Origin of the sequence: Streptomyces sp. NPDC042638 (assembly GCF_040647235.1) — a bacterium.
Lineage (GTDB): Bacteria > Actinomycetota > Actinomycetes > Streptomycetales > Streptomycetaceae > Streptomyces > Streptomyces rameus.
This window is the reverse complement of the sequence record NZ_JBEZBT010000016.1, coordinates 54,540-112,210: the sequence shown is the minus strand read 5'-3', so window position 1 is coordinate 112,210 and position 57,671 is coordinate 54,540. Positions and strand designations below refer to the sequence as shown.

The window sequence follows — 57,671 nt, the reverse complement described above, 5'->3', positions numbered from 1 at the left end:
CCTGGACAACGGTGTCCCGGAGGTGATCGGCATGGCCGAGGTACTGCTCGCGGTGGGCACCCGCAAGGGCCTGTTCATCGGGCGGCGGCGGGGCGGCGGGCCCTGGGAGTTCGACGAGAGTCCTTACTTCAACGCGCAGGCCGTCTACTCGGTCGCGGTCGACACCCGGGGCGCCCGGCCCCGGGTGCTGGCGGGCGGCGACAGCGCCCACTGGGGCCCCTCGGTGTTCCACTCCGACGACCTCGGCCGCACCTGGACCGAACCGGCGCGGCCCGCGGTGAAGTTCCCCGGGGACACCGGCGCCTCCCTGGAGCGCGTCTGGCAGTTGCACCCGGCCGCCGCCGAGCCCGACGTGGTGTACGCGGGCACGGAACCGGCCGCGCTGTACCGCTCGGAGGACCGCGGCGAGAGCTTCGAGCTGGTCCGGCCGTTGTGGGAGCACCCGACCCGCGGGCGATGGGTTCCGGGTGGCGGCGGTGAGGGCCTGCACACGATTCTCACCGACGCCCGCGATCCGCGGTCCGTGACGGTGGCCGTCTCCACGGCGGGGGTGTTCCGCACGCGCGACGGCGGGGCGAGCTGGTCACCGGCCAACGCCGGGGTGTCCGCGGTCTTCCTGCCTGATCCGTACCCGGAGTTCGGCCAGTGCGTGCACAAGGTCGCCAGGGACGCGGGCGACCCGGACCGGCTGTATCTGCAGAACCACTGGGGGGTGTACCGCAGCGACGACGCGGGCGGGCGGTGGACCGACATCGGCGCGGACCTGCCGACCACCTTCGGGTTCGCGGTGGCCGCGCACCCCCACCGGGGCGACACGGCGTACGTCTTCCCGATCAACGCCGACGCCGACCGCGTGCCCGCCGAGCGCCGCTGCCGGGTCTTCCGCACCGTGGACGCGGGCGTGACCTGGGAGCCGCTGACCGAGGGTCTGCCGGCGGAGGACCACTACGGCACGGTCCTGCGGGACGCCCTGTGCACGGACGACTGCGACCCCGCCGGGGTGTACTTCGGCAACCGCAACGGCGAGGTGTTCGCCTCGGCCGACGACGGCGACAGCTGGCAGTCGCTGGCCACGCACCTGCCGGACGTGCTGTGCGTGCGGGCGGCGGTGGTCGGCTGACCGCGGGCAGGAGCGTTCACGAGCCCGGGGCCGACGGCTCGACCCGCGTCGGCGTGGCCGCGCGACCGTCCGCGCCCCCATGGTCGTGTCTCCGGGGCGACGTGCTGCGGCCCCGGGCCGGTCGGAGTCGGCGCGCGCCGTGGCCCCCAGCCTGGTCACCCGTCTCCAACGGCCAGGCGACCGCGCGCAGATGAGCATGTTCACAGCCGGCCGACTCCCATCCTCCTGACAGAAGCGCGGAGCCCGGACAGGCAGGCATTACGTTCCGTAACATGCTGCTCGGTATGTGGACAGTGGGGTGCGCCGTGGCCTGTGTATGCACCATCATCTTGCCGCGCGCCCACGCTGGGTGCATCCGCAACAACAGCAAGCGACGAACCGAGGGCCACGTGAGTAACGAAGCCGCATTACAAGGGACGCTGCAGCGGGTGTACAGCCATGTTTTGAACCATGACGCGGGACACGGCGTCCCGGCCACCGAGCTCGCCGCAGAGCTTCTGCTGCCTCAAGCGGAAGCCGGTGCCTGCGTCGAACATCTCCTGAGGATGGGGTTGTTGTGCCGCCACGCGGGCGACAGGCTCATAGCGGTGCCACCCGATCAAGCGGCGACCGACGTGCTCGGTCCGCTGGAACGTGACATGCGCACACAGCGTGCCCGGATAGAGAGGATGCGCAGAGAGTTCATCTCCTTCATGCCCGCGTTCGAGGCGAGCATGACGAACCATCAGCACCGAACTGGTGTCCAAGTGCTCGACAGCCTCGCCGACGTGCGTGCGGTGATCGACGATCTGGTGAGCCACTGCAAGGAGGAGATCCTCACCGCGCAGCCGGGGGGCGGACGCGAGGAGAGCGTTCTCGAGGAGGCCGCCCCCCGAGACAAGGAGGCCCTCGGCCGGGGCGTCCGCATGAAGATCCTGTACCAGCGCACGGCCCTCGTCAGCCGGGGCACCCACGTCTACATCGACCTGGTCACCGGCCTCGGCGCCCAGGTGCGCACCGTCAGCGACCGCTTCACGCGCATGCTGATCTTCGACCGGAAGATCGCGCTGATCGCCGTGCCGGGCAAGTCGCACGCGGCCGCCCTCATCGAGGAGCCGAACATGGTGGATTTCGTGGTGGGTACGTACGAGAGGCTGTGGCTGGCCGCCGAGCCGCTGCCGGTCGACATCGACACCCGGGCCGGGATCACCGACGGCCTCAAGCAGATGATCATCCGTCTCCTCACCGAGGGCATGACGGACGCCTCCATCGCCACCCGTCTGGGCATGTCCGTCCGCACCTGCCGACGTCACGTCGCTCAGATCATGGCCGAACTGGAAGCGCAGAGCCGCTTTCAGGCGGGCTATCTGCTGGCCGCCCGGGAGCGTATGGACACATGACGCCGGAAGGACCACGGCGCCGGTCCGGGACGGTTCGGGGCGGGCTCACACGTGCCCGTGTCCCGGACCGGCACGCTCGTGGGTCACCGCTCCAGCAGCTTGTGCGCTCCTTCCGGCAGCCGCAGATACACCAGCCCGGACAGCAGGCACAGCACGGCCACGTACCAGGGGAAGGTGCTGGGAACGCCCAGTTCCCTGAAGAGCGTTCCCATGTACGGGGCGGTCCCGCCGAAGAGCGCCACGGTGAGGGAGTACGGGAACCCGATGCCTGCGGCACGCACCCGGGCGGGGAAGACCTCGGCGTTCACGGCGGCCGCGATCGAGGAGTAACCGGTGAGGAGCAGCAGCCCGGCACACTGCACGAACAGCAGCGATGCGAAGGAGTCGGAGACCAGGTTCAGCAGAGGCACGCAGAGCACGGCGAAGCCGCCCGCGAAGCCGATGAGCATCGGGCGGCGGCCGATCCGGTCCGAGAGCATGCCGCCCAGCGGCTGCACCAGTGCGAAGAAGATCAGGGAGATGGTGCCGACCAGGAGCGACTGTCCCTTGTCGAAGCCCTCGTTGACCTGTGCGTACGTGGGCAGATAGGCGGTCCAGGTGTAGAAGGCGATGGTGCCGCCCATGGTGATGCCGCAGATCAGCAGAGACTCCCGGGGGCAGGTGCGCAGGGCCTCGAAGAGACCGGCGCGAGCGGTCGGCCGCACGTCGCTGCGGGTCTCCAGGGCGCCGTACCGGACCCACAGGCCGAGGAGGCTGAGTAACGCGCCGACGAGGAAGGGGATCCGCCAGCCCCACGCGTGCATCGAGTCGTCGTCGAGCGTGAGCACCATGAGCGCGGCCGTCCCCGAGGCCAGGATCTGCCCGGTGGTGGCGGAGACGTAGTGGAAGCTGGAGTACAGCCCGCGTCTGCCCGGCCCCGCCGACTCCACAAGGAACGTGGTGCTCGCCGCGAACTCCCCGCCCGCGGAGAGCCCTTGGAGCAGCCGGGCCAGCACCAGGATCACCGGGCCGAGGGCTCCCGAGGCCTCGTACGTGGGGGTGAGCGCCACCACGAGACAGCTGGCGCCCATCAGTAACAGGGTGGTGGTGAGCGCCGCGCGCCGGCCTTTGCGGTCGGCGACCGAGCCGAGCAGCAGACCGCCGAGGGGCCGGGCGAAGAACCCGACGGCGAAGACGGCGAACGTCGACAGGAGCGGCACCAGGGAGTTCTCCGCCCCCTGCGGGAAGATCTCGGCGGCGATGTAGACGGCCAGGAAGGTGTAGATGTGCCAGTCGTACCACTCCACGACGTTGCCGACGGATGCCGCGAGCAGTTGGCGGCCTCTTCGCGGGGGCGGGGAGGTGACGGACATGTCGTCCACCGCCGACCAGTAAGTCATGTGGGCTTCCCCGATCCATTGTCAGCAGTTCTGTAGGGAATTGGGACACGTTCCATGACGCCCGGGACCGCATTCCGGCGCGGCACCGCGGCGGGCTCCTCCGCCGGGGTCACCTCTCTGCGCCCGGGGTGGGCCCGGGCGGCCCGGGCGGCGCCAGCGCCACCGCGAGCCGAGTGAGTGCCTCACGCATCACGAGCTCGTCGTGCACCAGGGCGATTCGTATGTGCCCGGCCCCCGGGTTCACCCCGTCCGCTCCGGCGGCGGCCAGGTAGCGGCCGGGCATGACGGTGAGCGCGTGATGGCGCCAGAGGCGTCGGGCCGTCTCCTCGTCGTCCGCCACGGGAAGCCAGAGGAAGAAACCGGCTGCGGCCCTTCGGTAGTGGGGGACGTCCTTCAGCATCGCGTCCGCGAGCGCCCAGTTCCTGGCCAGCGACGCGCGGGCCACCGCCACATGCGCGTCGTCCGACCAGAGGGCGGTGGCGACGGCGTTGACGGGTGCCGGAGCCGAGACACCGCACACTCTGTTGTAGCCGGCGTAGGCGGCCACGGTCTCCGGGTCGCCGGCGGCGAAGCCACTGCGCAGTCCCGGCGCCCCCGACCGCTTGGACAGGCTGTGCAGCACGAGGAAGGGCCCGGGCGCGCCCAGGTCCCGCTCCACCGAGGAGAGGAACCCCGGTGGTGTCCGGTCGGGTGACAGGTCCGTGTAGCACTCGTCGACGATGAGCAGGGCCCCGGCCTCGGCGGCGGTCTTCGCCACCACGCTCAGGGCGTCCGCGGAGAGGATTTCGCCCCGGGGGTTGCCGGGGTTGCAGAGGACGACGGCGGCGACCCGTTCGCCCGCGGCGGCGACGGCCGCCGCGACGGGCGCCGGATCGCCGTCGTCGTCCAGGGTGTAGAAGACGGCTTCGGCGCCGGCCGCTTCGGCGCCGGCGCGGTACGTCGGGTAGAAGGGGTTCGGCATGACCACCGCAGGCGCTCCCCGGCCACGGGCACGCTCGACGGCACAGGCGACGGCCACCGCCACCGCCACCGCCTGCTTGGTACCCGGGGTGGGTTCGACGGCGATCCGCCCCTCGGCGAGACTGCGCCGGACCCCGAAGCGGCGCTCCAGCCACCGGCCGTACGCGTCGCGCAGCTCGGCGCTGCCTCCGAGCTGGGGATAGCGGGTCCAGTGCTCGGCGACGGCCAGCGGTGCCACGTCGATCGAGGGGGGACCCAGCCGGGACTCGCCCAGCTGGAGCGGGATCGGGTCGAGCCCCGGTGGCGCGGGTACGCCGTGGAGCAGATCGCGCAGGCGGGCGAATGCGCTGCGGACAGGCTTCATCGGTCAGTCTCGCACCAGATCGTTCAGTGCCGTCTTGCCCCGCGTCCGCTCGTCCGCGTACTTCACGATGACCGCGGCGTAGACCGAGAGTTCGGGTCGGCGGGGGTCGGTGCGCGAGCCGGGGACCACGACGGCGTTCTCGGGCACCTCGCCGTGGAACACCCGACCCGACGCCCGGTCCACGATGGGCGTCGAACGTCCCAGGAAGACGCCCATGCCGATGACCGCGCCGCGGCGGACCCGCACGCCTTCGGCGATCTCGCTGCGCGCCCCGATGAACACCTCGTCCTCGATGACGACGGGGTCGTCGCCGATCGGTTCGAGGACACCGCCGATCCCCGCGCCGCCGGAGATGTGGCAGCGTTCGCCGATCTGCGCGCAGGATCCCACCGTCGCCCAGGTATCGACCATGGTGCCGGCGCCGACGTACGCGCCGATGTTCACGAACGACGGCATCAGCACCGCTCCGGGCGCCACATGGGCCCCATGGCGGACTATCGCGCCGGGCACGACCCTGATCCGTGCCTTCTCGAAGTCGCTGTCCCGCCACCCCTCGAACTTGAGGGGTACCTTGTCGTAGCTCTTGGGCTGCCCGGCGCCGGACGTGGACGGCGCGTTGCTGTGGGTCAGGAACGAGAGCAAGATCAACTTCTTGACGAAAGTGTCGGTGATCCAGGCTCCGCCCACCGGGTTCGCGGCTCGCAGTTCGCCCCGGTCAAGGGCTTCCAGGCCGGTCTCGACGTGCGGCGCGAGCGTTCGCAGCTCGTCCTCGGTCAACGCGGTACGGCGCTCGAAGGCCTCTTCGATCAGCGTCCTGTTCTGCACACTATTCACCTTTGATTCGTGTGTCGCTCGGGTGCTCGTGGTGCCGGGACCGGCGGCCAGCCGCGCCGAGCACGGTCTCGGGCTGCCGGCGGACCGTGGCCAGGTAGTCCTCGAACCGCTCCGCCCGGCGGATCTCGACGACGTCGTCGTCCTCGGTCAGGAGCAGCTCGGCGGGCCGCAGGCGTCCGTTGTAGGTGAAACCCATGGCATGTCCGTGGGCACCGGTGTCGTGGATGAGGACGACGTCGCCCTCGCGTGGGTCGGGCAGCGAACGGTCGACCGCGAATTTGTCCATGTTCTCGCAGAGCGCCCCGACCACGTCGAACTCGGACTCGGGCCGCCCGGTGGCGAAGGGGAGGGTCACGTGGTGGTAGGCGCCGTAGAACCCGGGCCTCATGAGGGCGGACATCGAGGCGTCCACACCGACGATGTCGCGGGCCTTGCGGGAGCGGTTGATGACGCTCGCCACCAGGACTCCGTGCGGGCCGGTCACGTAGCGCCCGCACTCCATCAGGATCCGCGGGCCGTCCTGTCCGGGGAAGCAGCGCCGTCTCGCCGCCAGGATGGCGTCCGCGTAGTCCTGGAAGTCCAGCGGCTCGTCCTCCGGCCGGTACGGGATGCCCAGACCGCCTCCCACATTGAGGTAGTCGAAGGCGATACCGGTCGTGTCGGCGATCTGCGCGGCGAGTTCGATCACGTCGACGGCCGCCCGGCTCGCCCGGCGTACATCGAGTTCGTTGGCGCAGGTCATGCCGTGGATGCCGAAGCGGGTCGCGCCCCGGCGCCGCGCGTCCCGGTAGGCGTCGGGCAACTGGTCCACCGGCACGCCGAACTTGGTGTGCGCCGTGTCCCCCATCAGTGCCGAACCGGCGGAGAGGCCGTGGGGCGACACCCGGAAGGCGACGGTGTCGGGCAGGGTCTCGGTCTTGTCGAAGAAGGACCTGTCGTCGAAGGTGACCAGGGCCCCCGTCTTGAGGGCCAGGTCGTACTCGGCGCGAGCGGTGTTGTTCGACGTGAAGACCACGTCCCGGCCGGTCGCGCCCAGTCGTTCGGCCAGCTCCAGTTCGACCGGGGAGGCGCAGTCGAGGCCGCTTCCCTCACGCAGGAGCAGGGACAGCACATGCGGATTGGGCAGGGCCTTGACGGCGAAGTACTCACGGAAGGGCTCGTCGGCGAAGGCGGCGACCATGCCGCGGTAGGTATCGACGATCCCCCGTGCGTCGTAGATGTGGAACGGGGTTCCGTAGGCGGCGACGATGTCGCCGAGTACGGGCAGCAGCCGTTGGGCGAACCCATCCGATATGGGCAACTCTCCCCCTCGCTGTGATGGAAGCCGGTGACGGCCGCTGTCAGGGCACCCGCGCGATGCAGACCGTGCGGTTGCGCGGTCCGCTGAGCGGGCGGTCGTAGGAGAAGTAGTAGCTCTCCACGGGTACGTAACCGACGGAGGCCAGGGCGTCCTGGAGGTAGTCCTTGGAGATGAACCAGAAGTCCGCCACCCGCTCGTGCGGAGCGAAGTCCGCCTCGGGGTCCTGTGGCGCGTCGTTGGAGAACACCAGGTGCGCCCCGGCCTTCAGCTCCAGTTGCTCCAGCTTGCCGAGGGCGGGCCCTACGTGGTCCTTCGTGTCGAAGACGTGGCCGAGGAACCCGTCGGCGTAGACGGCGTCCGTGTCACGCATGTCCTCGGGCCGGAGGGCGAAGTAGTCGGCGGTGAAGGCGTCCACGCCCTTCTGCCGGGCGAGTGCGACCGCCTCTTCGTTGACGTCGATCCCGCGGACGGTCCGGTCGCGGGCCGCGAGCACACCCTCGACGGCCGCGTTCCCGCAACCGAGGGAGAATACGCTTCCCCCCTCCTGGGTCAGGGCGAGCAGTTTGTCCACCATGTGGGAGCGGTATTCGGGTATGTAGGTCGACGGGGTGACGGAGTCGTTGAACGCTCCGCCGTTCTCCCAGATGGCGTAGATGTTCGTCGTCTCCTCGCCCACGGAGCGCTGCGATGTGTAGTAGTCGCGGACCAGGTTCAGGTTCTGGGTCGTCTGCGTCATCTGCCTAGCTCCTCGCTGAGGTGGTGGACGTGCCGGGGACGTAGATGTGCTCTTGCGTGTACTCGATGGATTTGGCCGGCAGTCGGCGCAGTTCCTCGACCAGTGGTCGCAGGGGGGCGAGGGTGGCCGGTCCGAAGGCCTGGTGCAGTGCGGCTGCGGGCTTCGCCCGGCCGGCGAGCAGCGCGTCGGCCAGCACCCGGGCCAGGGACCGCAGCCCCGCGAGGACGACCTGGGAGTCACCCGTCAGCCGGGGGCCGTTCTCCTCTTCGAGTGCGAGGGCGCCCAGTTGGACGAAGTAGGAGAGCTGGAGGAACATGCCGTCGCTGTCGGGGAAGTGCCCGAAGCCGCGGTCCGCGTAGCGCAGGCATTCCGCGAGGTAGTAGGCGATGACGTCGGCCTGGGCGATGCCGAGCTCCGCGGCCCACACGTCGGCGAGGATCAGGACGCCGAAGACGTCGGCGGCGACCTCCTGGAGGACCACGGAGGCCCAGCGGTCGGCGGCGTTCAGCTCTTTGAAATCGGTGGCCGGACGGTGCACGAAGTGCCCGAGTTCGTGGCTGAGGACGCCGAGCGTGGGAATGGCGTCGAACCGCTCGTCGGTCGGGTCGAACTTGACGTCGGTGTTCAGGAACCTGGCGGCCAGCGGGGCGGAGATGTTCTCCAGGACCGCCCGGTGCGTATTGGTGAAGTAGTAGGTCTTCTTGAAGGGCGAGTACTTGACTCCCTCGTCCTCGGGGAGGAAGTAGGCGATGTGCTTGGGGTGCAGATTGCCTTCCCCCGCCATGAAGAACAGTCGCGCGGCGCCGAAGGCCGGCAGATCACCGACCCGGAGGTCGGCGTGGAGGCCGCGCAGATAGGCGGCGACCTCCTCGTCGGCGCCGAGGGCGGCCGTCACCAGGGACTGGTGCGCCTCGTCGCTACGGCAGGCGAAAGCCGTCGGCAGGCCCTTGACCTCTTTGCCGTACCAGGTGGAGACCTGTCCGGCGACGACGGTGAAGTCCTCCTGGAGTGCGGCCAGTTCCCGCAGGATGTCGTCGTCGTACCCGTGCTGGACGGCCTGCGCCCGCAGGGTGACGGCTCGGCGGTCGGCGTGGCCGGGCAGGTACTCGGCGATCCGGCGCATCGCCTCGGCGACGGGCAGCGGCTGGTTGAACCGCCGGCGGGCGGGAATGCCGACTTCCTTCACGCGCTTCCACTCCGCCTCGATCTCGTCCTTGAGGTCGGCGAGGCCGCGGAGGAACCCGTCACCGAGGTCGGGTGTGGTGCCGGCGAAGTTCAGGCAGGACAGCTCGTACTTGGCGACCGGGGGCCAGAACGCGCTGCGGTGGCCGCGGTACGAACCCGCCCGGCTCAGGTTGGTCCCGTAGTCGAACCGGTCGGCTGAGGTCTTTTCAGACACGCGTATCTCCCAACTTCAGAGCGACATCAGTGAGCGTCGACGGGTGCTCCGGCGTGACCGGGCCCGTCGGGCGTGCCGGGCCCGCGCGGTCGCGCCGGCCCGGAGCGCTTGCGTAGCCGGCGGTTCCGATGGCCCGCACAGCTGTCCGCGGGATGTCCGGGCCTGCACTCCTACGCCTCGCGGAGCGTGCGGGCGCCGCCGAGCGGACCGGGGGAGACACGCCTGGGTGCGGCCGTGGGGGCGCCGGTCATACGGGGGCCCGACTCTTGTGGTCCTCCAGCACCAGAGCGGCGCCCTTCTCCCCGATCATCATGCTGGCGGCGTTGGTGTTGCCGGACACCAACGTCGGCATGACGGAGGCGTCGATCACGCGCAGTCCGTGGATCCCGTGCACCCGGAGCCGTTCGTCGACGACCGCCATCGGGTCGTTGCCCATGCGGCACGTTCCGACCGGGTGGTAGGAGGTGTCACCGTGGGCACGGGCGTAGGCGAGGAGTTCGTCGTCCGTGCGCACGTCGCTGCCGGGCGTCAGCTCGAAGGCCCGGTAGGGGTCGAGGCCGGGCTGTTCGATGATGAGGCGTGCGATGCGCATTCCCTCGACGAGTCTGGTGCGGTCGTCGTCCGTGTCGAGGAATCGCGGCCGGATCGACGGTGCCGTCAGCGGGTTGCGCGAGCGGATGTGGACGGAGCCGCGGGACTCCGGGCGCAGCGCGTACACGCCGAGGGTCATCCCGGGTGAGGTGTCCAGCCTTCTGCTGGCCCCCTCGCCGTAGCTGGCCGGAGCGAAGTGGAATTGCACGTCGGGCCGCTCCTCCCGCTCCGAGGTCCGGACGAATCCGAAGCCGAGGGCGATCGGCAGGCTGAGCAGACCGCGGCGGGTGCGCGCGTACTCGACGACCTCCCGCACGAGGCCGAGTCCCCGGGAGCGCTCGTTGAAGGTGATCGGCCGGCGCACCCGCCATCTCAGCCGGGCGGCGAAGTGGTCCCTGAAGTTCTCGCCGACACCGGGCACATGGCGCACCACCGGTACCCCGGCAGCGCCGAGGACGTCGGCGGAACCGATGCCGGACAACTCCAGGAGCTGCGGCGACTGGACGGTCCCGGCGCTGACGATGACCTCACGGCCGCAGTCCGCCTCGTGGTCGGCGCCGTTGTGCCGGTAGCGCACACCGACGCAGCGGGTTCCGTCGAAACGGAGGCCGGAGACGTGCGCGTCGGTGACGAGTGTGAGGTTCGGCCGCCGCCGTGCCTCCTTGAGGTAGGTCCGGCCGGCGGAGGAGCGTCGGCCGTCTTCGTGGTTGACCTGGTAGTAGCCGAAGCCTTCCTGGTCGCCCGAGTTGTAGTCCGGGTTCTCCTGGTAGCCGGCTTTGACGGCCGCGGCGAGGAAGGCGTCGCAGAGTTCGTCCCGCTCACGGGGCAGTGCCACGGAGATGGGGCCGGTGCGTCCCCGGCTCTCGCCCCCGATCTGCGGGGCGCGTTCCATGCTGCGGAAGTACGGCAGGACGCCGTCCCACGACCAGCCGGGGTTGCCGAGGCGCTCCCATTCGTCGTAGTCCTGGCGTTGGCCACGGACGAAGATCATGCCGTTGATCGCGTTGGAGCCGCCGAGGAGACGGCCACGGGGGATGCTGACACTACGGCCGTCGATGGTGGGGTCGGCGTCCGTCTCGAAGCACCAGTCGTAGCGGGGATTGCCCATCAGCACGGTCTCGGCCGCGGGGATGGTGAGCAGGGGGCTGCGTCGTTCGCGCCCCGCTTCCAGCAGCAGCACGCTGATGGCCGGGTTCTCGGTCAGCCTGCCGGCCAGTACGGATCCCGCGGCGCCGGAGCCGACGATGATGTAGTCGTGCCTGCGCATGCCGGGCGCGGTCACGAGACCGTCCCCGCCTGCGTCTGGGGCCGTCGGCCGGTGACGGTGGTGCGGTGCATCAGCCTGCGGTGGGCCACGTGGTCGTAGTACGTGGCGCGGTGCATGGCGCTGCGGTTGTCCCACAGGATGATGTCACCCGGCCGCCACTTGTGGCGGTAGGTGAAGCGGGGCTGGACGGAGAACTCCTGGAGGAAGGTGACCAGGGGCGCGCTCTCCTCCTCGGGCATCCCCTCGATGCGCCAGGGTACGTTGCCGCCCGCGTAGACGGCTTTGCGTCCACTGACCTCGTGGACGCGGACGAGGGGCTGCGAGACGTCGACCCATTCGGCCCGCTCCTCGGCGGTGGGGGCCGGCCGGTCGGGGTAGTTGTAGGGCCGCGACTGCACCCGGCTGATGATGACCTTGAGGTCGTCGATGCGTTCCTTGACTCTCTCCGGCAACGCCTCGTAGGCGGCGATCATGTTGCCGAACCAGGTGTCGCCGCCCACGGGCGGAACCTCGCGTGCGTAGAGCATGGAGCCGACGGGGGGTTCGGTGAGGTAGTGCCCGTCGGTGTGCCACACACGTCCGCTGTAGGCCGAGCCGATCGGTTTTCCGTCCCGTGTGACGTTCGAGAGGATGAGGATCTCGGGGTGATCTTCATGGTTGAATTTCGAACGGGTGTAGGTGTAGATCTCACCGAACCGTTCGGTGAAGGCGATGTGCTGGGACGGCGTCATGGACTGACCACGAAAGAGCAGCACGGTCGTGTCGATCCAGGCCTGATATATACGGTCGAAATCCCGGTCCGAAATACCACCGGCGACATCGACTCCCCGGACTTCCGTTCCGATACCATCAGTGATCGGTATCAGTTCGAGCATGAACGAACTCCCTTTGCGTGGCCGGGATTACTGGTGAGGTTTTCACCGCCGTCAGCGGACGGAGACCTTGTACGTGTCCACCCAGTTCCGCATCTCGACGAGCTGGATCAGGAGGGCCGCCGGGTTGGAGCCGCCGGGCAGTTCCGAATCCAGCTCGTCGGCGGTGATCCGCTGGATCAGACCGTTCATTCGCTCCGTGTCGAACATCCAGGCCAGTGACGAGGCCTTGTCATTGACGATCCAGGACGCCTCACGAATGAGCGTCCGGTCGTACTCGGGATTCTGCACGTGCGGATAGGCGCTCTTCTTACGGTTGACCGTACTCGCCGGAAGGATGTCGGCCATCGCGGCCTTGAGAAGGCCCTTCACGCCGCCCCGGGATTTCATCGACCAGGGGACGTTCCAGACGTATTCGACGAGCCGGTGATCGCAGAAGGGAACCCGTACGTCCAGTCCGACGGACATGCTCATGCGTTCCTTGCGGTCGAGGATCACCGCGAGCGGGCCGGAGAGACCGAGGAAGAACATCTCCCGCATGCGCGCGTTCTCCGCGTCCTCGCCGGGAAGCCGCGGCACCTCGGAGATCAGTTGGGAGTACCGGGCACGCTCGTCCTCCTCCGGGTCGACCAGCGAGGTGATCTCCGGTGAGAGGTAGTCCGAGAGCTTCGGGCCGTTGCCCAGCCACGGGAAGTGGCCGCCGCGGATCAGGTCCTGCTTGAAGAAGTACGGATATCCGCCGAAGACCTCGTCCGCCGCCTCACCGGTCAGAGCCACGGTGCAGCCGCTGCGCATCCGCTGGAAGAGCAGGTACATCGATGCGTCGAACTGGCCCCAGCCCGGCAGGTCCCGGGCCCGCCGGGTGGCGGGGATGACGTCGAGGAGGTCCTGGGTCGTCGCGGTCAGCGTGGTGTGACGGCTGCCGATGAACTCCGCCGCGGCCGCGGCGTACGGAGCGTCGATGTCCGGCCGCAGCTCGGTCGCCACCCAGTGCGCCGGGTCGCTCTCGAACTGGACGCAGTAGGTCTCCAGTGCCCGGTCCGGCGCTTCCTCGCGCAGCGCCCGCATGGCCAGCGCGGCTACGGAGGTCGAGTCGATGCCGCCGGAGAGCATGGCGCCGAGCGGGACGCCCGTGGTGAGCTGCCGGCCGACCGTGTCCTCCAGCAGTTCCCGGACGTGGCGCGCGGTCTCCTCGAAGGAATCGTGGTGCGGCCGGCTGGTGAGCCGCCAGTACCGCCGCCGGGACAGCCCCGCCTCCGCACAGGTGACGAGGGTGGCGGGCGGTACCTCGGCCAGGCCCGCCAGCGGGGTCTCGCCGGGCAGGGCGAGACGCGGCTGCAGCACGACGGGCAGTGAGGTGATGTCCAGCCGCGCCTCGAAGAGCGGGTTGGCCATGATGCCTTTGGGCTCGGAGGCGAAGAGGACGCCGTCGGAGTGCTCGTAGTAGTAGAGGGGTTTCACGCCCAGGCGGTCGCGCCCCAGCACCAGCCGCTGTGCCCGCACGTCCCAGATCGCGAACGAGAAGGCGCCGTTCACCCGGGTGACGAACTCGCTCCCCCACAGCAGGAAAGCGTGCCCCAGAAGTTCGGCGGTGGAGCCGGTCCTGAGCGCCTCCCCCGAGTTCTCGATGTCCCGGGCCAGATCCCGCGAGTTGTAGATCTCGCCGGTGTGGGCCACCACCACGGTGCCCCGGCCCGTCTCGAGACGCAGGGGCTGGGTTCCGTTCACCGGTCCCGCGGTGGAAAGGCCACGGTGCCCGAGTGCGGCATTGCAGGAAATCCAGACCCCCTTGGTGTCGGGGCCGCGCTCGCGCATGGTGTCCGTCATCGCATGGATGACTTCCTCATACTTGACGAGATCACGCCGGAAGTCGATCCAGCCCACAAGGCCACTCATTCGATCACATCCTAGGTCAGTGCTGCACATCCGACTCGGAGCGGAATTACCCGGGAGTTGACACCACGATGAGCCGTGCCGTTTCAGCCCCAGCCGGTGTCCTTCGCAGCGCTCCGCGCCGGTCGGTTACGCGAGGCGCCCACCGCGCCCCCCGCAGCAACCACCGCCACCGCCATAGGATTCACGAGAAACTTACGGAAGTGCATACCCACAGCAACCTTCATTCGTTCCGTCGCTCGGTTTCCTCGGCCACCGCGTCCTCCGTCGAGACCCTGCGGGCCGACAGGCATCAGATTGGCAGGTCACACACAAGAACGGGATGGCCACGAGTGAACAGCAAGCTGCATGGCAGCATGCTGACTCAAGAAAGTACGACACCAAATCGGTACATACGTAGTGCTCGCCGACTCCGCAGGAATGCGCCGCCAGTGGGCGTACCGCGATACCTGAGTGAGGCGCCGGCATCGAGGATTTCACAATGAATTAGCCAGGACGTAAAGATCAGGTCTGTGTCATCGGGAGAGATCGCCCAACAGGGCCCGTTCGAGGAGCCCGACGGGCGGCATACCCAGCGCCAGCAGAGCGTCGTGGAACCGCCGGTGTGTGTAGCCCCTTCCCCACCGCTCCCGCGCTCTGCCGCGCACCCGCTGGATCTCCAGTTTCCCCAGCGTGTAGCGTCCGTACGTCGGCTCGACGGTGCCGCGCCGGGCCTCGCCGAGCGCCGCCGTTCCCCGGAGGAACGCGTCGGCCTCGAAGCGCGCGGCGGCCTCTTCCACCCGCATCGCACCCGTGTGCAGGCCGATCGAACAGGCCAGCCGGGTCACCCGGAGCAGCGCCTCGACGGCCATGCCGATGACATACAACGGGTCACCGTCACGGAAGCGTTCCTCGGCGAAGAGTTCCTCGGCGTAGTGGGCCCATCCCTCGACGAACGCGGGAGACTCCAGGGACCGCCGCACGTCACCGGTGAGCCCGCGCAGCACCCGCCCGTGCGCGTAGTGGCCGGGGGTGACCTCGTGCACGGTGATCGCCGGCAGCGAGGTGCGGCTGAACACGGCGAGCCACTCCTCGGCCTCCTCAGCGGACCAGTCCGGATGCGGGGGAACGACGTAGTACCAACTCGGGGCATCGGCTTCGTACGGCGCCGACCAGGACATCATCGCCTGGGCGAACGCCCTCGAAGGCGGTGCCGGCCCGACCTTGCAGACGCCTCCGGGCGCACCGATGAGGTCCCTGTCCAGGGCGAAGGCGGTGACCTCGTCGATCAGGGCCGCGGCCTCCGCGAAGACGCCCTCGGCTGTGGACGGATGGTCGCGCAACAGGGCCGGCACCACGTGCGCGGGCCGCTCGCCCGGGGCGTACCTGCCGACGGCCTCCTCCAGGAGCGCCCACAGCCTCGCCCGCTCTCGCTCCGCCGTCTCGGTCAGTTCCGCGACGTCGAAGTCTGTTCCCTCGCCCGCGCCGAGCAGCCGCAGGAACAGACCGGTGCCAAGGGCCGCCGACGGGTCGCCCTCCCGGGCGGCCGCTTCGACGTGCGCGGCGAGCCGGTCGGCGGCGGCACGGGCCCTCGGGTCGTCGATCCCTGCCCGCAGGCCCCGTACGGCCGCCAGCGACGCGGTCGCCACCGGCGCGGGAACGCGGTCCAGCGACGTGACGGCGTTGTCCACGGCCTCCGGCCACGCCGCGAGGTGGAGTTCCCTGGCCCGGTGGCGCTCCTGCGGCGACGCGTACTCCCGGTCGTAACACGCGACGTCCATGGCTCTGACGTGCAGGAGCGGGTCCCGCCTGTGCACCTCCGCCTCCTCGAACCAGGCCCGCAGCCCGTCCTCGTGAACCTTCATCACCGCGGCGTCGAAGGGATCGTCGGGCAGCGGGCCGCCGCCCAGGTCCCGGAGGGCCGCCGCCACCCCGGCCGGTGAGAGGTCCTGGACGCGGCCGTCGTACTCATGAAGCCCGACGTATTCACGTGCCTTCGCGTAGTCGAGTTCCAGCGCGGCTCGGACGCGGAGATCAGCGAGGTCGGCCACTGGTCGTCCCTTCCAGGTCGAACGGAATCTGCCAACGGGTGGTGCGCTCCGGACCGGGCGCCAGGAAAACGAGCCGACGGCCGGCGAGTTCTCAGCGCGACGACGCCGTCCCCACGGGCTCGGAGGAACGGGCGTTGACGACGGCGTTGCGGACGAACAGCAGGCTGAGCAGTCCGGGTCCGCCGGCCAGTACGACCATGACGAGGACCATCGCCGTGTACTGACCCGAGCCGAGGAGAGGTCCGGCGATCACCGAGCCGACCGGCAGGGCGCTCAGCATCAGCGTCCGCATCAGGGTCATCGTCCGGCCGCGCAGGGCCTCCGGGGTGCGCTCGTACCGCACCGCCTGGGAGGAGACGACCAGCACGGCCGCCGGGATGCCGCAGACCACCTGGCCCACGAGGACCAGTGCCGGATGCGCGCCGAGCAGGAACAGCAGTCCGGCACCGGCGACGAGTTGCAGCACGCCGATCCTCAGCATGGGGCGCACGGCGGGCGGGATGAGACCGGCGAGGACCGATCCGGCCATCTCCGCACAGGCCAGTACGCCGACCAGGATGCCCAGCATGGTGGCGCCACCGGGCAGCCGTTCGTGCGCCAGCCACGGCTGCGCCACGATCAGCATGCCCATGGCAACGTTGAAGGTCGTGAACGCGACGGTGATGACCAGCATGACCCGGTCGGTGCGCAGGAACGTCACCACCGGCGCCCAGGCGCCCCGGCCGGCACCGGAACCGGCGCCGGCCACCGTGTGCCCGGGCTTGTCCAGCCTCGCCTTCATGCCCAGTACGGCCAGGGCGAAGGCGAAGTAACTGACCGCGTCCACCGCGAGCACCCAGTTCACCCCGATCAGCGGGATCAGCGCTCCGCCGATCGCCGGGCCGAGCAGCCCCGCCGCGTTGGTGGCTATGGATTCGAGGGCGATCGCCGTACTGAGGTGACGCTTCGGTACGAGGTCCGGGATGACGGTCGGGATGATCCCGATGGGCAGGATCTTGAGCAGACCGTAGACGGCGGCCACCGCGTAGAGGTGCCACATCGACAGAAGGCCGCTCAGGGCGAGCAGGGGGACGCTCAGCATCACCGCGCCCCGGACCGTGCAGTCGGCCACCAGCAGCTTCCGACGGGAGAAACGGTCGATGATCTTCCCGGCCAGCAGCCCGCCGACGACGATCGGGCTGGAATAGCACAGCCCCAGGATCGTCAGACTGCCCGCGCCGCCGGTCGTGACCGCAAGCCACGACATGGCGATCCAGCTCGCGCCGTCACCGATCAGGCTGACCAGCGCGCCGACCCACAGAATGCGGTAGTCGGCGATGCGCAGCACCGTCAGATACGTCTTCACAGTCTTCCTCTTCCGGTGCGTGTCACAGGCCTTCCGGAGACGAACCGGCCCGGTTCAGGACTCGCGCGTGGCACCGATTCCCACGAAACACATCAGGGCCGGTTCGTCGCCCCGGTTGTGCCAGGCGTGGCGGGTCCCCTGCTGCACGACGCAGGTACCGGGTGTCAGCAGGACTTCCCGGCCGTCGTCCAGTTCCAGGTACAACTCGCCTTCGAGGCAGATGCCGTAGTCGAGGGTGTCGGTGGTGTGCAGACCGGGGCGGTCCGGCTCGTCCCCGTCCGTCAGCCCGGGGAGCTTCTCCGCGACCTCGGCCGCGAGGCTCTCCGGGTCGCCGACGGGCTCGGCGACGGACGACCGCGGCGCGTACCGGGCCAGCAGCAGGCGCGTGCCGCCCGCACCCGGGAAGAACGGAAGGGTCCTCGGCTGACGGGGGCCGGTGCCCACGGTGGTGCCGCCGTCCTCGGTGCCCCAGAGCAGGTAGAACTCGATTCCCGGGGCCGCGGCGACGCTGATCGGGGCCGGCTGCCCGTCGCCGGCCACCACCGAACTGCCGTCGCTCCGGCGTTCGGTGACGACGAGGCGGGGTTGGATGGTCATCGGTCTGTGCTCCTACGGGTCCGGTGGTGACTGGTCAGGGAGGGTCCGGGTCGGGCGGGCCTCACCGTTCGCGCCCGACGTGCGCCGTGGCCCGCGGCGGAACGCGGCCGTGCCGCGGGTGCGCTGCCCGTGCATGGATCACGGGCCGTATCCCGGCTCCACCGTCACGGAGGCGAACAGTCCGGTCAGGAAGTTCTCCAGGACGGCAGCGGGGGCGGGCCCGATCACGCCGGCGAGGGGCACATCGGAGTCGGCGTAAGTGATCACGTTCTTGATCGGCTCGTGCTCGGCACGCTGCACCCAGCGCCGGACCACCGGATCGTGCCGGAAGGCCTTCTCCCCGCTGATCCGGCAGTAGGCGGACCCGAGGGTGTGCCCCGGTACGACGAACCAGCCGTACCTCTCACCCGGTCCCGGAGTGCGTACCCGCGGACGGTGCCCGGCGCCCTCGACGAGCAGCCGGACCTGGGCCGAGGGCATGTGCACCCCGGTGGCGAGCTCGAAGGTGTCGACCACGTCGGCGCCGCCGAAGCGTGCCCCGACCTCCAGGAAGACGAGTCCCCCGGCGGTCTCGATCGCCTCGAGATGGAACGGGCCGTCGTGGATGCCGACGGCGCGCAGACAGCGCAGGGTCCAGTCGACCACCTCCGGGTCGGTCCCTGTCTGCACCGACCCCACGGGTCGGCCCTCGGCGTAACCGAGACAGGTCCCCACGTACCGGCTCGACTGCACGGCGACGGGCTCGCCCGCCGCCAGCAGCCCGTCGACATGGATGATCGGGCCCTCGACGAACTCCTCGATCTCGAAGGCGTCGGGGGACGCGGTGAGCAGGCCCCCGCGCACCGCCGCCAGTGCGTCCGCGACGGTGCCGTACGTCGTGATTCCCTCGCTGGAGGCACCCGCCAGCGGCTTCAGGACGGTTCGCCCGCTCCACGGCAGGGACGCGGGACCTGCGGCGAGCGCCTCCGGCAGGGCGGCGAAGTACGGCGCCCGCAGTCCCGCCGACGCGATGGCCGACTTCATCACGACCTTGTCCCGGGTCGGGAGCACCTCGCGTTCCCCCGCGCCGGGAACGCCGAGGGCCTCCCGCACGCGTGCCGCCGGCAGCAGGTCGTACTCGGAGAGCGCGATGACGAGGTCAGGTGCGGGCAGACCCGCGACGGCGGTGAGCACCTCGGTCGCGGTGTCGCCGGTGCCGGGGCGTTCGATGCACCGTGCCGGTACCCCCGAGGGAAGTGTGGCGAGGCGGTCGGGGGCGCTCACATACGTGACGTCGTTCGCCCGGTGGTCGATGTTCTCGGCGTAACGGACGAAGGAGTCGGGAACGCGGTGCAGGACGAGGATGCGCATCAGCCGGCCGCCCGGTCGCCGGAGCCCGCGACGGACAGCCGAAGCGCGGCCTGCGCCTGGTCGAGCGCCGCCCGCAGGTCCTCCTCCGTCGACGCCACCGCGGTCGCGAGCGCGATACGGCCGTCGATCAGGCCCTTCCTCGGCGGTGACACCACGTCACCCGGCCCCACCAGCGCCTGCGCCAGGTCGATGCCGGCGGGCAGCGCGGCCCGGTCGAAGTCGACGGACCCGATCACCGTGTCGTTCGCGGGCGGGTAGAAGAACCGCACCGCCGCGTGACGGGCAGCCGTGGCCCTCGTGTCGGGTTCCGCTCCACAGGCCACGTCCGCGGCGGCGAGGCCGGGGTCGACGCCCGAGGCCCTCATGCCGAGGTAGGGGATCAGATCACCGCCCAGCCGACCGTTGACCTCGATCAGCTTGGGGCCCTCCGGGGTCAGCTTGAGTTCCGTGTGGGTCCATCCGTCGGTGTAGCCGAGGGCCGCGTGGATGTCGGTGAGCGTACGCAGCAGTCCGGCGTCCGAGAGCAGCGGATCGGCGCCGGCGACGCGGTGTCCCGTCTCCTCGAAGTACGGGGGAAAGCCGATCTCCTTACGGCCCACGAACACCGGGACGACACGGCCGTGGTAGACCACGGAGTCGACGCTGATCTCCGGTGCGTCGAGGTACTCCTCGACGAGGATCAGCTGGTCGAACGCCGGGTTGTGCGGGACGGGCACGTCCCGGGTGGCGGCGAACTGGTCGGCGAGTTCCGCCGCGTCGTGCACCAGGACCACACCCTGGCTCCCGCCGGCGGCGCGCGGTTTGATCACTACCGGGTAGCCCAGCTTGTCCGCTGCGGCCAGTGCCTCGTCGAGGGTGCCGGCCAGCTCGAACGCGGGTTGCGGCAGCCGCGCCGCGGCGAGCGCGGTGCGGGTCGCGAACTTGTCCCGGCAGCGCCTGACGGCGGCCGCCCGGGTGCCCGGCAGCCCCAGTTCCTCGGCGACGAGGGCGGCCTGCACGATGTGCTCCTCGTGCCAGCTCATGACGCCTGCGACCGGTTGCTCCGCGGCGATCCGCCGGGCGGCCCCGAGCACCGGATCCGCCCCGGTGTCGGGCACGACCGTGCAGCCCGCCAGGTGGGGCAGCTCCCAGTCGGCTTCGACGGAGTCGATCAGGTGGACGCGGTAGCGGGTCGCTATCGAGGTCAACAGGTACTCGCGGTAGCGGCGAAGGCCGCTGGTGATCACCAACAGCAGTGGCTTCTCGTCGGCTCGCGTCATACGGATGTGTCCTTCGTGTGGATGCTCGGTTCGTAGGTGCCGGGGTTCGGCCGCGGTCCTGGATGCGGGCCTCGTCCCCTGGCGTTCCGGTCCCCGGCCCGCGCCGCTCGGCAGCCGGTCAGAGGCCGGCGCACCACGGACGGGCGGCAGTGCCCCACCCGCCGAGCCGACCGCCCACGAGGGCAACCGCTTTCCGGGACAAGGGAGTTACCAGACCTCACGTTGCCAGACTCCCTGTCGTGACGGGTCTGGGCGGGGAAGCATCATGCTGCATGGCAGCATGATGCCGGGCGGAGATACCAGGCTGAATCAGCCGTATCCACGTCGGTGAAGAGGCCGTACGCCCGCCTGGGCGCGTGGTGCGCCCAAGGGGAGTGAGGAACCGTCGCCCCGCCCGCGTCGCCGGCCCCGGTCATGACGGCCCGCCGTCATCGGACGGGTGTGACGCCGCGCTCATGGAGTGGGGAGCCCTTCGGTCGAGCCGGGCCGGCGCGAGGGCGTCCAGGTCCGCCGACTCCGCCGGTCCCTCGCGCCCCCGTCGGGTGAGCCACAGCAGGAGCGGGCCCGTCATGGCCGTCGTGATCACCGCCATGGCCACGAAGAGGGAGTAGAGCCGTTCGTCCAGCAGTCCGGCCTCCAAGCCGACGCTGAGGGCGATCAGTTCCGTCAGGCCCCGTGTGTTCATGAGGCTGGCCAGGACGGCCGAGCCCCGGGCGGACAGCCCTTGCGATCTGGCCGCGGTCCATGTTCCGACGGACTTCCCGGCGATGGCGACCGCCAGGATCAGACCGAGTTCGTACAGACCCGAGGCCCCGATCCCGGAGAGGTCGACCTTGAGTCCCGCGGTGATGAAGTACACCGGCAGCAGCAGGCCGGTCAGGGACTGCGTACGGTGCAGCAGGTCCTGTCTGAACCGCCCGGGCTCCAGGCGCGGCATGACGAGGCCGAAGAGGAACGCCCCGATCACGAAGTGCAACCCGATCAGCTGGGTCACCGCGGCGGAGAGCAGCGCGCCGGGAATCACCACGGCGAACACGCCCGGGGTCATCTGGCGGTCCGGTCCTCCTCTGGTCAGTCCTCTCCTCAGCAGGGGCCTGACGCAGGTGATCAGGAAGACCGCGAAGGGGACGATCAGCGTCACCTGCCAGTGGTTCTGGTGGCTGCCGCCCGTCAGCGCCTGGACGGCGGCGAGCGTGGTCCATGCGGCGAGGTCGCAGATCGCCGCCGCGGAGAGGGCGACCGACCCCAGCCAGGTCCCGTTCATGCCGCGGTCGGCGAGGATGCGAGCGAGCACCGGAAAGGCCGTGACAGACACGGCGACCCCGATGAACAGCATGAATGCCGGCCGGTTCGCCGGTCTGTGGTCGCTCATGAGCACCACGGCGAGCAGCAGACCGAGAACGAACGGCACGAGGGTCGAGCCGACGACGGTCGCGCCCGCGATGCGCCCGGAGCCCCGCAGGCGGTCGAAGTCGAACTCCATGCCCACGACGAGCATGAACAGCACCAGGCCGAGGTTGGCCAGCGCACTGAGACAGGGCCGGACGTCCGTCGGGAACAGCGTGTCGGCGATGGCGCCGCCCAGCAGGGTCGGGCCGACCAGGATGCCTCCGACGATCTCGCCGATCACGGCCGGCTGTCCGGCCATCCGGGCGATCCGGCCGATCACCTGCGCCATCGCGACGATCAACCCGAGATCGGCGAGGAGTACCGCTGTCTGTGTCTCGGTCACGAGGTGCCCCGCACCACGGCCACGTGCTTCAGACGGCGCAGCAGTTCCTCCTCGCCCGTCCGGAGTTCGAGGCACGTGGAACTCATCCACCGTGTGTCGACCGTCCCCGTCACCTTTCCCAGGAGCAACTGGTTCTGCACCTCGGTGGCTTGCTTCACGATGCGGTCGACGACGTCGTGGACCTCGCTGTCGCCGATCAGATGACGGGCGTATTCGAGCAGGCCGATGCGTGAGCCCAGGTAGACCGAGAAGGCGTCGTGCAGGGCCGCGACGGACGCCTCGGACGCGGCCCAGGGGCAGTGGAGGATCTCAGCGACGCCGGTCAGCAGCGTATGGCTGTCCCGGTATTCCTCGACGAGCCGTGAGAACGCCTCCCGGGTGCCGTGCTCCGCCTCTTCCCGGCGCACCTCTTCGAGGGTGAAGTAGCGGATCCGGCGCAGCTCTCCGTTGTCGAAGCTGTCCGCGATCACCTGCTCGGGATAGGCGTAGGTGCACAGCAGGCTCGCGGGGTTGTCGTCGATGAGCGACCATTCCCGGGCTTCGGCGTCGTATCGCGTCAGGGTGATCGTGTGGGTCAGGTGCTTGGTGCGGTACTCGGGGCAGTGCGGCCAGTAGTAGACGTCCCCCACCAGGATGGCGTAACCCTCACGTTCCACGACCTCCCGCAGCAGGGGCCGGGCCTCGGCGTAGCTCTCGAAGGGCACGTCGTGCGGGACGATCCCGATCCTCCGGAGATCGTCCGGCTGGAAGAAGCCGCTCTCGAAGTCGTACTTGGGGTGCCGCTGCTTCACGACTTGCCGGAGGATCTCGTCCGTGCTGATCAGACACCGGTGGAACAGATGATGCGCCGCAGGTGTCCGCTGGGTGAGCATCACCATCGACTGCCGCTGGTAGCAGTTGAGGAACAGTCGGCTGAACAGCCCCTTGTCGTAGGGGTATACGGCGTCCTTCACTTGTTGCGCCCCCTCGGGTGTCGGGCTAGAGCAGCCGCGTCATGAACGCGCTGTTGGGGTCTTCCTTGTAGTCGGCGAAGGGCGCGCAGTACTCGAACCCGAACTTCTCGTACAGGGCGCGGGCCGGCGCGAAGAAGTCGGTCGCACCGGTTTCCAGGCTCAGCCTGGAGTACCCCATGAGCCTGGCCTCGGCGATGATGTGGGCCAGCAGCTTCGACGCGATGCCGCTCCGTTTACGCGAGGGGTCCGTGCGCATCGACTTGATCTCGGCGTGGTCGGCGTCCAGTCGTTTGATGGCGCCACAGCCCACCAGGGCTTCGCCGTCCTTGATCGTCCAGAAGGTGACCTCGGGCTTGCGCAGACCTTCCAGGTCAAGTGCGTGCTTGCTCTCCAGGGGAGTGATCGACCTCATCTCCTTGACGTGCGCGTCGAGGAAATCGATGATCTCGGACCCGGAGAGGTCGTCCACTGAGATGTTCATCTTGTCACCTTGTGCAGACAATTGACGGACAGGTATCAGGTTGCCACGAGGAGCCCACACGCGAAGAACCCAGGCGCCGACGCCTGGGCCAGATACTTCTCCCCCGTACGCATGCCCACCGCTTCGACGTGATCGACCAGATTGATCATCCAGTCGGAGTTCCCGCAGTGCCCGTAGGCCCGGAGTGTGTCGGCGAAGTGCAGCTTGTCCCGGGGCACGCCCGCGATGGTCGCGTTGAACAACGTCACGGGCTGGAAGAGGTTCGTCGGAAAGACCCTGGTGACATCGTCGAGCCGCTCGCCGCTCTCCTGGAAGACCTTGGCGAAGGCGGCCTGCGCCACCTTCTGCCGCGACACGAACGAGTCACGGCCCATCAGCCCGGAGTGGTCGACCTTGACCGTGGCCGAGGCGAGCCGCAGCGGACCGCCGGCGTCCCGGCTGATCAGGCAACTGGCGACGGCGTCACCGAACAGGGCGAAGGACTTGACGCGGTCGCCGTCGTCCGGGGTGAAGTCCAGCGAGACCAGTACGACGTTCCTGACGTCCTCGTCGGAGAACAGCTCCCAGCCGTACCGCAGGGCCGCCAGGGAACTGCAGCACTGCTGGAAGGAGAGGACGACCGGAACGCATCGGGTCATCCCCAGTGCGTCGAGGACGGTCACGGCACAGTCACGCCCGAGCGTCCTCAGACAGGCGTCGCTGGTCGCGAGGACGAGGTGGGTGACGTCCTCGGGACGGACGGCGTGTCCCTCCAGGGTCTGCCGCACGGATTCGACGACGTACTTCTCGACCGGCCCGGACATGGTCCGGAAGGTGCCGCAGCCCATGGCGTCGAATGCGGTGTCCGGGGCCGCCGCCTGCCACAGTGCGGCGAAGCCCGGAATATCCTCAGGGCTGCGTTCGAGGTCGCCGAACACGCACGCGAACGAGCCCATGGTGACGTCTCGATGAGTTGGAGTCATTTCTTCCCGAATCGACGGGCCCGGTCCCGGCGGCCGGGGAAGGCCACCGGGACCGGGCGGGACGAACTGCCTGACATCACGCCGGGGCTTGTTCGCGGCTGCTGTCGTCGATCTCACGGAGCACGGAGACGATGCCGTCGACATCGTTCAGCCGGGACACCCATTCGGGCTTGAGGGTGACGCTGTTGTCGGCGTGCTCCTTGATGTAGTTCACCAGCACCAGAATGATGTTCAGCGAACTGATCCCGAGCTCTTCCCGGGACGTGGCGCGGGCGAGGTCCTCGTAGGTCAGCTCACTCGTCATGGGCTGCGTCCGGAGGAAGTCGGCGAGCTTGTGCAGATAGTCGTCAGCGCTCATCGGTGTCGACCTTCTTGAAGGGGAAGCCGTTCAGGTTCTTCTCGTGCAGACGGTTGTGCCCGTACTTGTCCTCGCCGGACACCAGAACGCAGCCGTGGTAGTCCAGGCTGATCGTGTCGCCGAACTCGCTCAGGCTGTCGACGTCCTCGTAGACCTTCACCGACGGGGCGACGTAGCGCGAGGCGAACCCCAGCCGGGTCTGGTCACTGACGTTGGGCAGGGAACCGTGGATGCACTTGGCCAGGAAGATGACGAACTGGCCGGGCTTCATCTCCATCTCGAAGACTTCTTCCTCGTTCGGATCCCAGTCGTCGTCGAGCTTGAGTTCCGAGTAGTCGTAGCCGAAGAAGTCGTGGGACTTGCTCTCGACGTTCCGCGTGAGCGGCTTGCTCTCGTCGTAGTACCACCGCTTGTGGCTGCCGGGGATGTAGCGCAGGCAGCCGTTCTCCTTGCCCGCCGGGGAGAACGCGGTCCAGACCGTCAGCTCCTGCGTGAGGTTCTCGCTCTCCTCCGTGTACTTGAGGGAGGGAGTGGCGGAGGTGGTGGTCTCGCCGACCACGAAGGTCTCGACCTGGTGCCAGCCGGTGCCCGCCTCGCCCGGCGCCTTCTTGAAGATGTTCGTCTTCCAGCACAGGATGTCGTCGCCGATCAGGCTGCGCAGCTTGTGCACGATCTCCGGCCGGCTGATGTGCGCGGAGAGCGTGTCACAGTCCAGGTGCCGGTCGTAGTTGATGACCGTCGAGTTGTGCGGCTTGTTCTCCGAGGTGACCATCTCGATCATGGCCTGGTTCCACAGCAGCGGGGCTTCTTCTTCGGAGTACAGGTCGAACGGCCCGACGAAACCGTTCTCCTTGAAAAACTCGATCTGCTCATCGGTCAGCCCGAGGAACGCGCTCTCGGCAATGCTTTCAGTCACCTTCATGCCTCTCTGCTGTTCAGGCTTGCGATTCCGTTGACCGGGTGGTGCCGCCTCATCACTCGGAGGTCACCGAGGATTTCAGCTTGTTCTTGCTGAGCAGCCGCTCGGCGTTCTTGTGGAAGAACAGATCACGGTCCGCGTCCGACATGTCCTCGGGGAACGCCCCCTCCTTGGTCAGCTTCTCGATCAGGTTGATCTGCCGACCCTGCAGCCGGAACACGGGCCAGTCCGTGCCGAAGAGGATCTTGTGGTTGATCCCGCGCCGGAAGAGGGTGTTGAGGGCCGCGGTGCCCGACGCCTCGTATCCGCTGACGTCCACGTAGATGTTCGGCCTGTTGTTGCACAGCATGGCCACTTCGTCAGGATAGTGAACACTGCCGTGCGCCAGCACGAAATCGATTCCGGGAAAGTCCTTCGCGGCCTTGTCGACATAGATGGGCTGCGCGATCTCGAAATCGAGCACCGGAGATGTGGCCCCGATGTGGGAGAGCACCGGAAGCGAGTATTCCGCGCAGATCTCGTAGTACGGGTAGAGCCTTTCGTCCGACAGCTTGTATCCGCAGGGCGGGTACAGCTTCATGCCGTCGAACCCGTAGTCGACTATCGCCCTCTCGAAGAGCGAGATGCCCTCCTTGCCCCACTGCGGATCCACGCCGACCAGTACCCGGAACCGTCCCGGGTGCCGGTCGACGACCATCTTGTGGTGGTCGATCAGTTGGGCGATGGTGTGAGTGCTGTCCCGTAGCGCGTACGTGAAGTCGGGGAGCAGGAGGACGGATTCCTTGATGCCGGCCTCGTCCATCTGCCTGACCAGTTCGTCGCACAACGGGTCCTGCAGGGTGCTGGAGTGCATCCTCGCGACCTTGTCCCTGGTCACGGGCAGCCCACGGCTCTGCAGGCCCACGATCATGTTGTCGACGACGCCGTCCTGGAACGACTTCGGAAAACACATGTCTGACGCGATGTGGGAATGGAAGTCGATGATGGTCGGTGCGTGGCTCACGGCCGCCCCCTCAGATCTGCCGGACGATCTTGATGATGTCGGACACGTCCTCGGCACCGACGAACTGTTCCACCTGGCCGAAGGCATCCACGCCGAGGTTCTCTTCCAGGGCGAAGACGATGCTCATGAGGCCGAGGGAGTCGATTCCCAAATCCCCGCGGAGGCTCATGGCCGGGGTGATTCCACCTTTGACCGAGGCCTTGGAGATCACGCTTCCGATGATCCGGCAGATCTCGTCGTCGGCCGCTTCGCTCTTGCTCATCGTGCCCCCCGGATGTCTTCGGTGAATATCTTTCGCATGACCGCGCCTCTGTCGACCTTGAGATTTCTGGTGAGCAGTCCGTTCTCGACGGAGAGTTCACCCGCCGGTCTGAACAGGACGTCCACCATCCGGTGCGATGACTGCCTCTTGCGGTTCAACTCCTGGACACAGGACTCCACTTCCGTCCTGCGTTCGGCCGACTCCGGGTCGTCGAGCCACACGACGCAGGACAGGAGCCCGTCCTGACCCGGCGACACGACGATCGCCTTCGTGATCCGGCAGCCCTTCTCCACCGCCTCTTCCAGCTCTTCCGGGTTGATCTTCACCCCGCTCCGCGTGATGATGACGTTCTTCTTCCGGCCCACCAGGCGGAGGAATCCGGAGCGGTCGAACTCCCCGATGTCACCCGTGGCGAGCTTGTCCGGCCCGAGGTAGACCGACTGCTGGGTCTCCTCGCCTTCGAAGATGTACCCCAGCGTCTGCGGGTACGCCGTGCCGACCAGTACCTCGCCGTCCTCGGCGAGGGTGACGTCCACTCCGTCGACCGGACGGCCCGCGCTCCCGACTCTGTGCCGCCGGGGCAGGTTGAAGCAGATCCAGCCGCTCTCGGTACTGCCGTACACCTCGAACAGGGGCGCCCCGAGCCGCTGGAAGAGCCGCACGGTGCGCGGCGGAACCGGCGCCGATCCGGTGAGCATGAGGCGGACCCGGGAGCCGTACATGCTCATCCACCTGCGGCCCAGTCGCGCCCTGACAGCACGGCCGAACCGGCCGAGCGGCAGCGTGTGCAGTGCCGTCGCCACGTAGTACGGGAGCTTCTCCCGCACGCTTCCCGCGGTGACCCGGTTGTAGGCGATCTCGAAGAAGGAGGGTGGGCCGAGAATGATCGTGGGATTGAATTCCCTGAGCTTCTGGAACATGCGCTCCGGCGCCACCACGGTCGCGTCGAGACCGTACCGGACGGCTGTGTACATCAGATAGCGCTGCTGGAAGTTGGAGAACGGCATCACGATGAGGACGTTGTCGTCCTCCGTCACTTCCCAGGCCCCGGCGGACACCCGCATCGTGTTCTCGACGCCCGCCTTCGACATCAGCAGGCCCTTCTTCGTGCCGGAGGTGCCGGACGAGAAGGCGATCGAGAACACATCCGCGGAGATCGCGGGGCGCGCGTCGTCGGGCACGGCGCGCTTCTCGAACTTCAGCGGCCGCTCCTCCAGGACGCCCGTCGCCTCCGGAAGGGACGACCCGACGGGCAGCGCCTTGGTGACGAGGACGGCCGACAGGCTGTACTTCTCCGCGAGTTCGCGCACGGTGCCGGGCTGTGTGCGCCGCTCCGCGGGCAGTGCGACGGACACGCACTCCAGTCCGAGCAGAGCCAGGTCGGCGACCACCCACTCGTACGAGTTCGGCCCCATCAGGCCCACGAGGTCGCCGGCCTCCACCCCGCAGTCGCGCAGCTCCGACATGAGCTGGAGCACATCCGCGTGCACCTCGGAGAAGGTCTTGGAGATCTGGCTTCCGTCAATCGACAGGAAACGCATCCGATGGTCAGGGTGTTCCAGCAATTCGCGGTGCAGTGCGTTTATAGACAATGATGACCCTTGGGCACGTGTCGGACCGAAGTACGTGGCTGGTTTTCTCTGTTCTTCAGGACGCCCGCGTCTACCGGCGGGGCAATGAGCCATTGAGCCGGTGATCGCCCCTCGGAACCGCCGGGGTCGACCTGCCATCACGTTGCCAGAGAGATGCGTCGGTCAGGATCGCCGTCGTGGCACATCAAGCTGCACGGCAGCAACCTGCCTGACGGAAGTAAGGTGATGAACCGTGCAAACCCGGAGCGGAAGGGGATGCACGGAAGGGTGCTGTGGGGCCGGGCGCTCGAGGTCCGTCGCCCGGGCGGCCCGGGTCTGTCTCCCTCGGACGGCTCGGTCGGCCGCGGCCTCGGACAGTGCGCGGCGAAGGGCCTGCGTCAGGCTGGCGGCGGACACGACGGCCACTTCCGGTACGCCCACACGCGCAACCCCGCCCGCCCCGGCGGTGACCACGGGGGCATGACGGTCACGGGAACACGGACCCTCGGCCAGAACCCGGACGGTTCGGCCCGGGGCCGGCACGCGCAGCACGCCCTACGGCAGTCGCCAGTCCACCGGCTGGGCACCCTGCCGCAGCAGGAGGTCGTTGGCCCGGCTGAACGGTCGCGAACCGAAGAAACCGCGATCGGCGGACATCGGAGACGGGTGCGCGGACTCGATCGCCGGAAGATCCCCCAGCAAAGGCCGCAGATTGCGCGCGTCACGCCCCCACAGGATGGACACCAGCGGCTTGCCGCGTGCCGCCAGCGCCCGGATGGCCTGCTCCGTGACCTCTTCCCAGCCCTTGCCCCGGTGCGCCGCGGGCTTGCGCGGGGCCGTCGTCAACGCCCGGTTGAGCAGCAGCACACCCTGCCGTGTCCACGGCGTCAGATCGCCGTTCGACGGCCTGGGCAGCGCCAGGTCGGAATGCATCTCCCGGAAGATGTTCTCAAGGCTTCCCGGCAGCGAACGCACCTCCGGCGAGACCGCGAAACTCAGTCCGATGGCCATCCCGGGCGTGGGATAGGGATCCTGTCCGACGATCAGGACACGGACGTCGTCGAAGGGCTGCTGGAAGGCCCGCAGGACGTTCGCCCCGGACGGGAGGTAGGTCCGGCCCGCCGCTATCTCGGCACGCAGGAAGTCCCCCATGGCCGCGATGCGTCCGGCCACAGGTTCGAGAGCCTTCGCCCAGCCTGCTTCGACAAGTTCGTGCAAGGGTCGTGGTGCCACGGCGCGTCACTCTACTGGCACACACAGCCGCCCCGCATATCCGGAGAAGCCTCCGCCCACGGGCCGTCCCGCAGGCGCTACTCTTCCTCACCGTCGGGATCTTCCAGCCGGTCGAGCAGACCGCGAAGCCGGTCACCGGAAAAGGGAGGGGACCTTGTTCCGTCCAGTGCTCGAGCCACTCCGCCTGATCGACACCGGCTCGCGCCCCTTCCGCCGCGCCGACGCCCTGCTGATCCAGCAGGGCGGGCAACCGGTGGACCGGCGTCTGCCATGACCGCTTCCGGGTATCTCGCCGTGGACTCCGGCGGTTCCGGTCTCCGGGTCGCCGTCGGCGTCCCGGGGCGGGAGCCCTCGGCCCGGCACGAGACCCGGGAACCCGTCCGCACGGCCGCGCGGGGGATCGACCCCGACCACCTGACGGCACAACTCGTTCCGGTGGCCCGCGCCTTGACCGCCGAGGCGGGGCTGGACGGGCTGGGTACGGCCGTCGTGGGCGCCGCCGGCTTCGCCAGCCTGGGCGACGCCCTGCGCGCCGAACTGCCCGGCGCCCTCGCCCGGGAGCTGGGCGTACGCACCGTGGCGCTCGCCGCCGACGCCGTCACCGCGTACGTCGGCGCGCTCGGGCCGCGGCCGGGCGCGGTCCTCGCCGCGGGTACCGGGCTGATCGCGGTCGGCACGGACCTGGCGGGCTGGCGGCGGGCCGACGGCTGGGGGCATCTGCTGGGCGACTGCGGCAGCGGTGCCTGGATCGGGCGGGCCGGGCTGGAGGCCGCGCTGCGCGCCCACGACGGCCGGGACGGCGGTTCCGCACCACTGCTGGCCTGCGCCGAGGCGCAGTTCGGCCCGGTGCGGGGCCTGCCCGGACTGCTCTACCCGCGCACCGACCGGGCCGCCGTACTGGCCGCCTTCGCACCCCGGGTGGCCGCCTGCGCCGCGCACGACCCGGTCGCCGCGGACATCCTGCGCACGGCGGCCCGGGACATGGCCGACTCCGCCGCGGCCGTGTGCCCGGCGGACGGCGAACCGGAAGTGGCGCTCACCGGCGGCCTGTTCCAGATGGGCGACCCGCTGCTCCTGCCGCTTCGCGAGGAACTGGCGCGCAGGCTGCCGCACGCCCGGCAGGTGCCGGCCGAGGGCGATCCGCTGCACGGCTCGGTACGGATCGCGACGGACCTGGCGGCGGGACGGCTCACCCTGCCGAGCGAACCGGCGATGCTGTGCGTGAGCCACGCGCCCGGCGGCTGAGGCAGGGCACCGACGGTTCCGTCCCGATGTCGGGCTATGCGTCCGGCATGTGCCCGAAACGGGTGTCATGCGTGCGTAACTCATCAGACAAAACCGGACGGATACCGCTCACCTGCACCCTCCCCGAACGGAGGAGCCCACGAAACCAGTAACATGCGGCGCCATGAGCTCCCCCACTGGACCCGTGTCCGGCCTGCCCGTACGAATGCCGCGACCCCGCCAGCCCGGACGCCACCGCCGTCCGGAACCGCTGGTGGCTCCCGAGGGCGCGCCCGCGCTCGTCCTCGCGGTGCCCGGTGTGCCCAGCACCGCCACGCGCAGCCTCGCCGAGGAGGTCGTGAGCATCGCCCGCTCCGAGCTGCCCGGCCTGGACGCCAGGATCGGGTATCTGGACGGGGACGACTCCGAGTTCCCCACGCTCCGCGCCGTGCTGGCGCGCACCGCCGAGGAGCGCGCCGTCCGCTACGAGCAGGCCGTCGCCGCCGGGGCCGAGGGTCTCAAGGAGCCCGACGGCCCGGTCGCCGTCGTCGTCCCGCTGCTGGCCGGCCCGGACAGCGCGCTGCTGCGTCGGCTCCGTCAGGCCGTGATGGACAGTCGGGTCGCCGCCGAACTGACCGATGTCCTGGGCCCGCACCCGCTGCTCGCCGAGGCGCTGCACGTGCGGTTGTCCGAGGCGGGTCTGGCCCGTGCCGACCGGGCCCGGCTGTTCACCGTGGCCACCGCCGCCGACGGCATCATCCTGGCCTCCGTGGGCGGCGAGGAGGCCGTGCAGGCGGCCGGGATCACCGGCATGCTGCTCGCCGCGCGCCTGGCCGTGCCGGTGATGGCGGCGGCCCTGGACCAGGACGGTTCCATCTCCTCCGTGGCCGAGCAGCTGCGTTCCGCCGGCTCGCAGCAGCTGGCCCTGGCGCCGTACCTGATCGGCCCGGAGATCGACGCGGGGCTGCTGGCCGCCGCGGCCGAGGAGGCGGGCTGCGCCACGGCCGAGGCGCTCGGCGCGTACCCGGCGATCGGCAAGCTCGCGCTCGCCAAGTACACGACGGCGCTGGGCATCGCCCCGCAGCAGCCGCAGGGCGCGCCGGTCCGTTGACCCGCGCGGCCACCGCCCTTCGGCGCCCGTACGACACAGGGCCCGCTCCCATCCTGGGGCGGGCCCTTGCCGTGTGCGGGGCGCGGCGTGCTCAGCCGAAGACGACGCAGGAGGCCGCGGTCACCCGCACGGAGCCGTCGTAGCGGGGGATGCCGGTCGCCTCGTCCACGGCGAACCAGGCCACGTCGCCGGAGCGCTCGTTGGCCGCGTAGAGGAAACCTCCGTGTCCGGCCAGCGCGCGGGGCCAGCGCCCGCCACAGGGCACCGTCCCGGTCAGCCGGAGGCCGTCCGGCACGACGGCGAGGACCGACAGGACGTCCTCGCCGCGGGTCGCGGTCCACACGAAACGGCCGTCGGGCGAGACGACGATGCCCGAGGGGTAGGCGTCGCCGGCCGGTGCGTCCCGCAGCACGGGGACCTCGGTCAGCGGCTTCAGCGAGCCGCCCGCGGCGTCCCAGCGGCACACCGTCACCGTGGGGGTCAGCTCGTTGACCACGTAGACGTGCTCGCGGTCCGGGTGGAAGGCCAGGTGGCGCGGGCCCGAGCCCGGGCGCAGGGCGATCTCGCGGTGCACGGTGGGGACGCCGCCCACGAGGGTGCACACCCGGACCGAGTCCGTCCCGAGATCGACACTGACGGCCCACCGGCCGCTGGGGTCGGGCTGTACCTGATGGACGTGCGGGCCGCGCTGGCGCCGGTCGTGCGGGCCGGAGCCGGTGTGCTGGAGCCGTCCGGAGGGCGCGCCGGCGAGTGTGCCGTCCGGGCGCAGGGGTACGGCGGTGACGCTGCCGCAGCCGTAGTTGGCGGTCAGCACATGCCCGGCGTAGAGGCCCAGGTGGGTGGGGCCGCTGCCGTCCACCGGCACCGGCGGCCCGGCGGGTTCCGGCCGGTCACCGGTGACACGGTAGGCGGCGACGGCTCCCTCGGCCGTCTCGCTGACCGCGTAGAGGGTGCGGCCGTCCGGCGAGAGGGCCAGGTAGGAGGGGTCGGGGAGGTCCTTGACGGCGTCCACGAGGGTGAGCGCCCCGCTGCCCGGCGCGACCTCGGCGGTGACCAGTCCGGGTCCGCCCGCCGCCGTGAACGATCCGATGAACGCCCGGCGCCCGCCCCTCCTGCCGTCCTGTGCCACCGCTGTCCCCTCTCGGTCGAGCCAGTCGAGCCAGTCCGGGCTGACGCTAGCAGTCGGTCAGCCCGGTCTAGACCAAGAGGGTGATGGCGGGGCGGTGACCGTGACGGGGCCCGCGGTCGTCCGGGGCCGCTCAGGCCCCGACGAGCCGCGAGCCGGACGGCGTGCGCAGGGGCTCGGCGAGGTCGGCGAGGGCGCGTTCCAGGCCGTGCAGATGCGCCAGGGCGGGTTCGGCGGGCGGTTCGGCGATGTGCTGGAGGGGTTCGGTGCGGCCCGCGGTGAGGGACTCGACGGCGGTCTCCACGCGCCAGCAGGCGGCGGCCAGGCGCGCGTCGTGTGAGGCCTCGGGGTCGGCGGCGATCGCCACCAGGCCCCGGACCTCGCGGGCGCAGTCGTCGAGGAGCTCCAGGACCCGGCGGGCCCGCGCCCTGCGCGCCGGCACCGGGTTCAGCGGATGCACCAGCGGAGCCACCGACAGCCGTACCCGGCCGAGCAGCTGCTCCAGTTCGGCGACGCGGGGCGCGGGGTCGGCCGTGGCGGAGCCGGCGAGGCGGGCCGCGGCCTCGGCGGTGCAGGCGTGCACGCACCGCAGGGCCCGCTGGATCCAGGCGTCGGTGGTGGCGTGCGTGGTGACCGGCAGCACGAACGCGACGGCGAGCGCGGCCCCCAGCGCGCCGACACCGGTCTCGGCGAGGCGCAGCGCCAGCAGTCCGGGGCTGAGGACGCCGAGGAGGCCGTAGAGGGACTCGGCGAGCACGGTCACCCAGAGCATCATCCAGGTGTAGGAGACGGCTGCCGTGTAGAAGATGCCGAAGACGGCGACCGCGACGAGAACCGCCGTCGGCACCGGGGCGCCGTCCACGGGTATGGCGACGAGGAAGCCCAGGCAGATGCCGATCACCGTGCCCAGGACCCGGCGGAAGCCACGGACCAGCGTCTCGCCGCGCGAGGCGGTGTTGACGAAGATCCACCAGGTGGCGCCGACGGCCCAGTACCAGCGCTGTCCCGACACCAGCTGGCCCACGACGAGCGCGAACCCGGCGCCGGCGGTCGCCTGGACGGCCTGCCGCGTGGTCACCCGGGCCAGCCCGGTCCCGGCGGGCGGGACGGGTACGGCGGCCGGGGGCAGCCCGCGCTCGTAGCACCACATGCCGAACCGCACGACGGCCGCGGTGAGCACGGACAGCAGGACGGCGGCGTAGAGCCCGGGCAGCCGGTCCGGGGTGGCGTGCAGGAACTGGGCCACGAAGAAGGTCATGAAGGCGAAGACACCGAGGCTGTGTCCGCGCGGGCCCCACCGGCGGGCGTAGACGCCGGCGCCTACGACGGCCAGGAAGGCGAGATCACGGGCGACGGGAAGGTCGTGCAGCCCGGCCGCGACGGCGAGCACCGGTGCGCCCACGGCGGGCAGCAGGGCGGTGGTGACCGCCTGGCCGCGCACGGTCGGGTCGGTGACGGTGAACAGGGCGAGCAGCGCGGCGAGGCCGCCGGTGACCGCGCCGGCGAGGGAGAGTCCGGCCAGTGCGCACACCATGACCGCCAGTCCGATGCCGAGGACGGCCCGCGCGGCGAAGCGCAACCGCGCCCGGCCCGGGTCCGGAGCCACGAACACCCTTTTCAGCACTGCTGCCCTCCCCGGGGAAACCGGCACACAAAAGGCGCCGCGGGATCCGCAGCGCCATCGACAGGTCCATGAGAGCATCACGAAGGTCACTGGCTCAAGTGTTGCCCCGTTCACTGGGCCATTGGCCCAGAGGCGGGCGGGCCGTCTCGCACGCTGGGAATACCAACGGCCCAGGTCGGACGGTACGCGCGGCGGCCCGGGGCCTGAGCCATTGGTACAGTCGGGCATCATGGCCGTGGACGAACTCGACACCCGCATCCTGCGGCTGCTCCTGGAGCAGCCGCGCACCAGCGTGCGCGAGTACGCCCGCATCCTCGGCGTGGCCCGCGGGACGCTGCAGGCCCGGCTGGACCGGATGGAACGGGACGGCGTGATCACCGGCACGGGCCCCTCCCTCTCCCCCGCCGCGCTGGACCATCCGGTCCTGGCGTTCGTGCACATCGAGGTCACCCAGGGCCATCTGGACGACGTGGGGGACGCGCTGGCCGCCGTGCCGGAGATCGTGGAGGCGTTCTCGATCACCGGCGGCGGGGATCTGCTGGCCCGGGTGGTGGGCCGCGACAACGCGCATCTTGAGGACGTGATCCAGAAGCTGATCAGCCTCCCGGGCGTGGTGCGCACCCGCACCGAGGTGGCGCTGCGCGAGCGCGTCCCGTACCGGCTGCTGCCCCTGGTGGAGTCGGTCGGCCGGGCGGCCCGCGTCTGACGCCTCGCGTTCCGGACGCCATGCGCCACGCTGACGGACCGTGCCTCGGCATGCGCAATCCGCTACGACTGCATAGCGTGACCCCATGAGCACAGAACAGGCCCGGCCCGCCCCCGACGAGCGGCGGTGGAAGGCGCTCGGGGTCTGTCTGGCAGCGGGCTTCATCTCGCTCCTCGACACCTCGATCGTGAACGTGGCCCTGCCGTCGCTGGAACGCGGGCTCGGGGCCTCGGAGGCGGTCCAGTCCTGGGTGGTCTCCGGGTACGCCCTCACCTTCGGGCTCGCGCTGGTCCCGGCCGGCCGGCTGGGCGACATGCGCGGTCGCCGCCAGGCCTTCCTGATCGGGCTCGCCCTGTTCACGGTGGCCTCGCTGGCCTGCGGGCTCGCCGCCAGCCCCACCTGGCTGGTGTTCTTCCGGCTGATCCAGGGCACGGCGGCGGGCCTGGTCGCGCCCCAGACCTCGGGGCTGATCCAGCAGATGTTCCAGGGCTCCGAACGGGCGAAGGCCTTCGGTGTGCTGGGCACGGTCATCGGGGTGTCGACGGCGGCGGGTCCCCTGGTGGGCGGCCTGCTGATCGATGCCGCCGGTACCGACGACGGCTGGCGCTGGGTGTTCTTCGTGAACCTGCCCATCGGGCTGGCCGCCTTCGCGGTGGGGCTCCGGCTGCTGCCCCGCCTGCCGGCGCCGGGAAAGCACGAGGAGTTCGACCTGTTCGGGGTGCTGCTCCTCGGCTCGGGCGTGCTCGCGCTCATGCTGCCCCTGGTACAGGAGCAGCAGTGGACCGGGCGGGAGAAGTGGGCGCTGCTGCCGGTGGCCCTGCTGCTGTTGGGCGGCTTCTGGGTGTGGGAGAAACGGCAGGGGGCGCTCGGACGCGCTCCGCTGGTGGACCTGGCACTGTTCTCGCTGCGCTCGTTCACGCTGGGCGCCCTGATCAGCCTCACCTACTTCGCGGGCTTCACCACCGTCTTCTTCCTGTACGCCCTGTACCTGCAGAACGGCCTGGGGTACAGCGCGCTGGCGTCGGGGCTCACGGTCCTGCCCTTCGCGGTGGCCTCCGCGATCGGGGCCGCCCTCGGAGGCCGGCTGGTGATGCGTTTCGGCCGCAGGCTCGTCGTGATCGGGCTGGGCGGCGTGGCACTGGGCCTGCTCGGCGTGGTCGCGGCCGTGCAACTGGTACCGGGGCCGAACCTGGGCTGGGCGTCGGCGCTGCCGCTGCTCGTCGGAGGCATCGGGTCCGGCATGACGGTCTCCCCGAACACCACCCTCACCCTCACCCGGGTGCCCGTGAACCGTGCGGGCGCGGCCGGGGGGGTCCTCCAGACGGGCCAGCGCGTCGGCTCGGCGGCCGGGATCGCGGTGGTGGGCTCGGTGTACTTCGCCCACCTCGCCAACCACGGCCGCGCGGAGACGGCGATGCAGCTCGGGCTGCTGTCCTCGGTGGGGATCATCCTGATCGCGCTGGTACTGGCGGTCGCCGATCTGCGGGAACGCCAGGTGCGTCCAGAGCCGGAGAAGGCCGGGGTGACGGCGGGGCGGGGCTGGGACGAGGAGGGCGTGCGGCCCGGCTCGTGAACGGCGGGGCGGGGATACGACGGGGAAAGCGCGCGGCCCCGGTCGTGAACGGCGGAGCGGGGGTACGACGGGGAAAGCGCGCGGCCCCGCTCGTGAGCGGCGGGGCGGGGATACGACGGGGAAGGCGTGCGGCCCGGCTCCTGAACGGCGGGGCTCTCGCCTCAGGACTTCCGGCGCGGCTTCCCGCGCTTGGCCGGCTTGCCGCCTCCCGTCCGGGCGCGTGCCGTGCGGCCCGCCGGTTTCCCGGACGACGTCGCCGATGACCTGGCCTGCGGCTTCCCCGTCGATGTCGGCCGGCTGCCGCCCCCGTCGGAACGCTTGCCCTTGTCGTCGGACCTGGCCGCCGCGCGGCCCCGGGTGCTGTTGACGGTGCGTCCGCGGACGATGCCGATGAAGTCCTCCACCAGGTCGGTGGTGGCCTCCTCGGGCCAGGACAGGGCGACGGTCGACTGGGGTGCGTCGACGACCGGCCGGTAGGTGAGATCACGGCGGTGGTGCAGCCGGGCCAGCGACTGCGGCACGACCAGCAGGCCGACGTTCGCCGCCACCAGCTCGATGGCGTCAGCCGTCGTCGCAGGGCGCTCGAAGGCCGGTTCGCCCGGCGGGGCGTCCCAGTCGAAAACGTCGTCCAACGGGTGGAAGAGCACCTCGTCGGCGAGGTCGGCCAGGGTGACCTCGTCCGCGGCCGTGACGAGGTGGTCCTTGGGGGCCACGACCACCGTGGTCTCGGTGTACAGCGGGATCGCGCTGAAGAACGCACGGTCCACCGGGAGCCGGACGAAGCCCGCGTCGGCCTCGCCCGCGCGCAGCACCTCGGGCGCCTCGGCGTCCGGGACCTGGACGAGGGTGAGCGGGATGTCGGGCAGACGCTCGTTCCAGATCTTCGCCCACTTGGCGGGCGTCACTCCGGGAACGTACGCGAGCCGGAACGACGGGGGTTCCTGCGAGCCTGTCACCAGGCCAGATTACCGGCAGTCGGCGGGCCGCCCGCACCGGCCGTGGTCGGCGCCGGCGCACTCGGCCGATACCCTTGACCTCATGAAGTCGCAGCAGAGCACCCAGACGATGAAGCCCGCGACCGCGGCGAAGAAGCTGGGTGTGTACCTCCCCGCCACTCCCGCTTCCTTCCAGGAGGGTGTGGTGTCGCGCGCCGAACTCGGCGAGCTGCAGGCCAACCCGCCGGAGTGGCTGCGCGATCTGCGGAACAACGGCCCCCACCCGCGTCCGGTGGTGGCCGCCCGGCTGGGCGTGTCCATCGCGGGTCTCGCGCGCGGTGGTGTCACCGAGCCGTTGACGACCGAGCAGATCGAGGCGCTCAAGCAGGAGCGGCCCGAGTGGCTGGAGAAGGAGCGCGCCACCCAGGCCGAGGTCCGCAAGGAGACCGCACGGCTGAAGAACCTCAAGAAGGAGAAGGAGACCGGCGGCGCCGAGCGCGGCTGATCCTTCCGCCCGCCCCGGACACCGCCCGCTGCGGAGTCCGCCCGTCCAGGGCTCAACCGCGCGGGCTGTGTGCGGTGTGCTCGGCCGGGTGATTCAGCCGAGGAAGCTCAGCCGTACCCGGCGGTCCGGGTTGTCCTTGTTGGTGTCCACCAGGCACACCGACTGCCAGGTGCCCAGTTCCAGGCGCCCGCCGATCACCGGCAGGGTCGCGTGCGGCGGGACGATGGCCGGCAGGACGTGGTCGCGGCCGTGCCCGGGACTGCCGTGCCGGTGCTGCCAGCGGTCGTCGGCGGGGAGCAGGGTGTGCAGGGCCGCGAGGAGATCGTCGTCGCTGCCGGAGCCCGTTTCGATGACCGCGATCCCGGCGGTGGCGTGCGGGACGAAGATGTTGAGGAGACCGTCCCGGCCGGCCGCCGCCTCCCGCAGGAATTCCTCGCAGTCGGCGGTCAGGTCGACGACACGTTCCCGGGAACCGGTGGTGACGTGCAGCATGCGCGTGGTGAGGGCATCGGACATGCCCTCATCCTGACCCATACTCCGTTTCTCACACCCGGCGGCGCGGACGTGTGTCGCGGACGCCGGCGCCGTGGCCCGGTCCCGGCCACCGGGGAAGATCCGCGCGCCGCGCCCTGTTGCGAGAGGCGTGAACGGAACACGCGAGGTCGAGGTCGAGGTCGAGGCAGTCGTCGTCGGCGCCGGTCAGGCGGGTCTGGCCGCCGCCTATCACCTGCGGCGCACCGGTTTCGAGCCGGACCGTGACTTCGTGGTCCTCGACCACTCCCCCGGGCCGGGCGGCGCCTGGCAGTTCCGTTGGCCTTCGCTGACGTTCGCCAAGGTGCACGGGATGCACGCGCTGCCCGGCATGGAACTGACGGACGCCGACCCGTCGCGCCCGTCGGCCGAGGTGGTCCGGGAGTACTTCGACCGGTACGAGCTCGCCTTCGACCTGCGGGTACGGCGTCCCGTGGCGGTGCGCTCGGTACGCGAGGGTGCCGGGGGGCGGCTGCTTGTGGAGACGTCGGACGGTGACTGGTCGACGCGGGCCCTGATCAACGCGACCGGTACCTGGGACCGGCCGTTCTGGCCCCGCTACGCCGGCCAGGAGACGTTCCGGGGGCGGCAGTTGCACACCGCGCAGTACGCCGGTCCCGAGGAGTTCGCCGGGCAGCGGCTCGTCGTCGTGGGCGGTGGCGCCTCGGGCACCCAGCATCTGCTGGAGCTCGCCCCGTACGCCGCCGCGACGACCTGGGTGACCCGGCGGCCTCCGGTCTTCCGCGAGGGACCGTTCGATCAGGAGGCGGGCCGCGCGGCCGTCGCGCTGGTGGAGGAGCGCGTACGCGAGGGGCTGCCGCCGCGCAGTGTGGTCTCGGTCACCGGGCTGCCCCTCAACGACGCCATCCGCCAGGGCCTCGCGGACGGGGTGCTGGAGCGGCGGCCGATGTTCGACCGGATCACCCCGGACGGCGTGGAGTGGCGGGACGGCCGGAAGGTGGCCGCCGACGTGATCCTGTGGGCGACCGGCTTCCGCGCCGCGCTGGATCATCTCGCTCCGCTGCGACTGCGTGAGCCGGGGGGCGGCATCAGGGTGGAGGGCACCCGCGCGGTCGCCGATCCGCGGGTCCACCTCGTCGGCTACGGCCCCTCGGCCAGCACCATAGGCGCCAACCGGGCCGGGCGCTCGGCCGTACGGGACATCAGGCGGCTGCTGGCCGAGGAGCCGCTCGCGGCGTGACGTCCGGTGGTCTCAACTGCCCGCGGCCCCCGGGGAGACCGGGACGCCCGCCGGGTCGCTGTCCGAAGGCTGTGCCGCCGCACTCTGGTGGAGGGCGTTGAAGTCGGCCACGTTCTGCAGGTGCTCGGTGTAGTCGGCGGTGAAGCGCGTGTCCCCGGGCCGCACCGTGACGAAGTACAGCCAGTCGCCCGGCGTCGGGTTGAGGGCGGCGCGCATGGCCTCCGCGCCGGGGTTGTCGATCGGTGTCGGCGGCAGGCCCAGACGCTGGTAGGAGTTGTACGGGCTCGCGATCTGCGTGTCGTCCTGGCTGGTGCGCAGGGTGTTGCGGTTCAGCGCGTAGTTGATGGTCGAGTCCATCTGCAGCGGCATCCCGCGCTCCAGCCGGTTGAGGACGACTCGGGCCACCTTGCCCATGTCCACTTTCGTATCGGCCTCGGCCTGGACGATGCTGGCGATGGTGACCGTCTGGTAGACGTTCATCGCGTTGCGCTGTGCCCCGGCGGCCACCGGGGCGCCGTTGTGCCTCCGGTTGGCGGTGTCGACCATGGTCCGTAGCAGTGATTCGGGGGTCGCGCCCTCCCGGACCGGATAGGTGGCCGGGAAGAGATAGCCCTCCGGATTGCCCCCGGCCTCATTCGGCAGTGGCAGGGCGGCCTTGTCCAGGGACTTGCGGGTGCTGCCCGGGGGCAGCTTGAGGGCCTTGTCGATCGCGTCGTAGACCTGGCTCGCGCGCCAGCCCTCCGGGATGAGCAGCGCGGCGGGCTTCGTCTGTTCGTGGCCGCCCGCGAGCGTCAGCAGCGGCACCGCCACGGCCGTGCCGGCCACGACGGCGCCGGCCACGACGACGGCGAGCCTGCCCCGGCGTGTCAGTCGGATCCTGCTCCGTGACGGAGTGTTCGTCTGCATGCGGGCACGGTAATACGCATACAGTCACAAACCCGGCATATATTCAGTTTGTCGGCTGCAGTTGCGCGTCCCGGCGCACCAGGGCCGCGTACCGGCCGTCCCGCTCCAGGAGTTCGTCGTGCGTACCGCGTTCGGCGACGCGTCCGGAGTCCAGCACCACGATCTGGTCGGCACCGCGGATCGTGGACAGCCGGTGGGCGATGGTGATCGTCGTGCGGTCGGCCGACAGCGCGTCGATGGCGTCCTGGACAGCGGCTTCCGTACGGGTGTCGAGCGCGCTGGTCGCCTCGTCCAGGATGAGGACCGGCGGGTCGCGCAGGATGGTGCGGGCTATCGCCAGACGCTGCTTCTCACCGCCGGAGAAGCGGTGGCCTCGTTCGCCGACGACCGTGTCGTAGCCGTCGGGCAGCGCGGCTATGTGGTCGTGGATCTGCGCCGCCACGGCCGCCGCGCGCAGTTCCTCGTCGGTGGCGTCCGGTTTGGCGAAGCGCAGGTTGTCGGCGACCGACGCGTGGAAGAGGTACGTCTCCTGCGAGACGACGCCGACCGCGCGGGCGAGGGTGTCGAAATCGAGGTCGCGGACGTCGACCCCGTCCAGCGTCACACGGCCGCCGGTGACGTCGTAGAGGCGGGGCACCAGGTAGCCCAGGGTCGACTTGCCGGCGCCGGTCGGACCGACGACGGCGAGGCTGCCGCCGGCCGGCACGGTGACGTCGACGCCGTCGAGGACCGGGCCGCCCTTGTCGTCGTACCGGAACTCGACGTCCTCGAAGCGGACTTCGCCCTTGACCTGGTCGAGACGGATCGGCCGCTCGCGCTCGGTGATGTCGACGGGGAGGTCCAAGTACTCGAAGATGCGCTGGAAGAGCGCCAGCGAGGTCTGGATCTGGACGCCGGTCGCCAGCAGGCTCACGGCCGGGCGGAACAGGCCCTGCTGGAGCGAGACGAAGGCGACGATGGTGCCCAGGGAGACCTCGGGGCCGCCGAACCGGAGGGCGAGACCGGCGGTCCAGTAGATGACGGCGGGCATCGCGGCCATGACGATCGTGATGACGGCCATGCGCCAGCGCCCGGCCATGTTCGACCTGACTTCGAGGTCCACCAGGCGCTCGGACTCCGTGGCGAAGGACGCGGTCAGCGAGTCGGAGCGGCCCATGGTGCGGCCGAGCAGGATGCCGCTGACCGACAGTGACTCGGTGACCGTGGCCGCCATCGCGGCCATCTGCTTCTGCCGCTGGGTGGTGATCTTCTTGCGTTCGTTGCCGACGCGGCGGCTGATCCACACGAACACCGGCAGCAGGAGCAGGGAGACGATCGTCAGCCGCCAGTCCAGGGCCACCATCGCGACGATCGTCGCGACGACGCTGGTGACGTTGGAGACCAGGGAGGTGGCGGTGGAGGTGACGGTGGCCTGCATGCCGCCGATGTCGTTGGCTATGCGGGACTGCACCTCGCCGGTGCGGGTGCGGGTGTAGAAGGCGAGCGACATGCGCTGGAGGCGGCCGTAGACCGCGGTGCGCAGGTCGTGCATGACCCGCTGGCCGACGGTGGTCGAGATCAGCGTCTGGAGCACGCCGAAGACGCCGGCCAGGACGGCACTGAGGACCATGCCGAGCGCGAGCAGGCTCAGCAGGCCGGTGCGGCCCTGGGGGATGGCGACGTCGAGCGTCTCCCTCAGCAGGAACGGCGTGGCCACCGAGACCAGTGACGAGGCACCGACGAGAAGGCCGACGACGGCGAGCCGCCCGCGGTAGGGACGGAAGAGCCGCAGGATGCGGCGCACCTGCCGGGGCTGGTCGCCGGCATCGGCAGGTGGGGTCCAGGAGAGTTCACGATCGGGACGCATGGGCTCCTACGGAGGGGACGGGCGCCGGCCCCGGGGCGGCCGGCGATGACTGGCGGATCGTAGGTCATTGTTACCTATACTCACAATGAACGGCATCCTGATATTGTTCCCGCATGACCACCCCAGATCCCGACGGGCTGCTCGCGGAGCAGTTGCTGCGGCTCACCCGCCGGGTGCACCGCATCCAGAAGCGCCATCTGGAACAACGTGACCTGGGCGTCACCCCGGCCCAGTCCCGGCTGCTGCGCACCCTCGCGCACTACGCCTCCCCGCCGCGCATGGCCGACCTCGCCGAGCGCCTGGAGGTGGTGCCCCGCGCGGTGACGACGCTGGTCGACGGGCTGGAGGCGAGCGGCAAGGTGCGGCGGGCACCCGACCCGGCGAACCGGCGCGTGACCCGGATCGAGCTGACGGCCGAGGGGCGGTCGGCCCTGCGCGAACTGCGCGGAGCCCGACGCTCGGCGGCCGAGGAGATACTTGCGCCGCTGACGGAGAAGGAGCGCCAGGTGCTCGGCGTCCTGCTGGACACACTGATCGACGGGGACGCCGCCCAGCGCTGCTGAACGGCGACGGCCCCGCCGCCCCGGAGGGAGCGGGGCCGTCTGCCCCGGAGGGATGGGGGCCGTCGCGCGACCGGCCCGACCGGCCCGACCGGCCGGGTGCCGCGCATCGCGGGGCGGCGGACCCTCTGCCGCCCCGGGTCAGCAGCGCCTGCGGTCCTCCGTCAGCACGCCCTGGACCGTCGTCAGCGACCGGTCGTAGCAGCCGTCCGGGCCGAGGAGGCGGTAGCGCTCGGACGACGTACCGACGGCGTGCCGCTGGTCACGCGGAACGTCGAGCGTGTACGCGGCGTCGCCCCTGTAGGTGTCGTCCAGCCGCGACCACGTGGTGCGCCGGCCGTCCTCGCGCATGACGACCGACGCCCGGTCGCCGAGGGTCAGCACGGTTCGCAGCCGGTTGTCCGGTCCGAGGGTGGTGGCACCGTCCATGGTGTACGTCCGGTGCGTGTGCGCCGCCCGCGCGAGGCCGCGCCCGGCTCCGGTGACGGCTCGGGCTGCGGTTCCGGCTCTGGTTCCGGCTGCGGTTCCGGCTCCGGCTCCGGCTCCGGCTCCGGCTCCGGCTCCACCGATGGTGACGGTGACGGTCTCGTCGTCGGTCCAGGTCGCGTCGAGGCCGTCCGTGTTCTCACCCTCGGTCCAGCGGTGGACGGAGGTGTTGGCGAGCGTCCGGGTGACGGTGGTGGTCACCCGCCCGCGGGAGGTGTCCAGGTAGCCGGAGACGGTGAGCCGGTGACCGGCCTCGGTGCGCACGCGGTTGTCCGAACCGGGCGTGTAGGCGGACGAGTTCGCGAGGTCGGTCGCCTTGTCCCCGGTGAGCGCGCCGGGCACACGGGCCCGGTGGGCGTCCTGCCAGACCAGTACGTTCACCGGGGCGCTCCAGCCCGACTGTCCCGCGGGTACGCCCACGACGGACACCTCGACGTGGTGCGGGCGGCCGTCGTTGAGGAGACCGGCGAAGGGCGTGAGGTCGTACTCGAGGGGCCGGACGTCGAAGGCGCGTGGCGCAGGTACGACGTACCAGAGGAAGGGGTTGGACCAGCCGCCCGTCCAGACGTTGGGGAAGGGGGCCGCGATACCGGCGAGTTTGCCGTCGACGCTGATCTGCACCTCGCGGTACGGCCCGCGGTCGGCCTTGCACGAGTACGGCGCCGGATCGGCCACCGTCAGGTACCAGAACTCCTCGCAGCCGCCGCCCGAACCGGTCGCGTACACCTCGGCGACGATCCGCTCGCTGTTGCGCGGGGTGGTGAGCGTCGTACCCGCGGAGGTGTCGGCGAGGGTGAGCACCCGGTCGGGGGCGGGCTTCTCGGGCCGCCCCGGGTAGAAGGTCAGGGTCACGTGCACGTCGATGACACCGGTGTAGGTGTCGTCCACCATGTTGCCGATCAGCATCTCGACGTCCCGCGCGCCGCGGAAGGTGTCGCTGTAGCGGGTGACGTCCTTCTCCACGTGCCACTCGATGCCGTCGGGCGACGGCTCCGGGGTGGAGGTGCGCAGGATCTCGACGCCGCCGACGTGGAGATAGCCGAGCCGGTCGTACTGCCGGCCCTTCACCTTGCCGTCCAGGCGCAGGACGACCTTGCTCCAGCGGGCGCCGCAGCCCTTGGGAGGCGTGTAGGCGCCACGGTAGGGCGTGTAGTCACGGAACTGCGCGTCGGCGAGGGTGACCTGGCACGAGCGGGTGTGCGGCCGGTCGACGGGGGGCGCCGCGGTCACCGGGTCGTGCCAGTCGGTGCCGAACTCGGCGGGCGCGCCGGCCGCTCGGGCGGCCGGGGCACCCGTGCCGAAGAGCGTGCTCACCAGAAGGGTCGCCCCCGCGAGCATGGACATGACTAACCGTCTTCTCATGGCCCGTGTTCTACGGGGAGACGCGCCGTCCCGCAATGACGCCTCGACAGATCGACGCGATGAGGACGGCCGCCATGCGGCCCTGCACGACAACCCAAGGAAGGGACAATCAGTGATATAAGCACATTTTACTGGCATAGTGCCGACATGGAAATCATGACGGCCGGCAGTCCAGCGGGGCGGACGGCCACGAGCACGGCCCGCCGGACCCGCTCCACCCAGAGGCTTCTGCGGTGAAGGAGTCGTCCACGCGCCCGGAACCCCGGCGAGGGCGTCACCTCCCCGGGCTCCGCTCACGTCGCACGGCGCTCGTCCTCACGGCCACCGGCGCCGTCGCGCTCGCGGGAGCCGCCGCACTCACCGGAGGCGTCGCGCTCAGCGGTGACGCCCTGTTCCCCGGCGCCGGCCCGCACCCGGACCGCGGCACACCCGCCCCGGGCGCCTCTGCCGCTTCGGCCGGACCGGCCCCCTCCCCCGGCGCGGCGGGCATCGGCGATCCGCTCATGCCGCTCGCCGGCAACGGCGGATACACGGTCCGGCGCTACACGCTCGACTTCGACTGGCGGGCGCCGCAGACGCCCTTCGAGGCCGCCGCCACCGTCAGCGCCACCGCGACACAGCCACTGTCCCGCTTCGACCTCGACTTCGCGGGCAACGCGTTGCACCACGTCACCGTCGACGGCGCCCCGGCCACCGTCCGACGCGACGGGGACGAACTCGTCGTCACCCCCGCGAGGCCGATCCCGCGCGGCCGCGCGTTCACCGTCCGGGTCGCCTACACCGCCGACCCGACGCAGCGACGCCACCGCGACGACGCGATCCAGGACTACGGCTGGGTGCCGACGCCTGACGGCACCGTGGTCTGCGCACAGCCCGACGGCGCGAGAATGATCTTCCCGGCGAACGACCACCCGAGCCTGCGGGCACCCGTCACCTTCCGGATCACCACACCCGCGGGGCTGAGCGCGGTGGCCAACGGCCGGCTGGTCGGCACCGTGCGGCGCCCCGGCGGCCGCGTCCGGTGGACGTACGATTCCGAGCAGCCGATCGCGGCACAGCTGGTCCAGCTGGCGATCGGGAAGTTCACGTTCGTCGACAGCCGCGGCCCGCGCGGACTGCCCGTCCGGGACGCGGTTCCGGACGGCCTGGTGGCGGAGACCGAGGAGTACCGTGCGCTGACTCCGGATCACCTGGCCTGGCTGGAGCGGCGACTCGGGCCGTACCCGTTCCGCCGCTACGGAGTGCTGGTCGGTGACACCGACCTGCCGGTGGCGCTGGAGACCCAGTCGCTCTCCGTCGTGCCGCGGGACGACCTGCTGGGCGACCGGGTCGACGCCGAACGCAATCTCGTCCACGAGCTGACCCACCACTGGACGGGTGACAGTGTCGCCATCCGGCGCTGGTCGGACCTGTGGCTGAGCGAGGGTCACGCGCGTTTCTACGAACGCCTCTACTCCGACGAGCACGGCGGCGTGAGCCTGGAATCGGCGATGCGGGCGGCGTACGAGCAGCACGACCAGTGGCGGCACGACGACGGAGCACCCGCCGAGCCCACCGGGGCGACGCTGTTCAAGGTGATGCGGTACGACGGCTCGGCGCTGGTGCTGTACGCGCTGCGGGAGAAGGTCGGCGAGGAGACCTTCGGCCGGATCGAGCGTGCCTGGGTGACCGCCTACCGGGGCCGTGCGGCCGGCACCCGGGACTTCGTCGCGCTCGCCTCCCGGGTCGCGGGCGAGGACCTGGAACCGTTCCTGACCGCCTGGTTGTACGGCGCGCACACCCCGCCCATGCCGGGGCACCCCGACTGGCAGGTGGACCCGGTCGAGGACTGAGCCCGCGGGCCGGGCTTGGTTGCCCCGGGCAGCGGAGTCACTGCCGCCGACCGGGTGGCCTCTGCGGGACGGCTGGTCCACCCCGGTGACGCTCGCCACGACACGGCGCCCGGGGCACGGAAACGTACGAGGGGTGGCACGGCGGGCAGCTCCTTTGCCCTGGTTGCGAACGAGCGTGGTTGGGAGAGCCTCTGCGATGAGAAGAAATGTTTCTGCACATGTCCCCAGAGCCATCCGGAGATGCCGCCGTACGGCTTGTCTGATCGCGGGGGCGGCTCTGTTGCCACCACTGCTGATCCTTCCGATGTCCGGTACCGACGACCCGTCCGACCGGCGTCTGCAAAACGCCTTCACCGACGCCGCGCGCGAGTTCCAGGTACCGCGCAGTGTGCTCATGAGCGTGGCGTACATGCAGTCACGCTGGGACTCCCACCCGGGTGCGCCCAGCGTGTCGGGCGGCTTCGGGCCGATGCACCTGCTGGACACCGGCCTCGTGCGTTCCTCGGCGCCCTCGTCCGCACCGCGGACGCCGGACGGCGTGCACGCCCGGCCGAGCGCGGGGGCCGCGGGGCCGTCCGCCGGGGACATCACGGACGCGGGCCCCTCGGGCGGCCACGCCGTGCAGCCCGCGGATCTCCAGCACGCGGCACGGCTGATCCAGGTCCCCGTCGGGCGGCTGCGGACGGACGCCGTCGCCAACGTACGCGGCGGCGCGGCTCTCCTGGCGGCCACTCAGACCCGGCTCGGCAAGCCCCTCAGCTCCGACCCGGCGGACTGGTGGGAGGCGGTGGCACGCTTTCCCGGCACCCGTGACGTCGCGTCAGCCGCGTCGTACGCCGCCGACGTCTTCACCGTGATCCGTCAGGGCGCGCACCGCACCACCGCCGAAGGCCAGGACGTCTCCCTTCCGGCCACCCCCGGTGTGCGGCCGCACCACCGCGCGCCCGTCCCGCAGGGCCCCCAACGGCCGAAGGAGGTCGAGTGCCCCGCCGACCTGGCCTGTGACTGGCTCGGCGCGCCGTACGAGGAGATCGCCGGCCTCGATGACAGCGACGACACCGACGACAGTGACGACAGCGCCGACACGGCAGACACCACCGACAGCGCCGACAGCCCGTACGGCAACCACGACCTCGCCGACCGGCCCCGGGACCAGCCGATCGAGTACATCGTGATCCATGACACGGAAGCAGAGCTGGCGAGCATGTTCCAGACGGTCCAGGATCCGAGCGAGGCGTCCTGGCACTACTCGATCCGCTCCAGCGACGGCCACGTCACCCAGCACGTCCAGACCAAGGACGAAGCCTGGCACTCCGGAAGCCAGTTCGTGAACGCCCGCTCGATCGGCATCGAGCACGAGGGCTTCCTCACGCAGCCCGGAACCTGGTACACGGAGCGGATGTACCAGACCTCGGCCCGTCTGGTGAAGTTCCTGGCGAAGAAGTACGCCATCCCGCTCGACCGGCAGCACATCTTCGGCCACGACAACGTGCCTTCCCCGACCGCCGACGCCATCCCGGACATGCACGACGACCCCGGCCCCTTCTGGGACTGGCGGCACTACTTCGACCTGCTCGGCGCGCCACTGCGGGCCACGGCGGGGCCCGACAGCGACATGGTGACCATCCTGCCGGACTACGCGACCAACCAGCCGCGGTTCACGGGCTGCACGCGCAGTGGTTCACCGTGTCAGCCGCACGGCTCCAGCGCCGTCCGGCTGTACACCGAACCACGCGAGAACGCCCCGCTGATCCAGGACCCGGGCCGGAAGCCGGACGGCGACGACTCCACCGAGGACGTCAACGACCTGGGATCGCGCGTCTCCGCCGGTCAGAGCTTCGCCGTCGCCGACCGCAGCGGGGAGTGGACGGCGATCTGGTTCCAGGGTCGGAAGGCGTGGTTCAAGAACCCCACAGCGCACCCGGTCGCCGTCGGGGCGGCCGGGCGCATGGTCACCCCGAAGGAGGGCCTGAACGAGGTCCCGGTGTTCGGTCGTGCGCTGCCGGAGGAGGATGCCTATCCGGCGGACGTGGAGGAGCCGACCGCTTCGCCGCTGCCGTACAGCTTCCAGGCGGGCCAGCGGTACGTGACGCAGTCCGGCGTCGGCAGTTCCTACACCGCCAAGTCGTTCAGTGACACACCCAACCCGGTGGTGTGGGGCCGGGAGAAGTACTACGAGATCCAGTTCGGCCACCGGCTCGCCTACGTCCGGGCGAGCGACGTGGACGTGGTCGACTCGTCCGCCGCCGCGGCAGGACCCCAGGGGGAGGCCGCTCAGCCGACCGGGCGATGACGCGACTGCATCCGGCACGGCTCGCGGCTGCCGGTAGCCGCTGGCCGTGCCGGTGCGCCGGTACTCGGTGACCTTGGCCGGTGCCCGGTGGGCCGGGTGCGCCGGTGGGCCCGGATGGCCGGGGGCCTGGGCGAGGGGGCCCGTTTGACCGGCGTGCCCGTGTGACCGGGAGCGTGGGCCGGTGGTCCGGTGGGCCGGTGGGCCGGTGGCCCGTGGTCCGGTGCCCGGTGTCCGCTGGGCCGGCGGCCGGGGGCCAGGGGCCAGGGGAACAGGCTGGGGGAACGGGCTGGGGTACGGCGCCGGTGTCAGGCCGTGGGGGCCGACTTGCCCCCGTCCACCGGTCCTCGCCGTACACGGCCACGGTCCTGCCCGGTCCTTGGCGGGCACCGGCACCCCGGGGCGGCGGGGCCGTGGCCGGAAGGCGGCCGATTTCGTGGGCATCGAGAAAAACTGTTTGAAATTCACCACTCTGCGACGCGAACCTTTCACGGCTTGTTGCCGCTCCCGCGGCTTCCTCCGCCTGACACGAGCCACTGGGACGTCATGCAGATCCAAGACCTTCCGTATCCCGATCCGGGCGTGCCCGACGCGCGTTCGGGTCCCCGATTCCTGTGGTGGCTCTGGCGCAACCAGCTGGGTGGGCAGCTGAAGTCGCTCGCCTGGGGCCTGCTCCACTTCGTCTCCGTCTCCGTCCTGCCCTTCTGCGTCGGCCTCGCCGTGCAGGCGGCCATTGACCGCTCCGGCACCCGGCTCGCCCTGACAGGGGCTCTGATGCTGCTGAGCGGAACGGGGATCGCCGTCGGCGACACCTTCCTCCACCGCACAGCCGTCACCAACTGGATCACCGCCGCCGCCCGCGTCCAGCAGCTGCTGGCACGCAAGGCCGCCCAGCTGGGCTCCGGCCTGACCCGTCGGGTGGCCGCCGGCGAAGTGGTGTCCGTCTCGACCGGCGACGTGGAGAAGATCGGCTGGTTCGTCGAGGCCGTCTCCCGGTTCACCGCCGCCGCGCTGACGGTCGTGGTCGTCGGCGTCGGCCTGGTCGTGTACCAGCCCGCCCTCGGCGTGGTCGTCGCCGTGGGCCTGCCCGTCGTGGCCCTCGCGGTGCTGCCGCTGCTGCCCCGGGCGACGCGCCGCGCGGACGTGCAGCGCGAGAAGGCCGGCCGGGCCACCGAGCTGGCCTCGGACACCGTCGCCGGACTGCGGGTGCTGCGTGGCATCGGCGGCGAGGAACTGTTCCTCGACCGCTACCGCCGGGCCTCCCAGGAGGTGCGGCACGCCGCCGTGCGCAGCGCCCGGATGTGGTCGCTGATCTCCGCCGTCCAGGTGCTGCTGCCCGGACTGCTGCTGATCGCCGTCGTCTGGCACGGCATCGGCCTGGCAAGGCAAGGCCGGATCACGGTCGGCGAACTCGTCACCGTCTACAGCGCGGTCATGGTCCTCAACTACCCGTTGCGGCACTTCGAGGAGATCGCCATGGCGTACTCCTTCTCCCGCCCGTCGGCCACCCGCGCCGCGCGCGTGCTGTCGCTGGAGCGGTCCACGGCCACCGACGGCACCCGCGAGGCCGGAGTACCGGGTGGCGATCTGTACGACCCCGAGACCGGTCTGCTCGCTCCGGCCGGCCTCTTCACCGCCGTGGTGTGCGGTGACCCGGACGCGGCGGGCAGGCTCGCCGAGCGTCTGGGCGGCCACCCCGCGGAGCCGGGCCGGTCGGTGCTGCTCGGCGCGGTACCCCTGGACGAACTGCCCCTCGACAGCGCCCGCACCGCCGTCCTGGTCCAGGACAAGGACCCGGTGCTGCTGTCCGGCACGCTGCGCGAGCTGCTCGACGTGCCCTCCTCCGGTGACGTGCGGGCCTCGGACGCGCTGGCGGCGGCACAGTGCGAGGACGTGCTGGACGCCCTGGTGCAGGGATCACTGGACGCCGCCGATCCGATGGACGCCCGCATCAGCGAGCGTGGGCGCTCCCTGTCCGGCGGCCAGCGGCAGCGGCTCGCCCTCGCCAGGTCGCTGATCACCGATCCGGAGGTGCTGGTGCTGGACGAGCCGACCTCGGCGGTCGACTCGCACACCGAGGCCAGGATCGCGGACGGACTGCGCCGGCTGCGCTCGGGGCGGACGACGGTGGTGTTCACCTCCTCGCCGCTGCTGCTGGACCGCGCGGACCGGGTCGCCCTGGTGCACGGGGGCGAGGTCGTGGCGGTCGGTGTGCACCGCGAACTGCTCGACGGTGAGCCGCGGTACCGGGCCGTGGTGACCCGGGAGACCGACGAGGAACTGGGCGCGGGCGACGAAAACGTGCTGCTGGACGCGCTCCAGGAGCTGGAAGACATCGAGGAGAGCGCATGATCGGCGTTGCGCCACCGGCGTACGACCCGGCGGCCCCGACGACCGCCACCACCCTGCCCGTCGGCGCCGCCGCGACCGTGCGCGCCTACGTCACCGAGCTGTTCCGCCGGCACCGACGCGCCTTCCTGCTGCTCATCGCCGTCAACACGGTGGCCGTGGTCGCCTCCATGGTGAGCCCGTACCTGCTCGGCGGTCTCGTCGAGCGGGTGTCGGACGAGACCAGGGAGCTTCATCTGGGCCTGACGGCAGGGCTGTTCGTCCTCGCGCTCGCCGTGCAGGCCGTGTTCGTCCGGCAGGTGCGTCTGCGGGGCGCGATGCTCGGCGAGCGGATGCTGGCCGACCTGCGCGAGGACTTCCTCGTCCGGTCCGTCGGGCTCCCGCCGGGCGTACTGGAGCGTGCGGGCACCGGCGACCTGCTCTCCCGTATCACCACCGACATCGACCGGCTGGCCAACGCCATGCGTGAGGCCGTACCGCAGCTGGCCATCGGTGCGGTGTGGGTCCTGCTGCTGCTCGGCGGGCTGGTCGTGACGGCTCCGCCGCTGGCCGCCGCGGTGCTGCTCGCCGTCCCGGTCCTGGTGATCGGCTGCCGCTGGTACTTCCGGCGGGCACCGTCCGGCTACCGCTCGGAAGCCGCCGGCTACGCCGCCGTCGCCGCCGCGCTCGCCGAGACCGTGGACGCCGGCCACACCATCGAGGCGCACCGCCTGGGCGCCCGCCGGGTGGCCCTGTCGGAGCGGCGGATCAAGGAATGGACGGCATGGGAGCGCTACACGCTCTGGCTCCGCTCCGTGCTCTTCCCGGTGATCAATGCCGTCCACCTTCTGGTACTCGGCTCGGTCCTGATGGTCGGCGGTGTGTTCGTCCTGCACGGCTGGATGAGCGTGGGCCAGCTGACCACCGGCGCGCTCATCGCGCAGATGCTCGTCGATCCGGTGAACCTCATCCTGCGCTGGTACGACGAGGTGCAGGTCGCCCAGGTGTCGCTGGGCCGCCTGGTCGGGGTGCGGGACATCGAACCGGATGCCGGGGACGCCGCGCTGGCACCCGACGGCCGCACCGTGCACGCCGACCGGGTGCACTTCGGCTACCGGGAGGGCGTCGACGTGCTGCGCAGGGTCTCCCTGGAGGTCGCGCCGGGCACCCGGCTCGCCCTGGTCGGCCCCTCCGGAGCGGGCAAGTCCACCCTGGGCCGGCTGCTCGCCGGGATCTACGCCCCCCGGGACGGCCGGATCACCCTGGGCGGGGCGGAGCTGTCCCGGATGCCCGCGGAACGCGTCCGCTCGCACGTGGCCCTCGTCAACCAGGAGCACCACGTCTTCGTGGGCTCCCTCCGCGACAACCTCCTGCTGGCCCTCCCCCACTCCCGGCTTCGCCCGGCCGGGGAGGCCCCCACCGGCAGTCACGACGCCGAGTTGTGGGCGGCCCTGGGCGCGGTCGACGCGGAGGGGTGGGCGCGCGCGCTGGATGACGGCCTGGACACCGAGGTCGGCTCCGGCGGCCTCGCGCTGACCCCGGCGCAGGCCCAGCAGATCGCCCTGGCCCGGCTGGTGCTGGCCGATCCGCACACGCTGGTCCTGGACGAGGCGACCTCGCTGCTCGACCCGCGCGCGGCCCGCCATCTGGAACGCTCCCTGGCACGGGTCCTGGACGGCCGCACCGTGGTGGCCATCGCCCACCGCCTGCACACCGCCCATGACGCCGACGTGATCGCCGTCGTGGAGAACGGCCGGATCAGCGAGCTGGGCAGCCACGACGAGCTGGTCGCGGCGGACGGGGCGTACGCGGCGCTGTGGCGGTCCTGGCACGGGTGAGCGCCCGCCGAGGAGGCTGCCGCCCACGGGAACCGCTCCCCTGGCGGCCCGGGCGGTGCCACCGGCGGCGCAGGGGGCCCTCGCGGGCGTCCGCAACCGCCCGGACAGCGGGCCCCTGACGGGCACGGGAATTGTGCCTGCCGCCGTGACTCCGGAACCCGGGTCACAAGGCCGTCGGGCCACCGCGCGCCCGTGCCCGGCGGGACTCGTCCGGCGCCGTTGCAGGGGCGCGCGCGCCTTCCGGTAGCCGTGCCGTTGCGCGGTGCCGAGCAGGGGTGGAAGGCTGGAAAGCGGCGACACCGGTTCGGGGCACACCCGGGAACCGTGCGGTTCATGGCGCGTGACCCTTGTGCCGTGCCTGCCGGCGGCCCGCCACCCGTTGGGGTGGCATCCGGCCGTCCTCACCATCTGGAGGTAGTCGTGGACAGCGCCGACGGCTGGGGGGACGACGTCTACCAGCCCGATCCCTCGGAGATCCGGGAGGACTCGGGGGTGCTCGACGTCGAGGACACATTGGACTTCGACGGCGTGGACGACCCCCTCGACCGCGGCTGGTCCCCTCCCGAGCGCCCGTGGGCGGTCGAACACAGCGGCGTGACCGCGGCCGAACGCAAGGCGGGCGAAACCCTCGACCAACGGCTCGCGGAGGAGCTGCCCGACCCTGGCACACCCGACGGCGACGGTATCGGCGACTGCGACGGCACCGACGGGGAGCTTCTGGACAACGAGGTCGGCAACTTCCGCTCCGGCCGGCTGGTGGCGCCTGACGAAGGTGCCCACGAGGATGACGAGGAAGCCCTGGTCGCCACCGACGTCGGCATCGACGGGGCCGCCGCCTCCGCCGAGGAAGCCGCGATGCACATCGTCGACGAGGACTCCCTCTCCGGCTGAGCGGGAGCCGGACGTCCCCGCCCCGCCGTCCGCCCGGCACGAGGAGCCGCCATGCAGCAGGACAAGCACCCCGACTACCACCCCGTGGTCTTTCGCGACCGCGCCGCCGGCTACGCGTTCCTGACCCGGTCCACCGCGCGGAGCGAGCAGACCATCGAATGGGACGACGGCCGGACCTACCCGGTGATCGACGTGGAGATCTCCTCGGAGAGCCACCCCTTCTACACCGGCAAGGCCCGTACCGTCGACACCGAGGGGCGCGTCGCCCGCTTCGAGCGCCGCTACGGCGGGGCGGACGCGGGCGAGCAGACCTGATCCGGACACCCCGCCCCGCCCCGGGGACTCAGCCGGGGGCTTCCTCAGATCACGTTGAGGGCCGCGGCGCAGCCCACGCCGCCGAGCAGCATGAACACCGGCATCAGCACCTTCAGCTCGACCCAGCTGCCCGCTCGGAACCGCATGGCCTTGGGCGGCCCCAGCGGGTACCAGCGCTTGCGACCCACGGGGATCGGCCACAGGATCGGGCAGCCGGACACGGTCAGCGCGTCCCCGATGTCGTGCACCAGCGCGCCCAGCACGATCGGGAGCCCCAGCCACAGGTACTCCTGCCCGGGCGCGGTGAACAGCCAGTCGGAGCCGTTGCCCGGCTTGTCCAGCACTCCCGCGAGGATCCACGCGCTGGTCGCCGCCAGCAGCCAGACCAGGACATCGCTGCTGGAGCCGCGCGCCGCCCGCCACAGCAGACCCTCGATGGCGAGCACCATGTGCACGAAGAGGATCGCCAGCACCGCCCAGCGGCCCTCGGTGATCGCCGCCGCCGAGCATCCGGCGCCGAGCAGGACCGCCCACAGCCAGGTGTGCGTCAGCGTGCGGTGGCCGCCGGAGCGGCGCGGGTCGCCCTGCTTCCTGGTCGCCTTGTAGACGGCGTACGACAGCTTGTCCACGATCTCGCAGACCCAGCGGGAGAGCGGCCCGAAGGCCCGGGAGATCGTCGCGGCCTTGTGGTCGAGGTCCGGGGCGAGAGCGGCACCGGCGCAGATCAGGGCGCCGCAGAGGAGGACCGGCCAGGGCATCGGGTGCCCGGCCGCCGCCGCGGCGGCCCCGACGCCCAGCCAGGCCGCGGCCCCCGACAGTGAGTGTGCTGGTCCCATCATGGCCGCTTTCCGCCCCATTCCTCGTGTGCCGCTGTCCAGTTGTCCTGGTGCGCTGACGCTGCGTCGGCGACACAGCGTAGCGGCCGTGATCTTGGTGTTCGCAGCCGATTCCCCGCTCGGGCGGTGGGCCAGGCAAGATGGGGGCGTGACCCTCATCGATCAGCTGCCGCCGACCGCCGACCCCGATGCCCTGTACGAAGCCTTCGAGTCGTGGGCGCAGGAGCGCGGCCTCACCCTCTATCCGCACCAGGAGGAGGCGCTGATCGAGGTGGTCTCCGGGGCGAACGTGATCGTCTCGACGCCCACCGGCTCCGGCAAGAGCATGATCGCCGCAGGCGCGCACTTCGCCGCGCTGGCCCGCGACGAGGTCACCTTCTACACCGCTCCGATCAAGGCGCTGGTGTCGGAGAAGTTCTTCGAGCTGTGCAAGCTCTTCGGCACCGAGAACGTCGGCATGCTCACCGGTGACGCCTCGGTGAACGCCGACGCGCCGGTCATCTGCTGCACCGCCGAGGTGCTCGCGTCGATCGCGCTGCGCGACGGCAAGAACGCGGACGTCGGCCAGGTCGTCATGGACGAGTTCCACTTCTACGCCGAGGGTGACCGCGGCTGGGCCTGGCAGATCCCGCTGCTGGAGCTGCCACAGGCCCAGTTCATCCTGATGTCGGCCACTCTGGGCGATGTGTCCTTCTTCGAGAAGGACCTCACCCGTCGCACCGGCCGCCCCACCTCGGTGGTCCGCTCGGCGACCCGCCCGGTGCCCCTGTCCTACGAGTACAAGCTGACGCCGCTCACCGAGACCCTCACCGACCTGCTGGAGAGCAAGCAGGCCCCGGTGTACATCGTGCACTTCACGCAGGCGCAGGCCGTGGAACGGGCGCAGGCGCTGATGAGCATCAACATGTGCTCGCGTGAGGAGAAGGACCAGATCGCCGAGCTGATCGGCAACTTCCGCTTCACCACCAAGTTCGGCCGCAACCTCTCCCGTTACGTACGGCACGGCATCGGCGTGCACCACGCCGGCATGCTGCCCAAGTACCGGCGTCTGGTGGAGAAGCTCGCCCAGGCCGGCCTGCTGAAGGTCATCTGCGGCACGGACACGCTCGGCGTGGGCGTCAACGTGCCCATCCGCACGGTGCTGTTCACGGCTCTGACCAAGTACGACGGCAGCCGGGTGCGCACCCTGCGGGCCCGTGAGTTCCACCAGATCGCGGGCCGGGCCGGCCGGGCCGGTTTCGACACCGCGGGACTCGTGGTGGGGCAGGCGCCGGAGCACGTCATCGAGAACGAGAAGGCGCTCGCGAAGGCGGGTGACGACCCGAAGAAGCGGCGCAAGGTCGTGCGCAAGAAGGCGCCGGAGGGCTTCGTCGGCTGGACGGAGAACACCTTCCAGAAGCTGATCGAGTCGGATCCGGAGCCGCTGACCTCGCGCTTCCGGGTGACGCACACGATGCTGCTGTCGGTGATCGCCCGCCCGGGCAACGCGTTCGAGG

48 protein-coding genes (1 of these 48 only partly in view) are annotated in these 57,671 nt (G+C 70.7%); 16 read left to right on the top strand and 32 right to left on the bottom strand.

Going from position 1 to position 57,671, the window contains the following annotated elements:
• The first annotated feature begins 31 nt into the window (after positions 1–31).
• Positions 32–1,120, top strand: a complete 1,089-nt coding sequence (locus AB0B40_RS16050) for an exo-alpha-sialidase (RefSeq protein ID WP_345054779.1) — start codon at positions 32–34, stop codon at positions 1,118–1,120.
• A gap of 272 nt (positions 1,121–1,392) precedes the next feature.
• On the top strand, positions 1,393–2,499 hold the full coding sequence (locus tag AB0B40_RS16045) for a helix-turn-helix transcriptional regulator (RefSeq protein WP_362264132.1): 1,107 nt from the start codon (positions 1,393–1,395) through the stop codon (positions 2,497–2,499).
• A gap of 83 nt (positions 2,500–2,582) precedes the next feature.
• On the opposite strand, the gene AB0B40_RS16040 is transcribed toward AB0B40_RS16045, so the two are convergent.
• From AB0B40_RS16040 to AB0B40_RS15925, 24 genes are all read right to left on the bottom strand, one after another.
• Entirely contained in the window at positions 2,583–3,878 is a 1,296-nt protein-coding gene (locus tag AB0B40_RS16040) for an MFS transporter (protein ID WP_345054774.1), read from the bottom strand.
• 109 nt (positions 3,879–3,987) lie between these two features.
• Positions 3,988–5,202 (bottom strand): aminotransferase class I/II-fold pyridoxal phosphate-dependent enzyme, encoded by a 1,215-nt coding sequence (locus AB0B40_RS16035; RefSeq protein WP_362264131.1) that lies wholly within the window; start codon positions 5,200–5,202, stop codon positions 3,988–3,990.
• Positions 5,203–5,205: 3 nt separating this feature from the next.
• Positions 5,206–6,027 carry a 2,3,4,5-tetrahydropyridine-2,6-dicarboxylate N-succinyltransferase gene (locus AB0B40_RS16030; protein WP_345054768.1) on the bottom strand — a complete coding sequence of 274 codons (822 nt, stop codon included), beginning with the start codon at positions 6,025–6,027 and terminating at the stop codon, positions 5,206–5,208.
• A 1-nt stretch (position 6,028) separates the two neighbouring features.
• Complete coding sequence (locus tag AB0B40_RS16025) at positions 6,029–7,336, bottom strand: diaminopimelate decarboxylase (RefSeq protein ID WP_362264130.1); 1,308 nt, start codon at positions 7,334–7,336, stop codon at positions 6,029–6,031.
• Between the two features lie 40 nt (positions 7,337–7,376).
• Complete coding sequence (locus AB0B40_RS16020; RefSeq protein WP_362264129.1) at positions 7,377–8,072, bottom strand: methyltransferase domain-containing protein; 696 nt, start codon at positions 8,070–8,072, stop codon at positions 7,377–7,379.
• A 4-nt stretch (positions 8,073–8,076) separates the two neighbouring features.
• Positions 8,077–9,471, bottom strand: coding sequence for a hypothetical protein (locus tag AB0B40_RS16015; RefSeq protein ID WP_362264128.1), 1,395 nt, complete (start codon positions 9,469–9,471; stop codon positions 8,077–8,079).
• A 247-nt stretch (positions 9,472–9,718) separates the two neighbouring features.
• A complete protein-coding gene (locus AB0B40_RS16010; RefSeq protein WP_362264127.1) occupies positions 9,719–11,344 on the bottom strand; it encodes a GMC family oxidoreductase N-terminal domain-containing protein in 1,626 nt (541 codons plus the stop codon).
• Positions 11,341–12,204, bottom strand: a complete 864-nt coding sequence (locus AB0B40_RS16005) for a TauD/TfdA family dioxygenase (protein ID WP_345054756.1) — start codon at positions 12,202–12,204, stop codon at positions 11,341–11,343. The genes AB0B40_RS16010 and AB0B40_RS16005 overlap by 4 nt, the downstream gene beginning before the upstream one ends.
• A gap of 51 nt (positions 12,205–12,255) precedes the next feature.
• A complete protein-coding gene (gene asnB, locus AB0B40_RS16000) occupies positions 12,256–14,097 on the bottom strand; it encodes an asparagine synthase (glutamine-hydrolyzing) (RefSeq protein WP_362264126.1) in 1,842 nt (613 codons plus the stop codon).
• A gap of 512 nt (positions 14,098–14,609) precedes the next feature.
• Positions 14,610–16,124 (bottom strand): DUF885 family protein, encoded by a 1,515-nt coding sequence (locus AB0B40_RS15995; protein ID WP_345054751.1) that lies wholly within the window; start codon positions 16,122–16,124, stop codon positions 14,610–14,612.
• A gap of 91 nt (positions 16,125–16,215) precedes the next feature.
• Complete coding sequence (locus AB0B40_RS15990) at positions 16,216–17,469, bottom strand: MFS transporter (protein WP_362264125.1); 1,254 nt, start codon at positions 17,467–17,469, stop codon at positions 16,216–16,218.
• 54 nt (positions 17,470–17,523) lie between these two features.
• A complete protein-coding gene (locus tag AB0B40_RS15985; protein WP_362264124.1) occupies positions 17,524–18,066 on the bottom strand; it encodes a cupin domain-containing protein in 543 nt (180 codons plus the stop codon).
• A 138-nt stretch (positions 18,067–18,204) separates the two neighbouring features.
• Positions 18,205–19,416 (bottom strand): ATP-grasp domain-containing protein, encoded by a 1,212-nt coding sequence (locus AB0B40_RS15980; protein ID WP_345054743.1) that lies wholly within the window; start codon positions 19,414–19,416, stop codon positions 18,205–18,207.
• A complete protein-coding gene (locus AB0B40_RS15975; protein WP_345054740.1) occupies positions 19,416–20,675 on the bottom strand; it encodes an ATP-grasp domain-containing protein in 1,260 nt (419 codons plus the stop codon). The genes AB0B40_RS15980 and AB0B40_RS15975 overlap by 1 nt, the downstream gene beginning before the upstream one ends.
• 412 nt (positions 20,676–21,087) lie before the next feature.
• Positions 21,088–22,407: a cation:proton antiporter gene (locus AB0B40_RS15970; protein ID WP_345054737.1), complete on the bottom strand. Its 1,320-nt coding sequence runs from the start codon at positions 22,405–22,407 to the stop codon at positions 21,088–21,090.
• Positions 22,404–23,360: a hypothetical protein gene (locus AB0B40_RS15965; RefSeq protein ID WP_345054734.1), complete on the bottom strand. Its 957-nt coding sequence runs from the start codon at positions 23,358–23,360 to the stop codon at positions 22,404–22,406. The genes AB0B40_RS15970 and AB0B40_RS15965 overlap by 4 nt, the downstream gene beginning before the upstream one ends.
• 25 nt (positions 23,361–23,385) lie before the next feature.
• Positions 23,386–23,841 (bottom strand): GNAT family N-acetyltransferase, encoded by a 456-nt coding sequence (locus AB0B40_RS15960; protein ID WP_345054731.1) that lies wholly within the window; start codon positions 23,839–23,841, stop codon positions 23,386–23,388.
• 35 nt (positions 23,842–23,876) lie between these two features.
• Positions 23,877–24,803, bottom strand: coding sequence for a hypothetical protein (locus AB0B40_RS15955; protein ID WP_345054728.1), 927 nt, complete (start codon positions 24,801–24,803; stop codon positions 23,877–23,879).
• Positions 24,804–24,879: 76 nt separating this feature from the next.
• Positions 24,880–25,161, bottom strand: a complete 282-nt coding sequence (locus tag AB0B40_RS15950) for a hypothetical protein (RefSeq protein ID WP_345054726.1) — start codon at positions 25,159–25,161, stop codon at positions 24,880–24,882.
• Entirely contained in the window at positions 25,151–26,077 is a 927-nt protein-coding gene (locus tag AB0B40_RS15945; protein ID WP_345054723.1) for a chlorinating enzyme, read from the bottom strand. Before AB0B40_RS15945 ends, AB0B40_RS15950 begins: the two co-directional genes overlap by 11 nt.
• 58 nt (positions 26,078–26,135) lie before the next feature.
• Positions 26,136–27,083, bottom strand: a complete 948-nt coding sequence (locus AB0B40_RS15940) for an amidohydrolase family protein (protein ID WP_345054720.1) — start codon at positions 27,081–27,083, stop codon at positions 26,136–26,138.
• A 10-nt stretch (positions 27,084–27,093) separates the two neighbouring features.
• On the bottom strand, positions 27,094–27,345 hold the full coding sequence (locus AB0B40_RS15935; protein ID WP_345054717.1) for an acyl carrier protein: 252 nt from the start codon (positions 27,343–27,345) through the stop codon (positions 27,094–27,096).
• Positions 27,342–29,030, bottom strand: coding sequence for an AMP-binding protein (locus AB0B40_RS15930; RefSeq protein ID WP_362264123.1), 1,689 nt, complete (start codon positions 29,028–29,030; stop codon positions 27,342–27,344). The genes AB0B40_RS15935 and AB0B40_RS15930 overlap by 4 nt, the downstream gene beginning before the upstream one ends.
• A 441-nt stretch (positions 29,031–29,471) precedes the next feature.
• The gene (locus AB0B40_RS15925; RefSeq protein WP_345054712.1) at positions 29,472–30,149 is read right to left on the bottom strand and encodes a uracil-DNA glycosylase; all 678 of its coding nucleotides are present in this window, start codon (positions 30,147–30,149) and stop codon (positions 29,472–29,474) included.
• Positions 30,150–30,419: 270 nt separating this feature from the next.
• Between AB0B40_RS15925 and AB0B40_RS15920 the strand changes: the two genes are divergently transcribed.
• The gene (locus AB0B40_RS15920; RefSeq protein WP_362264122.1) at positions 30,420–31,394 is read left to right on the top strand and encodes a BadF/BadG/BcrA/BcrD ATPase family protein; all 975 of its coding nucleotides are present in this window, start codon (positions 30,420–30,422) and stop codon (positions 31,392–31,394) included.
• Between the two features lie 163 nt (positions 31,395–31,557).
• Positions 31,558–32,484 carry a hypothetical protein gene (locus AB0B40_RS15915; RefSeq protein WP_362264121.1) on the top strand — a complete coding sequence of 309 codons (927 nt, stop codon included), beginning with the start codon at positions 31,558–31,560 and terminating at the stop codon, positions 32,482–32,484.
• A gap of 91 nt (positions 32,485–32,575) precedes the next feature.
• On the opposite strand, the gene AB0B40_RS15910 is transcribed toward AB0B40_RS15915, so the two are convergent.
• Positions 32,576–33,613: a lactonase family protein gene (locus AB0B40_RS15910; protein ID WP_345054705.1), complete on the bottom strand. Its 1,038-nt coding sequence runs from the start codon at positions 33,611–33,613 to the stop codon at positions 32,576–32,578.
• Between the two features lie 130 nt (positions 33,614–33,743).
• A complete protein-coding gene (locus AB0B40_RS15905; RefSeq protein WP_345054702.1) occupies positions 33,744–35,234 on the bottom strand; it encodes an FUSC family protein in 1,491 nt (496 codons plus the stop codon).
• Positions 35,235–35,463: 229 nt separating this feature from the next.
• Here AB0B40_RS15905 and AB0B40_RS15900 point away from each other — a divergent pair, with 229 nt between their 5' ends.
• Both AB0B40_RS15900 and AB0B40_RS15895 read left to right on the top strand, forming a co-directional pair.
• Positions 35,464–35,940, top strand: coding sequence for an Lrp/AsnC family transcriptional regulator (locus AB0B40_RS15900; protein ID WP_362264120.1), 477 nt, complete (start codon positions 35,464–35,466; stop codon positions 35,938–35,940).
• Between the two features lie 85 nt (positions 35,941–36,025).
• Positions 36,026–37,513, top strand: a complete 1,488-nt coding sequence (locus AB0B40_RS15895; RefSeq protein ID WP_362264119.1) for an MFS transporter — start codon at positions 36,026–36,028, stop codon at positions 37,511–37,513.
• 161 nt (positions 37,514–37,674) lie between these two features.
• On the opposite strand, the gene AB0B40_RS15890 is transcribed toward AB0B40_RS15895, so the two are convergent.
• Positions 37,675–38,469: a LysR family transcriptional regulator substrate-binding protein gene (locus tag AB0B40_RS15890; protein ID WP_345054695.1), complete on the bottom strand. Its 795-nt coding sequence runs from the start codon at positions 38,467–38,469 to the stop codon at positions 37,675–37,677.
• A gap of 82 nt (positions 38,470–38,551) precedes the next feature.
• Here AB0B40_RS15890 and AB0B40_RS15885 point away from each other — a divergent pair, with 82 nt between their 5' ends.
• Entirely contained in the window at positions 38,552–38,953 is a 402-nt protein-coding gene (locus tag AB0B40_RS15885) for a DUF5997 family protein (protein WP_345054692.1), read from the top strand.
• A 93-nt stretch (positions 38,954–39,046) separates the two neighbouring features.
• Here the strand turns inward: AB0B40_RS15885 and AB0B40_RS15880 are convergent, their stop codons facing one another.
• Positions 39,047–39,469 (bottom strand): secondary thiamine-phosphate synthase enzyme YjbQ, encoded by a 423-nt coding sequence (locus AB0B40_RS15880; RefSeq protein WP_345054690.1) that lies wholly within the window; start codon positions 39,467–39,469, stop codon positions 39,047–39,049.
• A 127-nt stretch (positions 39,470–39,596) separates the two neighbouring features.
• On the opposite strand from AB0B40_RS15880, the gene AB0B40_RS15875 reads away from it, so the two are divergent.
• Positions 39,597–40,685 (top strand): NAD(P)-binding domain-containing protein, encoded by a 1,089-nt coding sequence (locus AB0B40_RS15875; protein ID WP_362264118.1) that lies wholly within the window; start codon positions 39,597–39,599, stop codon positions 40,683–40,685.
• A 12-nt stretch (positions 40,686–40,697) separates the two neighbouring features.
• Here the strand turns inward: AB0B40_RS15875 and mltG are convergent, their stop codons facing one another.
• Positions 40,698–41,591, bottom strand: a complete 894-nt coding sequence (gene mltG / locus AB0B40_RS15870; RefSeq protein WP_345054685.1) for an endolytic transglycosylase MltG — start codon at positions 41,589–41,591, stop codon at positions 40,698–40,700.
• Positions 41,592–41,634: 43 nt separating this feature from the next.
• Positions 41,635–43,437 carry an ABC transporter ATP-binding protein gene (locus AB0B40_RS15865; RefSeq protein WP_345054682.1) on the bottom strand — a complete coding sequence of 601 codons (1,803 nt, stop codon included), beginning with the start codon at positions 43,435–43,437 and terminating at the stop codon, positions 41,635–41,637.
• 113 nt (positions 43,438–43,550) lie between these two features.
• Here AB0B40_RS15865 and AB0B40_RS15860 point away from each other — a divergent pair, with 113 nt between their 5' ends.
• Positions 43,551–44,000 (top strand): MarR family transcriptional regulator, encoded by a 450-nt coding sequence (locus AB0B40_RS15860; RefSeq protein WP_345054679.1) that lies wholly within the window; start codon positions 43,551–43,553, stop codon positions 43,998–44,000.
• Positions 44,001–44,138: 138 nt separating this feature from the next.
• Here the strand turns inward: AB0B40_RS15860 and AB0B40_RS15855 are convergent, their stop codons facing one another.
• Complete coding sequence (locus tag AB0B40_RS15855; RefSeq protein ID WP_362264117.1) at positions 44,139–45,845, bottom strand: peptide-N4-asparagine amidase; 1,707 nt, start codon at positions 45,843–45,845, stop codon at positions 44,139–44,141.
• Between the two features lie 233 nt (positions 45,846–46,078).
• On the opposite strand from AB0B40_RS15855, the gene AB0B40_RS15850 reads away from it, so the two are divergent.
• The 6 genes from AB0B40_RS15850 to AB0B40_RS15825 all read left to right on the top strand — a co-directional run bounded on the left by AB0B40_RS15850 (position 46,079) and on the right by AB0B40_RS15825 (position 55,339).
• On the top strand, positions 46,079–47,677 hold the full coding sequence (locus AB0B40_RS15850) for a M1 family metallopeptidase (RefSeq protein ID WP_345054674.1): 1,599 nt from the start codon (positions 46,079–46,081) through the stop codon (positions 47,675–47,677).
• A gap of 304 nt (positions 47,678–47,981) precedes the next feature.
• Positions 47,982–49,970, top strand: a complete 1,989-nt coding sequence (locus AB0B40_RS15845; protein ID WP_345054671.1) for a peptidoglycan recognition family protein — start codon at positions 47,982–47,984, stop codon at positions 49,968–49,970.
• Positions 49,971–50,513: 543 nt separating this feature from the next.
• Positions 50,514–52,319, top strand: a complete 1,806-nt coding sequence (locus AB0B40_RS15840) for an ABC transporter ATP-binding protein (RefSeq protein ID WP_362264116.1) — start codon at positions 50,514–50,516, stop codon at positions 52,317–52,319.
• Entirely contained in the window at positions 52,316–54,133 is a 1,818-nt protein-coding gene (locus AB0B40_RS15835; protein WP_345054666.1) for an ABC transporter ATP-binding protein, read from the top strand. Before AB0B40_RS15840 ends, AB0B40_RS15835 begins: the two co-directional genes overlap by 4 nt.
• 420 nt (positions 54,134–54,553) lie before the next feature.
• Complete coding sequence (locus tag AB0B40_RS15830; protein ID WP_345054663.1) at positions 54,554–55,024, top strand: DUF5709 domain-containing protein; 471 nt, start codon at positions 54,554–54,556, stop codon at positions 55,022–55,024.
• A gap of 51 nt (positions 55,025–55,075) precedes the next feature.
• Positions 55,076–55,339 carry a type B 50S ribosomal protein L31 gene (locus AB0B40_RS15825; RefSeq protein ID WP_345054660.1) on the top strand — a complete coding sequence of 88 codons (264 nt, stop codon included), beginning with the start codon at positions 55,076–55,078 and terminating at the stop codon, positions 55,337–55,339.
• 44 nt (positions 55,340–55,383) lie between these two features.
• Here AB0B40_RS15825 and AB0B40_RS15820 read toward each other — a convergent pair whose 3' ends face one another.
• The gene (locus AB0B40_RS15820; protein ID WP_345054658.1) at positions 55,384–56,178 is read right to left on the bottom strand and encodes a metal-dependent hydrolase; all 795 of its coding nucleotides are present in this window, start codon (positions 56,176–56,178) and stop codon (positions 55,384–55,386) included.
• A gap of 145 nt (positions 56,179–56,323) precedes the next feature.
• Here AB0B40_RS15820 and AB0B40_RS15815 point away from each other — a divergent pair, with 145 nt between their 5' ends.
• Positions 56,324–57,671, top strand: the 5' portion of a protein-coding gene (locus tag AB0B40_RS15815; RefSeq protein ID WP_345054655.1) for a DUF3516 domain-containing protein. Its footprint extends 1,166 nt past the window's final position; only the first 1,348 of its 2,514 coding nucleotides appear in the window; it begins with the start codon at positions 56,324–56,326; the stop codon falls past the right edge of the window.

Coding starts and splice junctions, on each gene's coding strand:
- AB0B40_RS15865 (WP_345054682.1), bottom strand. CDS start 43,437: ATGCGTCCCGATCGTGAACTCTCCTGGACCCCACCTGCCGATGCCGGC.
- AB0B40_RS16045 (WP_362264132.1), top strand. CDS start 1,393: ATGCTGCTCGGTATGTGGACAGTGGGGTGCGCCGTGGCCTGTGTATGC.
- AB0B40_RS15835 (WP_345054666.1), top strand. CDS start 52,316: ATGATCGGCGTTGCGCCACCGGCGTACGACCCGGCGGCCCCGACGACC.
- AB0B40_RS15885 (WP_345054692.1), top strand. CDS start 38,552: ATGAAGTCGCAGCAGAGCACCCAGACGATGAAGCCCGCGACCGCGGCG.
- AB0B40_RS15950 (WP_345054726.1), bottom strand. CDS start 25,161: ATGAGCGCTGACGACTATCTGCACAAGCTCGCCGACTTCCTCCGGACG.
- AB0B40_RS15960 (WP_345054731.1), bottom strand. CDS start 23,841: ATGAACATCTCAGTGGACGACCTCTCCGGGTCCGAGATCATCGATTTC.
- AB0B40_RS15895 (WP_362264119.1), top strand. CDS start 36,026: ATGAGCACAGAACAGGCCCGGCCCGCCCCCGACGAGCGGCGGTGGAAG.
- AB0B40_RS15860 (WP_345054679.1), top strand. CDS start 43,551: ATGACCACCCCAGATCCCGACGGGCTGCTCGCGGAGCAGTTGCTGCGG.
- AB0B40_RS15930 (WP_362264123.1), bottom strand. CDS start 29,030: ATGGCTCATTGCCCCGCCGGTAGACGCGGGCGTCCTGAAGAACAGAGA.
- AB0B40_RS16050 (WP_345054779.1), top strand. CDS start 32: ATGGCCGAGGTACTGCTCGCGGTGGGCACCCGCAAGGGCCTGTTCATC.
- AB0B40_RS15920 (WP_362264122.1), top strand. CDS start 30,420: ATGACCGCTTCCGGGTATCTCGCCGTGGACTCCGGCGGTTCCGGTCTC.
- AB0B40_RS16035 (WP_362264131.1), bottom strand. CDS start 5,202: ATGAAGCCTGTCCGCAGCGCATTCGCCCGCCTGCGCGATCTGCTCCAC.
- AB0B40_RS16020 (WP_362264129.1), bottom strand. CDS start 8,072: ATGACGCAGACGACCCAGAACCTGAACCTGGTCCGCGACTACTACACA.
- AB0B40_RS16040 (WP_345054774.1), bottom strand. CDS start 3,878: ATGACTTACTGGTCGGCGGTGGACGACATGTCCGTCACCTCCCCGCCC.
- AB0B40_RS15840 (WP_362264116.1), top strand. CDS start 50,514: ATGCAGATCCAAGACCTTCCGTATCCCGATCCGGGCGTGCCCGACGCG.
- AB0B40_RS15880 (WP_345054690.1), bottom strand. CDS start 39,469: ATGTCCGATGCCCTCACCACGCGCATGCTGCACGTCACCACCGGTTCC.
- AB0B40_RS15825 (WP_345054660.1), top strand. CDS start 55,076: ATGCAGCAGGACAAGCACCCCGACTACCACCCCGTGGTCTTTCGCGAC.
- AB0B40_RS15935 (WP_345054717.1), bottom strand. CDS start 27,345: ATGAGCAAGAGCGAAGCGGCCGACGACGAGATCTGCCGGATCATCGGA.
- AB0B40_RS15985 (WP_362264124.1), bottom strand. CDS start 18,066: ATGACCATCCAACCCCGCCTCGTCGTCACCGAACGCCGGAGCGACGGC.
- AB0B40_RS15975 (WP_345054740.1), bottom strand. CDS start 20,675: ATGACGCGAGCCGACGAGAAGCCACTGCTGTTGGTGATCACCAGCGGC.
- AB0B40_RS15955 (WP_345054728.1), bottom strand. CDS start 24,803: ATGACTCCAACTCATCGAGACGTCACCATGGGCTCGTTCGCGTGCGTG.
- mltG (WP_345054685.1), bottom strand. CDS start 41,591: ATGCAGACGAACACTCCGTCACGGAGCAGGATCCGACTGACACGCCGG.
- AB0B40_RS15855 (WP_362264117.1), bottom strand. CDS start 45,845: ATGAGAAGACGGTTAGTCATGTCCATGCTCGCGGGGGCGACCCTTCTG.
- AB0B40_RS15845 (WP_345054671.1), top strand. CDS start 47,982: ATGTCCGGTACCGACGACCCGTCCGACCGGCGTCTGCAAAACGCCTTC.
- AB0B40_RS15915 (WP_362264121.1), top strand. CDS start 31,558: ATGAGCTCCCCCACTGGACCCGTGTCCGGCCTGCCCGTACGAATGCCG.
- AB0B40_RS15900 (WP_362264120.1), top strand. CDS start 35,464: ATGGCCGTGGACGAACTCGACACCCGCATCCTGCGGCTGCTCCTGGAG.
- AB0B40_RS15820 (WP_345054658.1), bottom strand. CDS start 56,178: ATGATGGGACCAGCACACTCACTGTCGGGGGCCGCGGCCTGGCTGGGC.
- AB0B40_RS16005 (WP_345054756.1), bottom strand. CDS start 12,204: ATGCTCGAACTGATACCGATCACTGATGGTATCGGAACGGAAGTCCGG.
- asnB (WP_362264126.1), bottom strand. CDS start 14,097: ATGAGTGGCCTTGTGGGCTGGATCGACTTCCGGCGTGATCTCGTCAAG.
- AB0B40_RS15980 (WP_345054743.1), bottom strand. CDS start 19,416: ATGCGCATCCTCGTCCTGCACCGCGTTCCCGACTCCTTCGTCCGTTAC.